Source organism: Micromonospora sp. B006, assembly GCF_003408515.1.
In the GTDB taxonomy this organism is placed as follows: domain Bacteria; phylum Actinomycetota; class Actinomycetes; order Mycobacteriales; family Micromonosporaceae; genus Micromonospora; species Micromonospora echinospora_A.
In genome coordinates, this window is sequence record NZ_CP030865.1 from 1920746 (window position 1) to 1976996 (window position 56251).

Sequence of the window (56251 nt, forward strand, 5' to 3'; positions counted from 1 at the left end):
GCACAGGCCCAGCAGGCGGAAGACCCGCTGCGCGACCGGCGACACCTGCTCGTACGACAACGCGAAGGCGCGGGCCACCGACCGCTCTCCGGCGACCAGCTCGGCCAGCGGGTCGGACGCGCCGGCCAGCCGCTCCGCCAGGTCGGCCACCCGCCAGCGCGGCCGGTGCGCGAGCCGGGCCCCGGCCAGCCGGAGGGCCAGCGGAAGGTGTCCGCAGCGGCGGGCCACCTCCATCGCCGCCTCGGGCTCGGCGGCGACCCGCTGCGCGCCGGCCACCCGGGCCAGCAGTTCGACCGCCTCGTCGGCGTCGAGGACCGGCAGCGAGGACGGGCGGCCCGAGTCCAGGCCGATCAGGCGACGACGGCTGGTGATCAGCACCAGGCAGTCCGGGCCGTTGGGCAGCAGCGGCGCGACCTGGCCGGCGTCGGCCGCGTTGTCGAGCACCACCACGGCCCGCCGCCCGGCCAGCTCGGAGCGCCACATCGCCAGCCGGTCCGTCGGGTCGGCCGGTACCCGTTCGGGCGGCACGCCGACCTGCCGGAGCAGGCTGGCGGCGGCCACTGTCGTGCTGAGCGGGCTGCGGTCACTGTGCCCGTGCAGGTCGATGAAGAGCTGCGCGTCCGGAAACTGGCCGGCCACAGCGGTCGCCACCTGCACGGCGAGCGTGGTCTTGCCGCTGCCCGCCATGCCGTCGACGAGCTGGACCCGGCTGCCCTCCTCGACCTCCCGGACCAGCCGGGCCACCGTCTGCTGCCGCCCGGTGAAGTCGCTGATCGCGCGCGGCAGCGCCCGCACCGGCGCGACGGCCCGGCTCTCCGGTCCGCCCACCGCCAGGTCACCGGCGAGTATCCGCTGGTGCAGCTCCTGCAATGCGGCGCCGGGCTCGATGCCCAGTTCCTCGTCGTAGATCCGCCGACCCGCCCGGTAGACGGCCAGCGCGTCCGCGTGGCGGCCGACCGCCGACAGGGCCAGCATCAGCTGCCCCCGCAGCCGTTCCCGCAACGGCTCGCGCTCGACCGCCTCGGTGAGCTCGTCGACCAGCTCGGGCGCCCGGCGCAGCCGCAACTCGATGTCGACGCAGTCCTCCAGCACGGCGAGCCGCTGTTCGTCGAGCGCCTGCGCACGCCGCCGCACGCTACGGGCGGGGATGCCTGCCAGCGCCGGACCACGCCACAGCGCCAGCGCGGCCCGGTAGTGCTGACGCGCCTCGGTCAGCCGGCCCGCTCCGGCGTTCCTGCGGGCCGTCTCCACACCGTTGGCGAACACCTCGGCGTCGAGGTCGCCCGGCTCGATCCGGATGCCGTAGCCGGCCGGATCGGTGACGATGGTCACGGCGGGCAGGCCGAGCGCCGCGAACCGCTGCCGCAGTCGAGACACGCAGATCTGGAGCTGGGTCCGCGCGGTCGCCGGGGGACGGTCCTCCCACACGGCGTCGATCAGGTCCTCGGTCGGCACCACCAGGCCCGGACGCAGCAAAAACATGGCCAGGACGGTTCGATCTCGACCTGCGGTGACGGTGGCTTCACCGCCGCCGACCCGCAGGGGCCCCAAGATTCCGAACCGCACCGCGCTCCCCCGACCGCCGTATCAACCTTGCAGCAGCGTAGCCCGACGATCACCGAGCGCCGCGCCGAGGCGATAGCGATCCGATAGCGGCGGCACACAGACTCGGTGCGGGTTGCCGGTGACGGCATCCGACGGGGGCGGTGCGCCTGTCCGGTCGTCCGACAGGGCAGGCGCACCGATGTCTGTGCACGACTGACACGCCGAGGGCGCCGGGTTTCACTCCCGGGCGCCCCTCGCGTACGTCTGAACTCAGCGGCGGCCGACGGTGAGCACCGGCTTGGTGACCTCGGCGAAGAAGTCGTTGCCCTTGTCGTCGACGACGATGAAGGCGGGGAAGTCCTCCACCTCGATCTTCCAGACCGCCTCCATGCCCAGCTCGGCGTATTCGAGCACCTCGACGTGCTTGATGCAGTCCTGCGCGAGACGGGCGGCCGGGCCGCCGATCGAGCCGAGGTAGAAGCCGCCGTGCGCCTGGCAGGATCGGGTGACCTGGGCGGACCGGTTGCCCTTCGCGAGCATCACCATCGAGCCGCCGGCCGCCTGGAACTTCTCCACGTACGCGTCCATCCGGCCGGCCGTGGTGGGGCCGAACGAGCCGGAGGCGTAGCCCTCGGGGGTCTTGGCCGGGCCGGCGTAGTAGACCGCGTGGTCGCGCAGGTACTGCGGCATCGGCTCGCCCGCGTCCAGCCGCTCGGCGATCTTCGCGTGGGCGATGTCCCGCGCGACGACCAGCGGCCCGGTCAGCGACAGCCGCGTCTTCACCGGATACTTCGACAGCTCGGCGCGGATCTCGTCCATCGGCCGGTTCAGGTCGACGCGGACGACCTCCTCGGTCTCCAGCGTCTCGTCGGTCACGTCGGGCAGGTAGCGCGCCGGGTCGGTCTCCAGGCGCTCCAGCCAGACGCCCGACGGGGTGATCTTCGCCACCGCCTGCCGGTCCGCCGAGCAGGACACCGCGATCGCCACCGGGCAGGAGGCGCCGTGCCGGGGCAGCCGGACCACCCGTACGTCGTGGCAGAAGTAGCGTCCGCCGAACTGGGCGCCGATGCCGAAGTTGCGGGTCAGCTCCAGCACCTCGGCCTCCAGCTCCAGGTCGCGGAAGCCGTGCGCGCTCATCGAGCCCTGGGTGGGCAGCGCGTCGAGGTACTTCGCGGAGGCGTACTTCGCGGTCTTCAGCGCGTACTCGGCGGAGGTGCCGCCGATGACGACGGCCAGGTGGTACGGCGGGCAGGCCGCGGTGCCGATGAGCCGGAGCTTCTCCTCCAGGAACTGCATCATCCGCGTCGGGTTCAGCAGGGCCTTGGTCTCCTGGTAGAGGTAGGACTTGTTGGCCGAGCCGCCGCCCTTGGCCATGAAGAGGAACTTGTACGCGTCGGCGTGGCCGTCCGGCTCCTCGGCGTACAGCTCCACCTGGGCGGGCAGGTTGCTGCCGGTGTTCCGCTCGTCCCACATGGTCAGCGGGGCGAGCTGGGAGTAGCGCAGGTTGAGCCGGGTGTACGCCTGGTAGACGCCGCGCGAGATCGCCTCCGCGTCGGTGCCGTCGGTGAGCACGTGCCGCCCGCGCTTGCCCATGACGATCGCGGTGCCGGTGTCCTGGCACATCGGCAGCACGCCGCCGGCCGCGATGTTGGCGTTGCGCAGCAGGTCGAGCGCGACGAACCGGTCGTTCGGCGAGGCCGCCGGGTCGTCGATGATCGAGCGGAGCTGGGCCAGGTGGGCCGGGCGCAGGAAGTGGGCGATGTCGTGCATCGCCTCGGCCGTCAGCGCGGTCAGCGCGCCCGGATCGACGGTCAGGAACCGGCGGCCACCGGGGCCGTTGACGACGTCCACGCCCTCGTCGGTGACCAGGCGGTATTCCGTCAGGTCGGGGCCGGTCGGCAGCAGGGGTGCGTACGAGAAGGCGGCGGCACTGCTCATGACCGAAAAGCCTAGGGCAGAGCAATCGATCGGTGACACCCGCAGGTGGGGTCGCGGGACGACCTCTCACCCACTGTCACTTGCCGTCCACGCAGAGTTCCCGCTTCGGCCCGCAGCTGCCCTGGTCGCTGGGCGGCCGCCAACTGCCTCCGGGGTCCGGCGACACCGGCGCGCCGTCCCGGCCCGGCCCGGGCACTCCGGCCGCGCCGGCGCCCCAGCGGACGTACCCGATCTCCCGGCCCTCCCCGATGATCATGCCGTTGGGGCCGACCGCCAGCGCGTTCGCCGAAGTCCGCAGCTCGACCAGGACCCGGCCCTCGCGCGGCTCGACCGCGACCAGCCGGGACGGCTTCTCCTCGCTGATCACCGCCGCGTACGGGGTGAGCGCGGCGCCGCTCTTGCCGCCCGCCGGCCGGGTCCACCGGGTCCGGTCCACAGACAGCTCCCGCCCCAGCAGCGAGTCCTTGTCGGCGCTGCGCACCACGGCGTAGCGGTCGTCCACGGCGAGCAGCTTCTCGCCGTCCGCGCCGACCTGCAGCAGGCGGCCGTCGTACCCGTCGAGCACCGCCTCCCGTCCGTCCGGGGCGACCCCGATGAGGACGTTGCGCGCGCCCTGCGGGTCCTCGCGCTGCACGCAGCCGGCGTAGTCGGCCGTACGCAGGTTGATCCCGGTCCGCCGCCACACCTGCTGACCTGTCGCCGGGTCCACCGCGGTGACCGTGTAGTAGCAGCTCCCGTCGCGGGAGGTGGCCGCGATCCGGAGCAGCCGGCCGCCGACCACCGCCAGCCGTTCCTCCCGGCCCGGCTCGACGTTCTGCAGCACCCGGCCGGTCGCGGTGTCCACCACGTGCACCCGGCCGTCGACCGGGAAGCCGAGCAGCGGCGGTACCCCCTCCGGCCCGGCCACCCCGCCGTCGATGCGGGTGGCGCCCAGCCGCCGCGTACCGAGCAGCTCCGGGTTGTCGGCGAGCACCCCGCTGTGCACGCCGGGCAGGAACGCGCTCCACAGCGGGGCGGTGCCGCGCGGCTCCCAGGCCCGCAACGTGCAGTCCGTGGCCCGCACGCAGTACGCGTCCAGCAGCAGGTTCCGGTACGTCCAGACGGCGATCGCCCGATCGTCGCGGCGCCGGGTCACGCCGCTGACCGGGTCGAGCACCTCGTACCGCTTGTCCAGCAGCCGGCCCACGGCGACGACCGGGTCCCGGTCGCCGCCCGCTACTGCCGACCAGTCGGCCTTGCGCTCCCAGAGCTGGCTGCCGTCGGCGAGGCTGCGCGCCTCGACGCGGGTGCGCTGCTCGACGATCACGGTGTCACCGGCGATGGTGACGCTTCGCGGCGTGCCGCCGACGCGCTGCTGCCAGACCACGTCCGGCTCGGAGATCGGCTTGCTGCGGTCGACCCAGTCCCACAGCGCCGGGAACGGGTTCCAGACGCCTGTCGCGGCGAGTACGACCACGGTGACGAGCCCGAGCAGCAACCAGCCGCGTACCCCTAGGCCCTTCACACCGCACACGGTAGCGACGATCACCGGTCCCCCGGGTCGCGCGCGGGGCGTGTCGCAGCGCTTCTTGCCGGGGGGAGGTGTTAATAAGGGGCCCTTCCACCTCCGAATGCGTTAACAGGGGGCCCTTCCTTACCCGCGGGCGGCGGAGCGGACCAGCGGCAGCGTGCGGTACGGGATCTGCTCGGCCAGCGCGATGATGGTGGAGGCCCGCCGGATGCCCTCGGAGGCGACGATCTGGTCGATGACCCGCTGGAGGTCGGTGTTCGACCGGGCGACGATGCGGCAGAGCAGGTCGCTGGAGCCGGTGATGGTGTGCGCCTCCAGCACCTCCGGGATGGCGGCCAGGTGCGCGGTGACCTGGTCGTGGCCGTGCCGCTGGCTGATCTCCAGCGTGACGAAGCTGGTCACCCCGAAGCCGATGGCGGCGGGCGTGATGTCCGGCCCGAACCCGGTCACCACGCCGCGGCCGACCAGCTTGTCCAGCCGGGCCTGCACCGTGCCGCGGGCAACGCCGAGCCGCCGGGAGCACTCCAGGACCCCGATCCGCGGTTCCTCCGCGAGCAGTTCGATCAAGCGCGCGTCCAGCTCGTCGAGCTGTACATCCTGACCAGTGTTCATGGTGCCCGACGGTACCGAATGCACAACCTGACCAGGGATATTGCCAACTGTTGCTCAACTCACTGTGCGCCGTAGATCCTCCCCGGAAGAGCACATCCACGGCGGCCCACGAGGCCGGCCGGTACGCGAGGGAGGCCACCATGACCCAGGCGATCGACCGACCCCAGTCGACCGAGGAGGTCGACGTCGACGCTCTCGTCGGCGCCGTCGACCACGACATCAGCCGCGACCCGTTCCCGGTCAAGGGCATGGACCACGTCCATTTCCTGGTCGGCAACGCCAAGCAGGCCGCGCACTACTACTCGACCGCGTTCGGCATGACCTGTGTGGCGTACCGGGGGCCGGAGCAGGGCTACCGGGACCACGCGCAGTACGTCCTGACCAGCGGTTCGGCCCGCTTCGTGCTGACCGGCGCGGTCCGCCCGGACGCCGACGGCGCCGAGCACGTGGCGAAGCACAGCGACGGCGTCTCCGACATCGCGCTTGAGGTGCCGGACGTGGACGCCGCGTACGCGCACGCCGTCGCGCAGGGCGCCACCGGCCTGGTCGAGCCGCACGACGTCAGCGACGAGCACGGCACCGTGCGGATGGCGTCCATCGCCGCGTACGGCGACACCCGGCACAGCCTGATCGACAGGTCCCGCTACACCGGGCCGTTCCTGCCCGGCTTCGTGGCCCGCGGCCCGATCGTGGACCGGCAGCCGATGATCGACGCCGGCCTCCAGCCGAAGCGGTTCTTCCAGGCCGTCGACCACGTGGTCGGCAACGTGGAGCTGGGCCGGATGGACGAGTGGGTCGAGTTCTACAAGCGGGTCATGGGCTTCTCGAACATGGCCGAGTTCATCGGCGACGACATCGCCACCGACTACTCGGCGCTGATGAGCAAGGTCGTCGCCAACGGCACCCGCAAGGTGAAGTTCCCGCTCAACGAGCCGGCCGTGGCCCGCAAGAAGTCGCAGATCGACGAGTACCTGGAGTTCTACCAGGGCCCCGGCGCCCAGCACATCGCGGTGGCCACCAACGACATCCTGGCCAGCGTGGACGCCATGCGCGCGGCGGGCGTGGAGTTCCTGGACACCCCGGACTCCTACTACGAGGACCCGGAGCTGCGCGCCCGCATCGGCAACGTCCGGGTGCCGATCGAGGAGCTGCAGTCCCGCAAGATCCTGGTGGACCGGGACGAGGACGGCTACCTGCTCCAGATCTTCACCAAGCCGGTGCAGGACCGTCCCACCGTCTTCTTCGAGCTGATCGAGCGGCACGGCTCCCTCGGCTTCGGCAAGGGCAACTTCAAGGCCCTGTTCGAGGCGATCGAGCGGGAGCAGGAGAAGCGCGGCAACCTGTAACACTGTCGGCGTGACCCAGCCTCCCCCCAACCCGACGCCGCCGCCTGCCGGGCCTCCACCCGCGGGCGGCGGCTTCGCGCCGCCCGCCGGGCCCGCGGTGCCCGCGCAGCACGTTCCTCCGGGGTACGCCGGCCCGCCCGGCTACCCGCCGCCCGGCTACCCCCCACCGGGGTACGCCCCGAGGCCCGTCCCGCCCCCGGTGGCGCCGAACGGGCAGCCGCTGGCGGGCTTCGGCGACCGGCTGCTCGCCTACCTGATCGACACCGCCGTCGCGATGGCGGTGATGATGGCACTGTTCCTGCCGGTCGTCTTCCTCGTCTTCTTCCGGATGATCGACGAGCTGGAGCAGGCCGGCCCGAACGGCCCCGATCCGGCCGAGGTCTGGACGAGCGTGTTCCTGCCGCTGCTCGCCGCCGAGCTCGGGGTCCTGCTGCTGATGCTCGTCTTCTACTGGGTCTACCACGTCGAGTACGCCCGCCGGACCGGCCAGACGCTGGGCAAGAAGGTGATGAAGCTGCGGATCGTGCCGGTGCAGCCGGACGCGGCGCTGAGCCGGGGCATGCTCGGCAAGCGCTGGGCCGTCGAGTTCGCCGGCGGGATGTTCGTGCCGTTCCTCAGCTACCTCGACGGTTTCTGGCAACTGTGGGACAAGCCCTGGCAGCAGTGCCTCCACGACAAGTTCGCCGGAACGGTCGTCGTTAAGGTTGGCCCGTGAGCGCGAGGAGCGAGCCGGGCCTGCGAGCCCCGCAGTCGCGAACTGAGGGGAGCACCGTGAGCGCGAGGAGTGAGCCGGGCCTGCGAGCCCCGCAGTCGGGAACAAGGACGGCACTGTGAGCTTGGAACCTGGATGGTACGTCGACCCCGCCGACCCGGAGACCCGCCGCTGGTGGGACGGCGAGGGCTGGATCGGCGCGCCGATCCCGGTCGACGTCACCCCGCCCGAAGGGCCACCGCCCGCCGAACCCGAGCCGGCCGCCGCCGCAGCGCCGGGCGCCGGGACGGGTGGCCGGTCGGAGATCGCCCCGTCGTCCGGCGCGCCCGCCCAGCCGGGCGGGCCGGGACCGTGGCCGGGCCAACCGGGTCAGGCCGGCCCGTGGCCCGGACAGCCGGGTCAGCCCGGACAACCCGGTCCCTGGCCCGGACAGCCGGGACAGGGCGGACAGCCGGGACAGGGCGGCCCGTGGCCGGGGCAGCCCGGTCAGGCCGGGCCGGCACCGCAGGGACCACCGCCGGGCTGGCCGTACCCGCACTGGCCGGGCGCGCAGCCGATTCCGCGCCCGCACGGGCTGCCACTCGCCTCGTACGGCGCGCGGCTGGTCGCCCGCCTGATCGACTTCGGCGTGGTGTTCCTGCTCAACGCGGTGGTGAACGGCTGGTTCGTCTGGCGCTACTTCGAGGCCGTCGCGCCGTACCTGCGTGAGTCGGTGCGCCGCGCGATGAACGGTGACACCTCCACCGAAGGGCTGCCCCAGATCGACGATCAGGCCGGCGGCCTCCAGATCGCCATCCTGGTGATCGCCACCGCGCTCTGGTACGCGTACGAGGTGCCCTCGATGGCGGCGCGCGGGCAGACGTTCGGCAAGCGGCTGATGGGCGTACGCGCGCTGCCGGTCGAGGCGGACCAGCCGCTCGGCTTCGGCCGGGCCACCCGGCGCTGGAGCACGCTCGGCCTGCCCACGCTGCTCTGGTACTGCTGCGGGCTCGGTCTGCTGCTGCAACTCATCGACGCGGTCTCGCCCCTGTTCGACCAGCCGCTGCGCCAGGCCCTGCACGACAAGCGGGCGCAGACGGTGGTGGTCCAGCTCCCCCGTAAGCGGCCCGACCCCAGTACCACCCCGCGCGACCGCGCCGACACCCCGGGAGACACCCCATGACCGAGACCGGACGCCACCAGCCTCCGCTGCGGCTCACCCGCGCCGACCTGGACGCGTTGCCCAACTACGTGCCCGGCCGCAGCCCGGCCGACCTGGCCCGGGAGCTGGGCCTGCCCGAGGCGATCAAGCTGGCCAGCAACGAGGTGCCCTACGGCCCGCTGCCCGGCGTGGTGGAGGCGGTCGCCGAGGCGGTGGCGGGTTCGCACCGCTACCCGGACATGGGCGTGGTGGCGTTGCGTCAGGCGCTCGCCGAGCGGTACGGCGTGGACGCCGACCGGATCGCCACCGGCTGCGGCTCGGTGGCGCTGGCCGAGCACCTGGTCCGCGCCACCTGCCTGCCCGGTGACGAGCTGCTCTACTCGTGGCGCTCCTTCGAGGCGTACCCGATCATCGCGGCGACCAGCGGCGCGACCAGCGTGCGGGTGCCGAACGACGCCGGCCACGGTCACGACCTTTCCGCGATGGCGGCGGCGGTGACCGACCGGACCCGGATGATCCTGGTCTGCAACCCGAACAACCCGACCGGTACGGCGGTGCGCCGGGCGGAGCTGGAGCGTTTCCTCGACTCGGTGCCGGACGACGTGCTGGTGGTGATCGACGAGGCGTACCGGGAGTTCGTCACCGACCCTGAGGTGCCGGACGGCCTGACCTACCTGGACCGGCCGAACGTGGCGGTGCTGCGCACGCTGTCCAAGGCGTGGGGCCTGGCCGGCCTGCGCATCGGTTGGCTGGTCGCGGCGCCGGAGGTGGCCGCCGCGGTGCGCAAGGTGGTCACGCCGTTCTCCACCAGCATGGCCGCCCAGGCGGGCGCGCTGGCCGCGCTGGCTCAGGCCGACGAGGTGGAGCGGCGCTGCGCGCTGGTCGTGGGCGAGCGGGACCGGGTCACCGAGGCACTGCGCAAGTTCGTGCCGGACGTGCCGGAGAGCCAGGCCAACTTCGTCTGGCTGCCGCTGGGCGAGCGGGCTGTGGAGTTCGGCCGGGCGTGCGAGGCACGCGGCGTGATCGTCCGGCCGTTCCCTGGCGACGGTGTACGGGTCACCATCGGCACCCCGGCCGAGAACGACACGTTCCTGGCGGTTGCCGAGTCCGCCCTGGCCTGACCCGGGCGCGTCCGGGCCGGTCCGGCAACCCCCTACGGACCGGCCCGGGCGTCTCACCTGACGACTATAGTACGTTTTGTCCGTTTCTCGGTCGAACCGCCGGTCAGGTGACGGCGAGCAGCACCGGCTCGGCCATCAGGAAGTAGCCCTGGTCGTCGTCCTCCGGCGTGGCGCTCTCCCGCAGCCGCTCCACCGCGACGTAGCCGTCCACCGCGTACGCCCGGCCCGGCCGCCAGCCGATCCCGTCCCGCCCGATGTCCAGCACGAGACTGGACCGGGTCGCGCCGGTGAGCGGGTCCACTGTGACCAGCTCCCGCCGGTCGGTCAGCAGGTGCACCCGCCCCGGCTCGGTCGCGAGCACCCGGGCCGGGTGGATGTCCGCCCGGCGCCACAGCTCCGCGCCGGTACGCGCCGAACGTCCGACCACCACCGGGCCCGACGTGTCCACCACCCGCTCGCCGTCCAGCACCGTGTCCACGGCGTCCAGCCCCGGCGCGGCGCTCGGCTCGCCCGGGTCGGTCACCAGCCAGCCCTTGCCGCCCGCACCGCCCGGCCCGGCGGTACGCAACCCGCGACAGCCGGAGTGCCCGTGCGGGCAGCCGACCGGCGTGACCACGAGCTGTTCCGCCGCGTCCGGGGGACGCCAGCGGGTCCGCACCGTACCGGTCGCCGCATCCCGCAACTCGATCGTGGGCGGCCCCTCGCAGGTGTCCACCCCGACCAGCTCGCCGCTGGCGGTGGTGCCCACGTCGGTCCGGCAGTCCCGCGCCACGTCGGCGCGCCAGAGCCGTCGGCCGTCGGCGAGGTCGTATCCGCCGACCGCGCCGGGACCGGCCGAGACCAGCACGGTCCGGCCGTCGGCGGCCCGCGCGACGTGCAGCCCGGCCGGGTCCCAGACCGTGGAGGCGTAGGTCCGCCTCGGCTTCGGCACCGGCCCCGGCTCCGGGCCGTCGGCCCGCCAGGCGACCCGTCCGGTACGCGCGTCCAGCGCCACCAGCGTCCCGTCGGACCAGCGGCTGACCACGGTGGTGTCCTGGGCGAGCACCCCGGTCAGCGTGGCCGGCCAGCGACGGTACGACCAGAACGGGGTGACCCGGTGCCGCCCGGTGGCCGGCTGGTCCGCGTACACCTGACGGGCGCCCGCGTAGACGCGCAGCCGGCCGTCGACGACGAGCGGCGCCACCGGCAGCCGCCCGATCACCCCCGCGGTCGGCGCGGGCGCCGTCGGGTACGGCTCCCGGGCGACGGTCTCGACCTCGGCCGGCGCCAGCACCCGGACCACCACGGCGACCGACGCCGCGACGGCGAGTACCGCCACCAGCGCCACCACGGCCCGCCGCCTCGCGGCCTTCGCCATCCGTCACCTCCGCCCCGGCACCCTACCGGCCGGGTCGGGGCCGGGGCGCGGCGAGCGGCCAGGTCGGCTCAGGCGGCCTCGGAGGACCGGGCCGGGCCGGCGGCCAGCGCCAGGTCGGCCAGGTCGCGCCGGAGCGCGCCCTCGACCGCGCGGGCGGCCAGGCCGCCGAGGATCAGGGCCAGCACCCGGCCGTACGGTCGGGTCGGCGCCGCCTCGTGCTCGACTGTGACCTCGGTGCAGCCGCGGCGTCGCCGCTCGACGGTGCGCAGCGTCCAGGTGATGCGGTAGTCGGCGCCGGTGCCGCGCGAGCCGAGCACCAGACGGCTCGGGGCGACCGCCTCGATCACCTCGAACTCCTCCGGTTCGGTGCCGCCGTCCGGCCGGACGCGGGTCTCCCGCCAGGTCGAGCCGGGCCCGAACCCGCCGGCGCCGAGGACCTCGACCGCGCCCACCGCCGAGAGCCAGTCGGCGCGGGCCGGGAGGTCGGTCAAGAGGCGCCACAGGTCGGCGTCCTGCGCTTCGATGAATGCGGATACCGTGACCGTCGACATGGCACCTCCCGTGTCGTACACGGTACGGGCCGTGACGGGAAACGGGGAGCCTCGCTGTGACATTTCCACCGCCGGTGCCCCGATCGGGGCACCGGGGTGTGGCACGGACGGGTCAGCCGCGGAACGAGCCGCCCCGCAACGCGGTGACGAACGCCGCCCAGCCCGGCGGGCTCACCGCGAGCGCCGGACCGTCCGGGTCCTTGGAGTCGCGTACGCCCACCACGCCGTGCGCGGCGACCACGTTCGTCGCCACCTCGACACAGAGACCCTGATCGTTCGAGCGGCTGCTGGTGCGCCAGACGGCGCCGGTCAACTCGGTCATGCTCGTCCTTCCTGTTCGGCTACCCGGGTACGCCCCCCGACCCGGCACCATCGGCGGCTCCGGCTCGACCGGGAGCCGCCGTCCGGGGCGTACGTGATCCGGAGCGATAAACGCGGAAGGAAACGGCCCCGGTCGCACATCAGGTGCGACCGGGGCCGTTCGGGAAGGCCGAACTCAGCGGGCCGGAAGGATCGTCCCGGTGACCTCGCCCAACGCGACGGTGGTGCCGTCCGGGCCGGGCGCGGTGGCGGTGATCGTCACCGTGTCGCCGTCCTCCAGGAACGTCCGCTCGCTGCCGTCGGCGAACTTGACCGGCTCGGACCCGCCCCAGGTCAGCTCCAGGAACGACCCGACCTGGCCGCGTTCCGGTCCCGACACGGTGCCGGAGGCGTAGAGGTCACCGGTACGCAGCGACGCGCCGTTGACGGTGAGGTGGGCGAGCTGCTGGGCCGGGGTCCAGTACATGCCGGCGAACGGCGGCTCGGCGACCCGCTCCCCGTTCCACTGCACCGACAGCGTCACGTCCAGCCCGAGGTGCGGGGTGTCGCGCAGGTATTCCTGCACCGGCGGGTCCTGGTCGGGCGCGGGTACGAACGCGTCGGCGAGCGCCTCCAGCGGCGTCACCCAGGCCGAGACGGACGTGGCGAACGACTTGCCGAGGAACGGCCCGAGCGGCTGGTACTCCCATGCCTGGATGTCCCGGGCCGACCAGTCGTTGACGAGCACCACGCCGAAGACGTGGTCGGCGAAGTCGGCCACCGGCACCCGCTCACCGAGCCGGCTCGGCACGCCCACCACGAAGCCCACCTCGGCCTCGATGTCCAGCCGTACCGACGCGCCGGTGGTCGGGCCCTGCGCGCTGGCGCGCTGCCCGGTGGGGCGTACCACCGGGGTGCCGGAGACGACCACCGTGCCGGCCCGGCCGTGGTAGCCGATCGGCACGTGCTTCCAGTTCGGCAGCAGCGGCGGCTGCCCGGGCCGGAAGATCTGCCCGACGTTCGAGGCGTGGTGCTCCGAGGAGTAGAAGTCGACGTAGTCGGCCACCTCGAACGGCAGCAGCATCTCGACCTCGCGCAGCGGCACCAGCAGCGGCTCGACGGCCGCCCGGTGCTCCGGCTCGGTGAGCAGCTCGACGAGCCGCTGCCGGACCGCCGTCCACTGCGGGCGGCCGAGCGCCAGGAAGGCGTTGAGCGTGGGCCGGCCCAGCGCGCCGCCGGCCAGCACCAGACCGTCGGCCTCCGCGCCGGCCAGGTCCAACGCGAAGTCACCGATGCGGACGCCGATACGCGGCTCGCCCTCGCCGTGCCGGAGCACGCCGTACGGCAGGTTCCTCACCCCGTACGGCGACCCCGCCACACCAGGTACCCAGCTCATGCCGTGCTTGCCGGGCATGCCCTCACGGCCCTCGCTCCGCTCGGTGCGTTCGCTCATGCCTCAAAGCCTCCGTTCACCAGCCCCAGCCGGATCAGATCGGTAAGTGGTTCGGAGATGCTGCACGAGCCGTACCCGACCCACAGCGGGCGCTCGGCATCGCGGTGCGCCCGGGCCGGCTCGACCACGCGTACCGGGTCGGTGGCGGCGAGCAGCTCGGCCACGCCGTCCACCTCCGCGCCCCCGACGGCGGCGAGCGTGGCGCCCAGCACGTTGACGAAACCGTGGTGGTTGAAGCCGGTCTCCGGGTCGCGGTGCCGGATCGCGTGGTGCAGCCCGGCGGTGAGCTTGAACGGCAGTTTCCGGTCCCGGCAGGCGCAGATCACCGCGGCCAGCTCGACCGGGGTGGGGAACAGCTCGGCGGCGAGCCCGCCGGTACGGAACTTGGCCGCCACCGGCAGCCCACCGGCGCGCGCGTCGGCGAGCGTGTCGAGCGCGCCCATCAGCCCGAAGGTCAGCGGGATCTCCGCGTACACGGCGGTGCCGCCGAGCCGGTCGGCGAGCGCGACCAGCTCGGAGAGCCCGGGTTGCGGATCCTCGCCGCGCTTGGCGACCGGCGCCTCGATCTGCCGGGCGGTCACGCCGTCGGGTGCGAGCGCCGCCAGGGCCTGGGGAAGCTGGTCCAGGCCGGTGTCGCCGATCAGGCCGATGACCAGGCCCTCGGCCGGGTCCACCAGGCCGCGCAGCGACCCGCGCTGGATCTCCGAGGCGGGCAGCAGCAGCGGGCCGACCATCTCGGCGTACCAGGCGGTGCGGTGGGTGCGGTGCGCGGTCACCGCGTCGGGCAGCGGGGCGTTGCCGGGCGGGAAGACCGCGGCGTCGTCCACCAGGCCGGAGAGGAGGCGGGGCACCTGCGTTGACACGAGACAAGAATGTACGGGACGCTACGAGGAACGGACAACAGCGTCCGATTATCGGACGCCACCGGCCGGAGAACGGGACATATCGGGAGGCGAGATGCCGTACTACCGCAGCGTCGGCGACGTGCCGCGCAAGCGCCACACCCAGTTCCGCCAGCCCGACGGCACGCTCTACGCGGAAGAGCTGGTCGGCCAGGAGGGCTTCTCCTCCGACTCGTCGCTGCTCTACCACCGGCACGCGCCGACCGCGATCCTCGCCGCCGAGGAGTACGCCCCGCCCACCGTCACCCGGATGCCGAATCTGCCGCTCAAGCCGCGCCACCTGCGCACGCACAAGCTCGACGGCGCCGGCGCGGACCCGGTGCTCGGCCGGCAGTACCTGCTCGCCAACGACGACGTACGGATCGCGTACGTGCTCGCCGACCGCCCGTCCCCGCTGTTCCGCGACGCCACCGGCGACCACTGCCTCTACCTGGAAGCCGGATCGCTGCGCGTCGAGTCGCCGTTCGGCGTGCTCGACGCGGTCGCCGGCGACTACGTCGTCATCCCCACCTCGACCATCCACCGCCTGGTGCCCACCGGCGACGAGCCGACCCGGCTGCTCGCCGTCGAGGCCGCCGGCCACATCGGGCCGCCCAAGCGCTACCTGTCCGTACGCGGGCAGTTCCTGGAGCACGCGCCCTACTGCGAGCGCGACGTCCGGGGACCGGACACCCCGCTGCTGGTCGACGGCGAAGAGGTCGAAGTGCTCGTCAGGCACCGGCGCGGCTGGACGAAGTACGTCTACGCCAACCACCCGTTCGACGTGGTCGGCTGGGACGGGCACATGTATCCGTGGGCGTTCTCCATCCACGACTTCGAGCCGATCACCGGGCGGATCCACCAGCCGCCGCCGGTCCACCAGACGTTCCAGGGCCCGAACTTCGTGATCTGCTCGTTCGTGCCGCGCAAGGTGGACTACCACCCGGCCGCCATCCCGGTGCCGTACAACCACCACAACGTCGACTCCGACGAGATGCTGTTCTACACCGGCGGCAACTACGAGGCCCGGCGCGGCTCCGGCATCGAGCAGGGCTCGATCTCGCTGCACCCGTCCGGCTTCACCCACGGCCCCCAGCCGGGCGCGGCCGAGCGGTCGATCGGGGCGGAGTTCTTCGACGAGCTGGCGGTCATGGTGGACACGTTCCGCCCGCTGGACCTGTGCGACGCGGCCGCCGCCTGCGAGGACGACGGCTACGCCTGGACCTGGGCGCGCAAGCCCTGACGTACGCGAAAAGGGCCGCGCCCGGCACGGACGCGGCCCTGTCGCACGCGGTCGTCAGAACGTGGACGCGTCGATGACGAAGCGGTAGCGCACGTCGGAGGCGAGCACCCGCTCGTACGCCTCGTTGATCTTCTCGGCTCCGATCACCTCGATCTCGGCGCCCAGCCCGTGCTCGGCGCAGAAGTCGAGCATCTCCTGGGTCTCCGCGATGCCGCCGATGTTCGACCCGGCGAACGAGCGACGGGCCGGGATCAGCGAGAACGCGTGCACCGACAGCGAATCCTCGGGCGCGCCCACGTTGACGAGCGTCCCGTCCACAGCCAGCAGCCGCAGGTACGCGTCCATGTCGAGGGTCGCGCTGACCGTGTTGATGATCAGGTCGAACGAGCCGGCCAGCTCACGGAACGTCTCCTCGTCGGAGGTGGCGTAGTAGTGGTCGGCGCCGAGCCGCAGCCCGTCCTCCCGCTTCTTCAGCGACTGGGACAGCACAGTCACCTCGGCGCCCATGGCGTGGGCCAGCTTCACGGCCATGTGGCCGAGGCCGCCCATGCCGATCACCGCGACCCGGCTGCCCGGCCCGGCGTTCCAGTGCCGCAGCGGCGAGTACGTGGTGATGCCGGCGCAGAGCAGCGGCGCGGCGGCGTCCAGCTCGAGGCCGTCCGGGATGCGCAGCACGAAGTCCTCGGTGACCACGATGGCCTGCGAGTAGCCGCCCTGGGTAGGCTCACCGTCCCGGCCCACCCCGCCGTACGTGCCGGTGCTGCCCTTCAGGCAGTACTGCTCCAGCCCCTTACGGCAGTTGTCGCACTCCCGGCACGAGTCGACCAGGCAGCCGACGCCGACCCGGTCGCCGACGGCGAACTTCGTCACCGCGGAGCCGACCTCCCGCACCACGCCGGCGATCTCGTGGCCGACCACGATCGGGTAGCGGGTCGGGCCCCACTCGCTGCGCGCGGTGTGGATGTCGGAGTGGCAGATGCCGGAGAACTTGATGTCCTCCTACCCTCTCACCGGCGGGTGAACGCGGTGAACCCCGCCACCACCGAGGCGGTGATCGCCCCGACCAGCGACCACGGGCCGCCGACCAGCGCGTACACGAGCAGCAGCACCACCGCGACGGCGGCCCCGTAGACCGGCACGGCCAGGCCGCGCGACATCGCCTCCCGCAGGCCGGGCCGCCACGTCGCCGGGCGCCGCAGCAGCACCGCCACGCCGGCCACCGCCAGCACCGCGAACAGCCGGGACGCGCCCGGCGAGGCCGGGGCCAGGGCGGCGACCAGCACGCTCGCGAACAGGGACAGCCCGGCCACCGACAGCAGGAGGCGCCGGACACCGGCGTCCACGGTCCGGACCGGGTCAGGCCGGGCCACCGGCAGGTCCGCCAGCGCGGTCAGGTGCTCCAGCGTCTCGGCGTAGCGGCGCCGTTCCAGCCGGGCCACGCCCACGTCCTGCCCCGCCTCGCCCAGTTCCGGGTCCAGGCGCAGCGCCTCCCGGTAGGCCCGCTCGGCCAGGTCGAACAGTTGCAGCCGCACCGCGACCAGGCCCAGCACCAGGTGGGCCTCCGGCTCCTCCGGGGCCAGCTCGACGCCCCGCCACGCCGCGTCCAGCGCCGCCTGCCCGTTGCGCGACGCGGAGAGGAGGGCGGCGGCGCTGCGCTGCGCGTACGCGTCGCCCGGACCGCGCGCCAGGATCTCGTCGGCGGTGGCCGCGGCGGGCTTCCACCGCTCCAGGTCGAGCAGCGCGAGCCCGCGTGCCACGAGCGCCGGCAGGACGACCTCGGCCGGGCCGGCGGCAGACGCATCGGTGGCGGGCGTCGGCGCGGCGCCGTCGGCTGCGGGCGTCTCCGCGCTCGGCGGCGCGCTGTCGGTGGCGGGCGTCTCGACGGCGGGCGGGGCGGCCGCCGTCGCCGTCTCGGCGACGGCCAGCGCTTCCGCGGGCCGGTCGGCGGCCAGGTGCATCCGGGCCAGCATGGTCAACGCGGGCAGGTGCCCGGGCTCGTCCGCGAGCAGCGCGGTGAGTTCGCCGATGCCCTCGTCGTAGCGACCCAGCTCCGCGAGGAGGTGGGCGCGTTGCAGGTAGCCGTCGGCGGCGGACTGGTCGGGAACGGCGTCACTCGGCATCCCGGCGAGCGTATCCGCCCCGGCCCACCGGCTGCCGACAGCTCCCGTCGTCAGGCACTCCGGCAGGCGACGCCCGCCCGGCCGCCGCACGTCCCGAGGCTGCACCACCGGCGCAGCCCGCTCCCGTCCAGGAACAACCACCCGCAGCGCTGGTCCGGGCAGGCCCGCACGGTGAACCGTGCCGGATCGGCGAGCAGTTGCGCGCCGCTGAACGCGGCGGCGTGCACCGGCACCCGAAGGCCGGCGGCGAGGTCCGGCCACCAGCGACCGCGTCCGTCGGCCGCGCGCCGGAACGCGAGCGTACGGGCGGCGGCCTCGGCGGCCCGGGCGACCGCTTCGAAGGCCGGGCCGTCGTCCGGGTCGACCAGGCTGGCGTAGAGCGCGGCGCGGAGCGTACGGGCCTCGTCGAGCACCGCCTCCGCCGTGCCGGGGTCGCGTCGCGCGAGGTGCAGCAGACGGTTCATCGACACCTCGTCCACCAGCCCGACGTGGCCGGCCCAGACGGCAAGGGTGCGATAGCCGCGCAGCCACTCGGCGCCGGGCAACGGGGACTCGCGCCCCCAGCCGGCGAAGGTGTTGCAGAAGTCCAGGGCCGGGTGGCCGCCCACGCTCCACGGCAGGCTCTCGTCGTTCACCCGGATCTCGTGCATCGGCCGGCCGACCCGGTCCAGGCGGTCGTCGCCCGCGAGCACCCGCCGCTGCACCTCGCGCAGCCGGGGCCCCGGCTCGACACCGAAGTCGGCCACGAGCAGGTCCCGCGTGGCGCGGTAGAGGCGCAGCGCGTCGGCCCGCCGGGCACCCCGGTACAGGGCGGTCATCAGGACCGCCACGAGGTGTTCCCGCGTCGGATGCTCGGCGGCAAGCGGCATCAGTTCGGCGATCGCCCGCGCGTGCTGGCCCAGCGCGAGCTGCGCCTCGGCCCGTAGCTCCACAGCCACCAGGCGTAGCTCCTCGACAGTGCCGTGCAGCCGGTCCCGCAGCTCGTCGTCCGCCGCGTCGGCGAGCAACGGCCCGCGCCAGAGGGCCAGCGCCCGGTCGAGCGACCGCACCCGCTCGGCGGGATCGGCGGCTCTCCCGGCCCCCCGGACCAGTTCGGCGAACTCGTCGACGTCGACCCGGTGCCCGTCCTCCTCGACCACGTAGCCCTCGCCCCGGGTGCTGATCCGCACCCCGTACGCGTTGAGCGAGCCACGCAGCCGCCCGACGTACGTCTGCACCACGCCCCGGGCGGTGACCGGCGGCCTGCCGTTCCAGAGCAGGTCGATGAGGCGGTCGGTCGGCACCACGCGCCCCACGTCGAGCAGCAGCACCCCGAGCAGGCATCGCTCCTGGCGTCGGCTGCCGACCTCGACCGGCCGGCCGTCGTGGCGGGCCTCGAACGGCCCGAGCAGGCGGAACTCCATACCGAACAGGACCGGTCGGGCCGGGCCGGAGGTTGCCGTGCGGCGGTGATCGCATGGTCAGCCGTCCGGCCGTCCGGTCCGCCCGCTCGGAACGTCTCCGCACGGTGCGGTCAGCCCGTGGTGAGCCGGCCCGGCGATCCTGGCCGCCCTGATCACCGACGAGATGGAGAGCGACATGCGTTTCAGGATGAGCGTCGCGGTGGCGGCGGTCGTGGCAGTGGTCGTCGCGGCGCTACCCGGCTCGGCGTCCGCCGCGCCGGACCGGCACCACGCTGCCGGCGCCTGGGAGCCGGCCCCGCAGGCGCCGTTCGAGTTGCCCGCCGGCGCACGATGCGAGTTCGCGGTACGCGTGGAGCCGATCGTGGACGAGGTGCGCAAGTTGACGCTCGCCACCTATCCGGACGGCGCACCGAAGCGGGAGCTGTTCACCGGCGCCCTGATCAACCGGGTGACGAACCTGGAGACCGGCGCCACGTCCACCGCCGACGCGAGCGGCACCTCGCTCGTCGACTACCGCACCGACGGCTCGATGACCTGGTACGTGACCGGGCCGGTGCTGCTCGGCTTCCGGGAGAACGCCGGCACGCTGCCGAAGGGGCTGTGGATCGTCGACGGCCAGTTCCGGGTGGAGTTCTCCCCCACCTACGACAAGACCATCACGATGCTCCACGGCACGACCCACAACGTCTGCACGGACGTCGACTGACCGCCGGACGCGGTGACCGGCGTCCGGCGGTCACCGCGTCAGTCGGCCGGGGCGTCGTAGACCAGTGCCACCGCGATGCCGGCAAGTCCCTCGCCACGTCCGGTGAAGCCGAGGCCGTCGGTGGTGGCGGCGGAGACGGTCACCGGGGCGCCGACCGCCTCGGAGAGCACCCGCTGCGCCTCCTCCCGGCGCGGCCCGATCTTGGGGCGGTTGCCGACGACCTGCACCGACACGTTGCCGATCCGGAACCCCGCCGCCCGCACCCGGCGTGCGCTCTCGGTCAGCAGCGCCACCCCGGAGGCGCCCGCCCACTCCGGCTGGTCCACTCCGAAGTTCGCGCCCAGGTCACCGAGGCCGGCGGCGGAGAGCAGGGCGTTGCAGGCGGCGTGCGCCGCCACGTCGGCATCGGAGTGACCGGCCAGGCCGTCCTGGTCCGGCCAGTGCAGGCCCGCCACCCAGCAGGGCCGCCCGGCCGCGAACGCGTGCACGTCGGTGCCGACGGCCACCCGAGGAACGATCATGACCAGAGGGTACGCGCTGCGCCTTGACGGCCGCCCGGGCTGTGGTTAGCTTGGTTTCTGTACGCCCCAGTGTCGCCTCTGCCTCGCGCACGCGCCTGGGGCTCTTTCTTGCCGTCGGCGCGCCGGACAATCCGCCGCGATCGTCACGCTTAGCATCCAGTCCGTGACGCCACACCCCCATGCGCGAACCGTGCATCACTGGATCTCCCTCGGCAGGTACCACCCCTATCTGGCTGCCGCCGGTGGCGACGAGAGCAAGGCCTGTGAGCTTTACGAGTGGAGCGTCGCCCTGACGGGCGCGTCGTTCGAGGCGTTTCACTACGTCGAGGTCGTCACCCGCAACGCGATAGATCGGGAGATGAGGGCGCACCTCAACGAGCCGGGCCGCGGTATCCCATGGTTCCTTCTGACGGTCAGCGGTAAGCGCCAGGTGCAGGATGGAATCGATCGAAACGTCTCCGAGGTCCGCGCGCGCTTGCGTCGAGAGCACTCCCAGAAGGAGACCCGCGACCAGATCATCGCGGGCTTGAGCTTCGGCCTCTGGGTCTCGATGTTGGGTTCGGAGCACGAGCAACTCTGGCGGGAGGCCCTACATCGCGCCTTCCCCTACTCGTCCGGCAAGCGCCACGATGTCGCCAGCGCGATGAATGCGCTCCGGGTGTTCCGCAATCGGCTGGCTCATCATGATTCGCTTCTCGCCACCGACGTGCCGTTCCGCCTCAGCCAGATGATCGATGTCGTCGCGTGGGCGGACCCGGACGCCGCCCGCTGGCTCAGGAGGATCGAGCGGGTGACCGAGGTGCACCGACTGCGCCCAGCCGCCCGCAACGACACCGTGGTGGTCCCCGCCAGGAACGCATGGGGGCTCTATCAGTCGACGCGAGCGTACGTCTGTCAGGCGGGCAGGTCATTTCAACCTGTGGATCATCTGGCCTTCTACTCTCAGCGCCAGATCCTTCCAGAGGTGCCCAAGATTCTCTTTCGGCTCGACAAGCGCCTTCACCCAGGGTCAGCGGTATGTCGTCCGAGACCGCCTGCGCCGGGCTCGATCCACCGCCGACCTGTGAGGAGTACGTCAGGCGCCGGTGGACAGCAGGTGTTCGGCCAGGGACAGGTCGAACGGCCGGGTGATCTTCAGGGCCAGCTCGGAGCCGGGTACGCAGGTCACCGCGATCCCCTGCTTCTCGACCAGGCCGGCGTCGTCGGTGAGGGCATCACCCGCGCAGCGGTGGGCCGCGACCAGCACCGAGCGGCGGAAGCCCTGCGGCGTCTGCACCGCCCGCAACGCGGACCGGTCGACGGTGCCGAGCACGCGCTCGGCCGCGTCGACCTCCTTGATCGTGTCGACCACCGGCAGCACCGGGATCACCGCGTCGTGCCCGTCGCGGACCGCAGCCGCCACCGACTCGACCAGGTCCGGCGGGGTGAGCGCGCGGGCCGCGTCGTGCACCAGGACGATCTCCGGGCCGGCGGGTACGGCCGCGAGGGCCGCCGCCACCGACTCCTGACGCTCGGCGCCGCCGGGCACCACTGTCACCGGCGCCACGGGCGCCAGCATCGCCCGTACCGCCTCGACGTCGGTGGCCGGCGCGGCCACCACGATCGTGTGCACCGAGGGCGCGGCGGCGACCCGGCGGACGGCGTGCACGAGCAGGGGTTCACCGGCGAGCGGCCGGAGCGCCTTGGGGGCGCCGGGTCCGAGGCGTACGCCGGCGCCGGCCGCAGGAACGAGGACCGCGACGTCACCGCGCGGATTGAGCTGCGCGGTCACGTCGCGGTCCTCGGATTCGTTCGCTGCGGGGCGGGTAGAGGCAGAGGTGTGGATCAGGCCTCGGTCAGCACCTTGTCGAGCAGCGTCTCGGCCTCGTCCTTGGTGCTCTTCTCGGCCAGCGCGACCTCGCCGACGAGAATGTCACGGGCCTTGGCGAGCATCCGCTTCTCGCCCGCCGACAGGCCCCGCTCCCGCTCCCGGCGCCACAGGTCGCGGACGACCTCGGCCACCTTCAGCGGGTTACCGGAGGCCAGCTTCTCCAGATTCGCCTTGTAACGCCGCGACCAGTTGGTCGGCTCCTCGGTGTGCGGTGCGCGGAGCACGTCGAAGACCTTGCCCAGGCCCTCTTCGCCAACCACTTCGCGCACACCCACGATCTCGGCGTTCTCGGCGGGCACCCGGACCGTCAGGTCACCCTGCGCGACCCTCAGGACGAGGTATTCCCTGGGCTCGCCCTTGATGACCCGAGTCTCGATTGCCTCGATGAGTGCGGCCCCGTGGTGGGGGTAAACAACGGTCTCGCCGACACTGAAAACCATAGGTTCGAAACCCCTTTCGCTGTGTCTAGGGTAACACGCTCAGGCACCGATGTCTCACCGCTGTCCTGACCGTTGGCGCAGCTCAGGGGCCCTGTGAGAGGTCTTTCTTCAGCTTGACAGGCGGTCAAACCGATGCTTTCGACACGCTCCGTGAGGAACACGTGACAACCCGGTAACGGGTGACGGGAGCGTCCAGATCTAGGGCAATGCGCTCCTTCCATGGTAGCTCCGCAAGTCCGTCCGCGCCCAGGTGTGGCGTTACGACGGCCGGTGCGGGACGCTGGGAACGGACGCGACGTCCGCTCACCGAGGCGTTCCTGGGGGTCCGATGGGCGTGCCTGACGCTGACGGCCAGGGGCCGCCGGAAGGGCTGCCCGGCCTGCCCCCGGAGTGGGGCCGCGTGGTCGTCCCGGACGACGCCTCGGCGCTCGCCGAGGAGGCCCGGCAGGTCCGCCGGGAGCTGCGACGCGCACGAGCGGCAGCCGGCCGGCGCCCCGGCTCGCTCCGCCTCGGACTCCCGGCGCTGATCCTGCTCGTATCGGTGCTGATCACGCTCGCCGGCCTGGCCGCTGTCACCTGGCCACGTACCACCCGGTCCGGCGCGCCGACTGTGCTTCCCCACGCCGGCGCCGCGCCGCAGCCGGTCGGCCCACTGCCCGCGCTGGACCTGGTCGGTGCCGACGACACACCGGTACCGCTGCGCAGCCTGCTGCCCGCCATGATCATTCTGACCGACGCCTGCGCCTGCGCCGAACAGGTCACCACGGCGGCCAGAGCCGCCCCGCCGGGCGTCACGGTGGTCACCGTGACCGCGGGCCGGCGCGCCGGGGCCGCGAGCGTCCCGGGGGTACGCCCGCTCGGCGACCCGGCCGGCGGGCTGCGCTCCTACCTGCACCTGTCCGCCCAGACCGGCATCGCCCCGGCGCTGCTGGTCGACCGGCAGGGCGCGCTGGTGCGGGTGGTGCCGGAGCTGGGTCCGCTGTCCGACTACGGGGCCGACCTGGCCCGGCTGGCCGGCTGACCGCCGCTCAGTAGAGCGCCTCGAGCCGGGCGTCCAGCTCGGCCCGGCCCCGTATGGCGACGAACCGCATCTGCACCAGCTCGCCCCTGCCGCCCACCACCGGGACGTCCAGCTGCTCGCCGCACCGCAGCGCCCGCCGGAGGTCGTCGTCTCCGACGCCGGAGACGAGTACGGCGACCACGCCGTCACCGGCACAGCTCACCGAGAGCCGGTAGTGATCGCCCCGCGTGGGCCGCACCTGCCGGACGACAGGCGGCGCGCCCGGCGTCAGCCGGGATCTCTCCCGCCACACGACGTGCGACATCTGGAGCACACGCGTCGTGCCGTCGTCCTCCACCTGTATCACCACCGAGCGGTCCGGCTCGGCACGCGGCCCGCGGCGAGGGCCGAGCGACGCCCCCGCGTCGCGCCCGGCGCGTGGCACCGGCCGCGCTTCGCCCGTCGACGGGTCGACCCGCCAGTTGCGAGGGGTCAGATCCACGCTCGCGGACACGGCCGACGCGGCCGGACCAGGCTCCGGAGCCGCCGACCGCCACCAGGCCGAGCCGAGCAACAGCGCCAGGACGGTCAGGCCGGCCAGCAACGCCCGCCCGTCCCGCTCCTCGGAGGCCATGCCGGCAGCGTATCGGCGCGGCGCGGCCGGGGCGACCCGTCAGCCCACGCGTTCCAGCAGCGCCGCGTAGAGCGTCAGCCCCGGACCGAAGGCCAGCATCACCACCCAGCGCGGCGGTGACGGCTCCGCACGCCACAGCCGGTCCAGGATCAGCAGCACCGTCGGGGACGAGCAGTTGCCGTGCTCGGCGAGCGTCCCCCGGGAGGCGGCGAGCCCGTGCGGCGGCAGGGCCAGCTCGCGTTCCACCACGTTGAGGATCCGTGGCCCGCCCGGATGCACCGCCCAGCCGTCCACGTCGGACCGGTCGCAACCGTGCCGTGCCAGCAACTCGTCGATCAGTTCCCGGACGTACCGGGAGAGGACCTGCGGCACCTTCGGCGACAGCCCCATCCGGAAGCCGGTGTCGGTGACGTCCCACGTCATGTGGTCGGCGGTGGAGGTGTCGGTGACCGAGGTGACCTCGCGCAGCGCGTACCCCCGGCCGCCGGGGATGACCACGGCGGCGACCGCGGCGTCCGAGAACAGCGCGTGGGAGACGATCTGCTGGGTGTCCACCCGGGCGCCCGGCGGCTGGATGTGCAGGCTGGTCAGCTCCGCGCAGAGCAGCAGCGCGGGGCGCCCGCGGGCGGTGACGAAGTCGCTCGCCGCGCCCAGCCCGGGCAGGGCCGCGTAGCAGCCCATGTGCCCGACGAACATGCGCTGGGTGCTCGGCGACATGCCGAGGTCCCGGGCGAGCAGGATGTCCAGGCCGGGGGTGGCGTACCCGGTGCAGGAGCAGACCACGAACATGCCGATGTCGGCGGCGTCCAGGCCGGCGGCGGTGAGCGCCCGGCTGACCGCCTCCTTGCCCAGCGGCAGCGCCTCGACCTGGTAGCGGCGCATCCGGCGCTCGGTCGGCCATTCCGAGACGTCCTCCAGCAGCGGGTTGACCGCCGCCTGCCGCCGGGTGACGCCCGAGTTCGCGAAGATCCGCTCGGCCAGCGCCCTGGTGTTCCCCTGGAAGTGCCGCGCGAAGAAGCCCGTCCACAGTTCGTCCTGCATCGCGGCCGGCGGTTGCGCCGTACCAAGACCCGCGATCACCGGTGTGCCCACGTCCCCCACCCCTCGCCCTCCCTCACCTCTCGCACCGACTCCTGCTCACCGTGCCGCCTTTCGTTCGCGACTGCGGGGCTCGCAAAACCGGCTCACTCCTCGCGCTCACCAACGAGGGAGCGCGCTGTCCCGGTCCGGGTCCCCGCCGAGCGCGGCGATGCCGAGCCAGTCGGCGCAGACGTCGGACGTGGCCGGGTGCAGCGAGCCGCAGCGGGCGTCCCGGTAGAGCCGCTCCAGCGGATGCCCGCGGCGGGTCGCCGAGGTGCCGGCCGCCTCCAGCATGGAGGCCGCCACCTCGGCGGCGGTGGTGCCCGCCAGCAGCTTGGCGCGCCACACCCAGCGGTTCGTCTCCGCGTCGCCGGGGGCCTCGTCGACCCGGCGGGCCGCCTCGGCGACCACCAGTTCGGCGGCGGCGGTGGCGGCGTCGGCGCGGCCCAGGCGGGCCCGTACCGCCGGCAGGCCGGCGAGGTTGCGGGCGTTGAGGTGCTCGGCGGCCGCGTCGATGGCGGCCCGGGCCACGCCCACGTAGACCGCGGCGTAGCTCGCCACCAGCCAGTGCGGCATGAGCTGGGCGACCACCAAGGCCAGCCCTTCGACGCCGCCGAGCAGCCGGTCGGCCGGAACCGTCACGTCCAGGTGCACGTCGTGCGACGAGGTGGCCCGCATGCCGAGCGAGTCCCAGGTGGGCTCGACGGTGATCCCCTCCCCGGCCGGGACCAGGAACTGCGACACCACCGACTGGTCGGCGGCGCTGCGGGCGGCCACCAGGTAGCCGTCCGGGTGGCCGGCGCCGGAGCAGAACGTCTTGCTGCCCTTGATGTGCCAGCCGCCCTCGACCGGCTCGTAGACGGTGCTGAGCTGGGACAGCCGGGCGCCGGCGCCGCGTTCGCTCATCGCCACCGCGTACCAGGCGTCGTCGGCCGCCGCGCGCAGCAGCCGGTCCCGGGCGGCAAGCGCCTCCTCCGGTACGCCGAGCGCCTCGGCCAGTTCCTCGGTGACCGCGCCCAGCGCGCCGGTGACCGAGGCGTGCATGTTGAACACCAGCGCTGTGGCGCCGTTGCCCCGGGCCAGTTCGGTGGCGACCGCGGCGTACTCGGCGAAGCTCGCGCCCGTGCCGCCCAGCTCGGGCGGCACCATCAGCCCGAACAGCCCGGCTGCCCGCAGGTCCGCGAAGTCGTCCACGGGGAACGAGCCGTCGCGGTCGTGCTCGGCCGCGCGGGCGGCCAGTCGCGGCGCCAACCGGCGGGCCGCCTCCAGCGCGTGCACACTCATGTCGCCCCCTTCTCGGCGTCCTTTACCCCGGGCGGCCCCGGCTACCCGCTCCGGCGCCCCCAGCCCTGGTACAGCACCGCTGCCGACCGGGTCGGCACCATGCGTGGCTCGGTCCTGCCCGGACGGTCGCCGCCGCCGCGCATGCGGCGCAGCAACCAGGCAAGCGTGCCGCCCACCTCCGGGCGGACCCCGCGTACCTCGAGCGACACGCCGTGCCGGGCGCACTCGGCGACGAGCGCGCGGGCGTCGACGAACAACCGTGGATCGTGGATGCCGCGCGGCACGGTGGGCAGCCGTTCGCCCAGCTCCACCGCGATCAGCCGGGCCAGCAGCGTGTCGTTGAGCGTGTCCAGCACCAGCAGGCCGCCGGGCCGCAGCAGCCGGCACGCCTCGGCGACCGCGCGCCGCCAGTCCGGCACGTGTTCCAGCACCTCTCCGGCGGAGACCACCGCCGCGCAGCCGTCGGTCAGCGGCACCGCCGTCGCGTCGCCCTGGACCACTGTCACCCCGTGGTCGGCGGCCTGGTCCAGCGCGGAGCGGGTCAGGTCCACCCCGACGTGGTGGTAGCCCTTGCCGGCCAGGTGCGGCGCCAGCAGCCCGGCGCCGCAGCCCAGGTCGACGAGCAGATCGTCCGGCGTGGACGCCGGTGGCACCAGTGCCGCGCGCGCCCGCGCCAGCCAGTGCAGCATGGCGAACGCGCCGTCCGGCCGCCACCACTCGTCGGCCAGATCGTCGTACTGCCGGGGGTCGTTCGGCGGCAGCACGCGGTACGGAGTGGACACCCCGGACACGTCAGGCATGCGTCGAGCGTGGCACGACTGCCCGGTAACGACCAGACTTCCCTTATGTCGACACGGGTGTTAGGGCTGGTCAGGGCGAGCCATCCGGAGCCGGCGGCGGCGGTCACCGTGGTCGCCGCGCTGCTCGCCGCCGGCGCCGGGCACTCCGCGGCCGGCGTCGCGGCGGTGGCGCTGACGGTGCTGGCCAGCCAGCTCGCGGTCGGCTGGAGCAACGATCTGATCGACGCCGAGCGGGACGCCGCGGTGGGGCGTACCGACAAACCGGTGACCACCGGCGCGGTCAGCCGGCCGGCGCTGGCCCGGGCCGTCGCGGTGGCCGCCGTCGCCACCCCGCTGCTGGCCCTGGCCGGTGGTCCGGCCGCGGCGGCCTGCGCCACGCTGGGCCTGGTCTCCGCGCTGCTCTACAACCGGCCGTTGAAGTCGACTGCGGTGTCGGTGCTGCCCTACGCCGTCTCGTTCGGCGCGCTGCCCGCGTTCGTGGTGCTGGCGCTGCCCGGCTCGCCCGCGCCACCGGCCTGGCTGGTGGCCGCCGCCGCGCTGCTGGGCGCCGGCGCGCACTTCGCGAACGTGCTGCCCGACCTGGCCGACGACGCCCGGACCGGGGTACGCGGCCTGCCGCACCGGCTGGGCCCCGCCGGCAGCCGGCTCGCCGCCGCCGGACTGCTCCTGGCGGCCACCGTCGCGCTGGTCTTCGGCCCGCCGGGGCCGCCGTCGTGGGCCGGGCTGTCGGCCGTCGCCGCCGCCGTCGCCGTGCCGGCCCTCGGCTGGTACGCGGGACGCGCCACCGCCGGACGCTCGGCGAGCGCCTTCCGGGCGGTGCTGGTGGTGGCGCTCATCGATGTGCTGCTGCTGGTGACGAGCGGCCGGGTGGTCTGAGGGTTCCCCTCCGAAGGTGGCATTGCCGGGTCCGCGTGCGGGCCTCGATCAGCTCCAACTACCCTGGAGCGCGGTCTGCGCGGGTATGGCCACCCCGTGCCCGGTGGTCGACCGGGCGGGGATCGTGACGAGGAGGACCGACGTGACGCGCTCGATCAGGGGTTCCCGGGGGCCGGCCCTGCTGCTGGCCGGCACGGCGGCGGCGAGCCTGCTGCTGTCCGGGTGCGGCACCGGGCAGATTTCCGAGACCGCCAACAAGATCCCGTCGGTACAGGGCGTCAACGTCCAGACCTCCGACAACCTGTACAAGGTGCGCGGGCTCTACGTGCAGACCCCGGGGCCGAAGGGCTACGAGGCGGGGTCGAACGCGCCGCTCAACGTGGTGATCTACAACGACAGCGAGAAGCCGGTGACCGTGACGGTCACCACCGACAGCGCCCGGGAGATCGTGCTCAGCGGTTCCGGCGCGGGCGAGAGCGGCGCCGCCACCCCGAGCGGCTCGCCGACCGAGCCGGCCACCGCCTCGCCGACCGCCACCGACCCGAGCGCGTCGCCGAGCCAGTCGCTGGAGGTGACCGGGTCGCCGTCGGCCAGCCCGTCGCCGAGCGAGACCGAGTCGGCGCCCGCCGGGCAGCCGGCCCGGATCGAGATCCCGGCGCTCAGCTACGCCCAGCTCAACGCCGACAACCCGCGGTTCCTCCAGCTCGTCGGCCTGAACCAGAAGCTGCTCGTCGGCCAGCAGGTCAACCTGACCTTCGACTTCGGCGACGGCAAGGTCATCACGACCCCGGCGCCGATCGGCATCCCGCTGACCGCGGAGCCCACGCCGTCCAAGATCGTCAACCCGCGTGAGCACGGGGCCGAGGACGGTGGCGTCGAGGGCGGCCACTGACCGCACCTCCTTCCGTCGGCACCGCCGCCGTGGCCAGCGCCACGCCGGCGGTGTCGCCGTTTCCGGTGGGCTTTCGTCGTACGGGCCGGTTAGCGTCCTGTGGTGACCACGCCCCGATCGACCCCCTCCCGTGCCGCCGCCGGTCGCGGTCGCGCCGCTCGCGAGCCCCGCCCGGCCTACGAGTGCGACGCCTGCGGTCACCAGCCCCCGAAGTGGGTGGGCAGGTGCCCCGAGTGCGGCGAGTGGGGCTCAGTGGTCGAGTCCACGATCACCGGCCCGCTGGTCTCCGGCCGGGTGGTCAGCTCCCGTCTTCCGGCCGAGCCGGCCCGTCCGATCGCCACCATCAGCGCCGCGCCCGCCCGCGCGCGCCCCACCGGCGTCAGCGAGCTCGACCGGGTGCTCGGCGGCGGCCTCGTTCCCGGCGCGGTGGTGCTGCTCGCCGGCGAGCCCGGCGTGGGCAAGTCGACGCTGCTGCTCGACGTGGCCCAGCAGTGGGCCGCCGGGGCCGGCAGCCCGTCGCTGGTGGTCAGCGGCGAGGAGTCGGTCAGCCAGGTGCGACTGCGCGCCGAGCGGATGGGCACCCTGCACGACCAGCTCTACCTGGCCGCCGAGAGCGACCTGTCGGCGGTGCTCGGCCACCTCGACGCGGTCAAGCCCGGCCTGCTGGTGCTCGACTCGGTGCAGACCATCTCCACCACCGGCACCGAGGGCGTGCCCGGCGGCGTCACCCAGGTACGCGCGGTCACCGCCGCCCTGGTCGCTGTCGCCAAGGAGCGCGGCGTCGCCACCGTGCTGGTCGGCCACGTCACCAAGGACGGCCAGGTCGCCGGCCCTCGGGTGCTGGAGCACCTGGTCGACGTGGTGCTGCACTTCGAGGGCGACAAGCACTCGTCGCTGCGCATGGTGCGTGGCGTGAAGAACCGGTTCGGCGCGGCCGACGAGGTGGGCTGCTTCGAGATGCACGAGGGCGGCATCAGCAGCCTGGCCGACCCGTCCGGCCTGTTCCTGACCCGCTACTCCGAGCCGGTACCGGGCACGTGCGTGACGGTGGCGATGGAAGGCCGCCGGGCGCTGGTGACCGAGGTGCAGGCGCTGATCGGAGCCACCGTCGCCGGGTCGCCGCGGCGTACCGTCTCCGGCCTCGACAGCGCCCGGCTCGCCATGGTCCTCGCGGTGCTCCAGCGCCGGACCGAACGGCTCACGCTGCACGACCGGGAGGTCTTCGCCGCCACTGTCGGCGGCATCCGGGTGGTCGAGCCGGCGGCCGACCTGGCGGTGGCGCTCGCGGTCGCCTCCGGCGGGCTCAACCTGGCGCTCAACCCGCACCTGGTGGCCATCGGCGAGGTGGGGCTCACCGGCGAGGTACGCCGGGTCGGCGCGGTGCCCCGCAGGCTGTCCGAGGCGGCCCGGCTGGGCTTCCGGCTGGCTCTCGTGCCACCCGGCTGCGGGCCGGAGAGCAGCGGCGCCGGGCCGGAGAACATGCGCGTGATCGAGGTCACTGACGTGCGGGCCGCCCTCCAGGCCGCCGCTCGCGCATCGGCGGAGTGACGCCGCGTGAGCGCGTGGCGGGAACCGCCGGGCGATTCCGGACAGCACACGCATCCGGCCGACGACCGCCCGGAGCCGGGCATCGTGACACATCACAGTAACCACGAGAGCACCCACCGCACGGCAGTCCGTAGACTGTGCCCGTGCCGATCGACCGCGATGCCACCAAGCCCGCAACGGCGACGCCGCACGCCCGTACCGGCGCCGTGAGCGGCAACCCCGCTCGTGCCATCAGCGTGAGCGTCAACGGAAGCGTCGGCGGCGGGGCCGGCGGTGATCCCCTGCGCGCCAACCTCGCCCTGATGGCTCCGGGTACCGCCCTGCGGGACGGCCTGGAGCGGATCCTGCGCGGCCGCACGGGCGCGCTGATCGTGCTCGGCTACGACAAGGTGGTCGAGCAGATCTGCACCGGCGGCTTCCCGATGGACGTGGAGTTCTCCGCCACCCGGGTCCGGGAGCTGTGCAAGATGGACGGCGCTGTCGTCCTCTCCAGCGACGGCACCCGGATCGTGCAGGCCGGCGTGCACCTGATGCCCGACCCGTCGATCCCCACCGAGGAGTCCGGCACCCGGCACCGCACGGCCGAGCGGGTGGCCCGGCAGACCGGCTACCCGGTCATCTCGGTCAGCCAGTCGATGCGGATCATCAGCCTCTACGTCAACGGCCAGCGGCACGTGCTGGACGACTCGGCGGCGATCCTGTCCCGCGCCAACCAGGCGCTGGCCACGCTGGAGCGCTACAAGCTGCGGCTGGACGAGGTCTCCGGCACGCTCTCCGCGCTGGAGATCGAAGACCTGGTCACCGTCCGCGACGCGGTGGCTGTGGTGCAGCGGCTGGAGATGGTCCGCCGCATCGCCGACGAGATCGCCGGCTACGTGGTCGAGCTGGGCACCGACGGCCGCCTGCTGGCCCTTCAGCTCGACGAGTTGATGGCCGGCGTGGACGCCGACCGCACCCTGGTCATCCGCGACTACCTGCCGGTCGGCCGCAAGTCGCGCACCCTGGACGAGGCGCTTGTCGAACTCGACCTGCTCAGCGCCACCGAGCTGATCGACCTCGTGGCGGTCGCCAAGGCGATCGGCTACCCGTCCGCCTCGGACGCGCTCGACGCGGCGGTCAGCCCACGCGGGTTCCGCCTGCTCGCCAAGGTGCCCCGGCTGCCGGTCGCCGTGGTCGACCGGCTGGTGGTGCACTTCGGCAGCCTCCAGCGGCTGCTCGGCGCGACGGTGGAGGACCTCCAGGCCGTCGAGGGGGTGGGCGACGCCCGCGCCCGAGGGGTCCGCGAGGGCCTGTCCCGGCTCGCCGAGGCGTCCATCCTCGAACGGTACGTCTGACCCCGCCGCTCAGCCGGTGATCGTCAGCTTCACCGGCTCGCTGATCTTGGTGCCGACGCGGGCGAACACCTGGTACGCGCCGATCGCGGCGAACTCACCGTTCGCGAGCCCGTTGGCGCACCGGTTGTCCACCCGGCCGTTCCAGCCCAGCTCGTAGGAGCGCTCGAAGTTCGGCGTGAAGGTCTGCACGTCGGAGCCCTTGCCGGTGCCGCACGTGTCCGACGACCAGATCTTCTCCGCGCCCGCCTTGAGGTACAGCTCCTGGAGGTCGGCGCCGACGTCCCTGTTACACGTACGGTTCGACACGTTCTTGACCTTGAGACGCAGCGTGACCACAGTGCCCCGCTGGGCGGTGGCCGGCGCCGCGACCGGCGTCACCAGCAACTCCGAGTCGGTGCAGGTGCCGTCGTCCGAGACGGGCTGCCCGTTCGCGCCGCCGTTACCGGTGCCGCCGCCGTTGTTGTTCCCGCCACCGGTGTTGCCGCCACCGGTGCTCCCGCCGCCGGTGTTGTTCCCGCCGGTGTTGCCGCCACCGGTGTTCGCGCCACCGCCGCCCACGTCGCCGGGTGTCGGCGACGGGCTCCCCGACTGCGGCGTCAACACCGAGCCGGACGGGCCCGGCTCGGCCCCGGCGGAACCGGTCGGCGACGGGTCCGTGCCCGGCGCGCCGGTGTTGCGGTCCGTGCCGGTGCACGAGTAGAGCAGGACAATCAGGAAGAGCAGCCCCGCGCCGAGCACGACGGCACGACGCCGCCAGTACACGGCAGGGGGCAGGGGGCCGACCGTCAGACGCATGATGCGCCTACCGTAGCCGCGCGGCGCACGGCTCGCCGGTCCGACGCGCCGGGAACCCGCCGCCGTACGGCCACCACCGTCCACACCGGATGACCGCCGCCACCGTCAGAGGTAGACCTTGCGCTGGTAGATCGCGTGCGCGCCGGCCACCCGGTCGAGGAAGAGCAGCCCCGCGCAGTGGTCGATCTCGTGCTGGAGCGCGCGCGCCTCGAAGCCGTCGGTCACCAGCCGGACCGGTTCGCCGGTGCCCGGCAGCGCGCCCTCCACCACCAGCCGGCTGGCCCGCTTCACGTCGCCGGTCAGGTCCGGCACCGACATGCAGCCCTCCCGGCCCGCCTTCCAGCGGCTCGCCTCGACCACCCGCGCGTTGCAGAGCACGAACGTGCCGTGCACGGTGACCGCCTTCGGATGTCCGGTGACGTCCACCGCGAACACCTGCGCGCTCACCCCCACCTGCGGCGCCGCCAGGCCCACACAGCCGGGCGAGACCCGCATCGTGGCCACCAGGTCCGCGGCGAGCCGCACCACCTCGGCAGACGTCGGGTCGACCTCCGGGCCGGGTTGGCTCAGCACCGGCTCCGGCGCGGCCACCACCGGGCGTACCGCACCGGCGACACCGAGCTTCTCCGGCGTCCAGCCGCCCAGGCCCGCGTACTCCGGCCCGGTCACAGCAGGTCCGTGTCCGCCGGGCGGAGGCTGACCCCGACACCCAGCTCCGCCGCGACGCGCGTGAGCCGGCCCGCCACCTCGTCGGAGACGCCCGGCGGCAGCTCGACCTCGGCGACCACCACGTAGAGCGAACCGGTCAGCCGCGTGCTCAGGTCGGTCACGTTCCCGCCCGCGTCGGTGAGCACCCGGGTCATCGCCGCCACGATGCCCATCCGGTCGGCGCCGTGCACCGCCAGCACATACGGCTCACCGGCGGGCTCGCTGCCGGCATCAGGCGTGACCGCGCGTACGGTGGCCAGCAGGTGCCCGTCGGCGGCGAGCGGGGCCAGCGCGGCCTCGACGTCGGCGGCGGCCGGTCCCACGCAGATCAGGGTCATCGCGAAGTGTCCACGCAGCCGGGTCATCGTCGAGTCGGTGAGGTTCGCGCCGAGCCGGGCGAGGACCTCCGCGACGTCGGCGACGATGCCCGGCCGGTCCCGGCCGATGACGGTGATCGCGAGCTCGTTCATTCGGACATTCTGCCCCGTCGCCCATGATCGATCGCGCCCGGCCACCCGCCCCGCCCAACCTGCGGGAAAGACAGCCGTGACATGATCGGCGACGCGATGTCCGAGCCCACATTCGCCACCCAGGTCAGCCGGTGGTACGAGCGCAACGCCCGTGAACTGCCCTGGCGCGAGCCGGGTATCGGCGCCTGGGCGATCCTGGTTTCCGAGGTCATGCTCCAGCAGACCCCGGTGGTACGGGTGGTGCCCGCCTTCCAGGCGTGGCTGGCCCGCTGGCCCGAGCCGCGCGCGCTCGCCGAGGACACCCCGGCCGAGGCGATCCGGATGTGGGGGCGGCTCGGCTACCCCCGCCGAGCGGTACGCCTGCGCGAGTGCGCGGTGGCCATCGTGGAGCGGCACGGCGGCGTGGTGCCCGACCGGCTCGACCAGCTGCTGGCGCTGCCGGGCGTCGGCACGTACACGGCCCGCGCGGTCGCCGCCTTCGCGTACGGGCAGCGGCATCCGGTGGTGGACACCAACGTGCGGCGGGTGGTGTGCCGGGCGATCGCCGGTGAACCCGACGCCGGTCCGACGACCCGCCCCGCCGACCTGGTCGCCACCGAGGAACTGCTGCCGATCGAACCAGCCGCCGCCGCCCTGGCCAGCGCCGCGTTCATGGAACTCGGGGCGGTCGTCTGCACCGCCCGCGCCCCGCGTTGCGCGATCTGCCCGGTCGAGTCGAGTTGCGCCTGGCGCGCCTCCGGCCAGGCCGTCCCTACCGGGCCGACGCGCCGTCCGCAGCGCTACGCCGGCACCGACCGGCAGGTACGCGGACTGCTGCTCGCCGTGCTCCGGGACGCCACCGGGCCGGTGCCGCATCAGCGGCTGGACCAGGTGTGGCAGGACGACGTGCAGCGGGCCCGGGCGCTGGCCGGCCTGGTCACGGACGGACTGGTGGAACCGGTGGGCGACGAGTCGTTCCGCCTGGCCGGCGACGGCCCCGCCGTCCCCCTCCCCTGACCGTCCCACTCCCGCCCTCGCCCCCGCCTCCCCGCCTCCCCGCCTCGCCCCCGCCCGCTCTGTCGATCATGAAGTTAGCGGCGACAAATGGGACGCCAAGTGCGGTCAACTTCATGATCAACCAAGGCAAGGGCGGGCGGGGCGCGGTGGGCGGGCACGGGAAAGGCGACGGCCCCGGTGGCTTTCGCCTACCGGGGCCGTCGCCCTCGAAATGTGCGGACTTACGCGGCGTCGTCCGCGCCGGTGGCGGCGGTGCCGCCGAGGTCCGCCGGGACCGCGTCCGGCACGGCGTCCGGCCGGTCCGCGCCCCGGAAGACGAGCTTGGACTTGTCGATGTTCTCCGGGTCGCCCTCGCAGTCCACGACGACGATCTGACCCGGGGTCAGTTCGTTGAACAGGATCCGCTCGGACAGGTTGTCCTCGATGTCGCGCTGGATGGTGCGGCGCAGTGGCCGTGCGCCCAGCACCGGGTCGAAGCCCTTGACGGCGAGGTACTTCTTGGCGTTGTCGGTCAGCTCGAGACCCATGTCCTTGTTGCGGAGTTGGGTTTCGATGCGGGCGATCATGATGTCGACGATCGAGAGGATCTCGTTCTGGCGTAGCTGGTGGAAGACGATGGTGTCGTCGATGCGGTTGAGGAACTCGGGCCGGAAGTGCTGCTTGAGTTCGTCGTTGACCTTCTGCTTCATCCGGTCGTAGTTCGACTCGGAGTCCTCCGACGCCTGGAAGCCCAGCGACACCGCCTTGGCGACGTCGCGGGTGCCGAGGTTGGTGGTCAGGATGATGACGGTGTTCTTGAAGTCCACGATCCGGCCCTGACCGTCGGTGAGACGGCCGTCTTCCAGGATCTGCAGGAGCGTGTTGAACACGTCCGGGTGGGCCTTCTCGATCTCGTCGAACAGCACCACGGAGAACGGCCGGCGACGCACCTTCTCGGTCAGCTGCCCACCCTCGTCATACCCCACATACCCGGGCGGGGCGCCGACGAGGCGGGACACGGTGTACCGGTCGTGGAACTCCGACATGTCCAGCTGAATCAGCGCGTCCTCGCTGCCGAAGAGGAACTCGGCGAGCGCCTTGGACAGCTCGGTCTTACCGACGCCGGACGGGCCGGCGAAGATGAACGACCCGGACGGGCGCTTCGGGTCCTTCAACCCGGCGCGGGTACGCCGGATCGCCTTCGAGACCGCCTTGACCGCGTCTTCCTGGCCGATGACGCGCTTGTGCAGCTCGTCCTCCATGCGCAGCAGCCGGGAGGTTTCCTCCTCGGTCAGCTTGTACACCGGAATGCCGGTCCAGTTGCCGAGGACCTCGGCGATCTGCTCGTCGTCGACCTCGCTGACGACGTCGAGGTCGCCGGCCTTCCACTCCTTCTCCCGCTGCGCCTTCTGGCCCAGCAGCTGCTTCTCGGTGTCGCGCAGCTGGGCGGCCCGCTCGAAGTCCTGCGCGTCGATCGCGGACTCCTTGTCGCGGCGCACCTGGGCGATGCGCTCGTCGAAGTCGCGCAGGTCCGGCGGCGCGGTCATCCGGCGGATCCGCATCCGCGCGCCCGCCTCGTCGATCAGGTCGATCGCCTTGTCCGGCAGGAACCGATCCGAGATGTACCGGTCGGCCAGCGTCGCGGCGGCCACGAGGGCGGCGTCGGTGATGGACACGCGGTGGTGCGCCTCGTAGCGGTCCCGCAGACCCTTCAAAATCTCGATCGTGTGCGCCAGCGACGGCTCACCCACCTGGATCGGCTGGAAACGACGCTCCAGAGCGGCGTCCTTCTCCAAATGCTTACGGTACTCATCCAGCGTGGTGGCGCCGATGGTCTGCAACTCACCACGGGCCAGCATCGGCTTCAAAATGCTCGCGGCGTCGATCGCGCCCTCGGCCGCGCCCGCACCGACGAGCGTGTGGATCTCGTCGATGAACAGGATGATGTCGCCGCGGGTGCGGATCTCCTTGAGCACCTTCTTCAGGCGCTCCTCGAAATCACCCCGGTAGCGGGAACCGGCGACCAGGGCACCGAGGTCGAGGGTGTAGAGCTGCTTGTCCTTCAGCGTCTCCGGCACCTCGCCCTTGATGATCTTCTGCGACAGGCCCTCCACCACGGCGGTCTTGCCGACGCCGGGCTCACCGATCAGCACCGGGTTGTTCTTCGTGCGGCGGGACAGCACCTGCATGACCCGCTCGATCTCCTTCTCCCGCCCGATGACCGGGTCGAGCTTGCCCTCCCGGGCGGCCTGGGTCAGGTTGCGGCCGAACTGGTCCAACACCAGGCTGGTCGACGGCGCGGCCTCACCCGGCGCGGCGCCGGCGGCGGCCGGCTCCTTGCCCTGGTAGCCCGACAGCAGCTGGATCACCTGCTGGCGCACCCGGTTCAGGTCGGCGCCCAGCTTCACCAGGACCTGGGCGGCGACGCCCTCGCCCTCGCGGATCAGACCGAGCAGGATGTGCTCCGTGCCGATGTAGTTGTGCCCGAGCTGCAACGCCTCACGCAGTGACAGCTCCAGCACCTTCTTCGCCCGCGGCGTGAACGGAATATGCCCGCTCGGCGCCTGCTGGCCCTGGCCGATGATCTCCTCGACCTGCTGACGCACACCCTCCAGCGAGATGCCCAGACTCTCCAGAGCCTTCGCCGCGACACCCTCACCCTCATGGATCAGGCCCAACAGGATGTGTTCCGTACCGATGTAGTTGTGGTTGAGCATCCGGGCCTCTTCCTGGGCCAGGACGACAACCCGTCGCGCTCGGTCGGTGAACCGCTCGAACATGCCCTCGTGCTCCTCACGTGCCGTGCGCCTTGATGGTCAGATCTCGGCGGGGCCGGTGCGCGGACGTCCGGGATGGGCGTCCGTGCCTCCTTACTCTATCGCCGCGGGCCGCCTCCGCTGAGGTCGTGTGGCCCCGCGAATGGTCGTTCCGACGTCGTTTCTGACAACCGTCCACGCTCAGGAGGTGTTCCGGGACCCCTACCTGTACGCGTAGAGCGAAATTCGACCGGCACCCGAAGGCCGGTCGAGTGGACCCGATGCGGCGACAGTGCGCCCGCCGACGTCGTCCACAGCCTGTGGATGGAATCTCCACCGCCTGTGGACAACCGCTCCCGGCGGGGATTTCTTCCCGCTCCGCCGTCCTGGAGGAGCCGGGCCGAAGAGGTGGGCCAGGCCGGACATCCAACCCCAAAGGGACGGTCGGGCGGAACCGTCACAGCGGCCCCGGAACCGTCCTACCGGCCCGGAAACGGCGACGCCGGCCCGGAGTGGCACTCCGGTCCGGCGTCGTGTCGCCCGTGGCGAGGCTGGGGTCAGTGCCCCGCCTTCGCGTGGTACTCGTCCACGATCTCCTGCGGGATACGACCCCGGTCGGAGATGTCCTTGCCAGCCTTCTTGGCCCACTCGCGGATGGCCCGGTTCTGCTCGCGGTCCGCGGTCGCGCCGCCTCGACCCCGAGCGGCCCGGCCGCCCACGACCACACCCCCGCGACCGACCTTCGTTCCGTTCGCGATGTACGGCGCGAATACGTCACGCAATTTCTCTGCGTTGGGTGCGGAGAGGTCGATCTCGTACTGCACGCCGTCGAGCGCGAACTTGACGGTCTCGTCAGCGTCCCCGCCGTCCAGGTCATCGACCAGCTTGTGAATGATCTGCTTGGCCACGTCCCACATTCCTTTCGAGCAGGGTGATACTCCTGCAATACTCCGAGAGCACAATAACCCGTCCGGCGCTTGTTCCGTCAATAGGACGGGGTAACGAGCCGGAGAAGCTTTGCGGGAGCGCCTACTCCGGCCGGACCAACGGGAACAGGATCGTTTCCCGAATTCCCAGCCCGGTCAGCGCCATCAGCAGGCGATCGATTCCCATTCCCATGCCACCGGAGGGCGGCATTCCATACTCCATCGCTCGGAGAAAATCCTCGTCCAGCCGCATCGCCTCGTCGTCGCCGCGCGCCGCGAGCTGCGCCTGGGCCATCAGCCGCTCCCGCTGCACAACCGGGTCGACCAGCTCCGAGTACGCGGTGCCCAGCTCGAATCCGAGCACGTACAGGTCCCACTTCTCGGCCAGGCCCGGCTCGCTGCGGTGGGCCCGGGTCAGCGGGCTGGTCTCCTCCGGGTAGTCGCGGACGAACGTGGGCGCTTGAAGCGACGGCACCACGAGTTCCTCGAACAACTCCTCGGCCAGCTTGCCCGGGCCCCACTTCGGGTCGACGGAGAGACCGACCTTGTCCGCGTACTCGACCAGGCGTGCCCTTTCGGTGCGGACGGTGACCTCCTCACCGAGCGCTTCGGAAAGAACACCGAACAGCGTCACCGAGCGCCACTCGCCACCCAGATCGAACTCATGCCCGTCCGCGTGGGTCACCACGGTCGATCCGGCGACCGCGACTGCGGCCTGCTGTACGAGATTTCGGGTCAGCTCGGCCATCGTGTCGTAGTCGCCGTACGCCTGGTACGCCTCCAGCATCGCGAACTCCGGCGAGTGCGAAGAGTCGATGCCCTCATTACGGAAGTTGCGGTTGATCTCGAAGACGCGGTCGACGCCGCCGACCACCGCGCGCTTGAGAAATAGTTCCGGCGCGATTCGCAGATACAGATCCGTGTCGAGCGCATTGCTGTGGGTCACGAATGGGCGGGCCGCCGCGCCGCCGTGCAGCAGTTGCAGCATCGGGGTCTCGACCTCGATGTAGTCCTGCCCGTGCAGGGTGTCCCGCAGGCTGCGGACGGCGGTGGCCCGGGTGCGGACCATCTGCCGGGCCTGCGGGCGAACCACCAGGTCCACGTAGCGCTGGCGGACCCGGGACTCCTCGCTCAGCGGCTTGTGCGCCACCGGCAGCGGGCGCAGCGCCTTGGCGGTGACCGCCCACTCCTCGGCGAGCACGGACAGCTCGCCGCGCCGGCTGGTGATCACCTCGCCGGTCACCCCGACGTGGTCGCCGAGGTCGACCAGGCGCTTCCAGTCCGCCAGCCGCTCCGGCCCGACCCGGTCCAGCGAGAGCATCGCCTGGAGTTCGGTGCCGTCACCGTCGCGGAGCGTCGCGAAGCAGAGCTTGCCGGTGTTGCGAATGAAGATCACCCGGCCGGTGACCGAGGCCCGGTCGCCGGTGGCGGTGTCGGTGGGCAGGTCCGCGTAGCGCTCGCGCAGCCGCGCCAGCGTGGTGGTGCGCGGGAAACCCACCGGGTACGGCTCGGTGCCCTCGGCGAGCATCCGGTCCCGCTTCTCCCGGCGGACCTTCATCTGCTCGGGAAGGTCGTCGGCGGGGTCTGCTGGCAGGGCGTTCTGCTCGGTCACGGCACGCTTCCTCAGGCCTTGGGAACATCGGCGGGGTCAGCACATGAGCGTACTCAAGCGGCCTGGCGGCCGTTACGGGATAACCTGCCCGTCATGACCGACCCCACTGCGGCGCTCTCGTTCGGCGCCGCCGCGGCCGAGTACGACCGGTTCCGTCCCCGTTATCCCCAGGCCGCGCTGCGCTGGGCGCTGGACGGACTGTCCGGGGCCCGGGTGGTGGACCTCGGCGCGGGCACGGGCATCCTCACCCGGGGACTGCTGGAGCTCACCGCCGACGGGACGGTGGCGCAGGTCGTACCCGTGGAGCCGGATCCCGGGATGCGGGCGCAACTGGCCGACGCCACGCCGGGCACGACGGCGCTCGCCGGCAGCGCCGAGGCCGTGCCGCTGCCGGACGGGTCGGCGGACGCGGTGCTGGTCGGGCAGGCCTACCACTGGTTCGACAGGGAACCGGCACACGCGGAGATCGCGCGCGTGCTGCGCGCGGGCGGCATGTTCGCGCCGATCTGGAACATCCGGGACGAGCGGGTGGGCTGGGTCGCGGAGCTGACCCGGATCGCCCACCTCGGCGACAACGCCGGCGACGTGACGCAGCGGTACGCGGACTTCGGCGCCGCCTTCACCGCGGTCGAGGTGGGCGAGTTCGCGCACGCGACCACGCTCACGCCGGACGAGGTGGTGGGCATGCTGCACTCCCGCTCGTTCTGGCTGACCGCCGACGCCGACGAGCGCCGACGGGTGGACGCGGATCTGGCGGAGCTGTTCGCCACCCACCCTGACCTGGCCGGCCGGGACGCCGTGGAGCTGCCGTACCGCACGATGGTGCTCCGGGCGAGGCGGCGTTGAAGAGCCGGCGTTAAGAAGGGGCCCCTCCTCTACCGGAGGCGTTAAAAGGGGGCCCTTCCTTACACCTCAGGTGTTGCGGTCGTAGACCATCCGCAGGCCGATCAGCGTGATCATCGGTTCGTGGTGGGTGATGGTGTGGCACTCACCGAGCACCAGCGACGCCAGGCCACCGGTGGCGATGACCGCCTTGACCCCGCCCAGCTCCTCGGACATCCGCTCGACGATCCGGTCCACCTGACCGGCGAAGCCGAAGTAGAGCCCGGCCTGAAGACACTCCACGGTGTTCTTGCCGATCACCGAGCGCGGACGGGTCGCCTCCACCTTGCGCAACTGCGCCGCGCGGGCGGCCAGCGCGTCGAAGGAGATCTCGATGCCGGGCGCGAACGCCCCGCCGAGGAACTCCCCCCGGCTGCTGATCACGTCGAAGTTGGTGGTGGTGCCGAAGTCCACCACGATCGACGGCCCGCCGTAGAGGGTGTACGCGGCAAGCGTGTTCACCACGCGGTCCGCGCCCACCTCCTTCGGGTTGTCGATGGCGAGCTGGACGCCGGTACGGACGCCCGGCTCGACGATCACGCTGGGCAGGTCGGCGTAGTACCTGTCGAGCATGGTGCGCAGCGAGCGCAGCGCCGCCGGCACTGTCGAGCAGGCAGCCACCCCGGTGATCTCCACGGCGTCACCGGCGAGCAGCCCGCGGAACATCAGGCCCAGTTCGTCCGCGGTGGAGCGGGCGTCGGTCTTGATGCGCCACGAATGCACCAGCTTGTCGCCGTCGAAGGTCGCCAGCACGGTGTTCGTGTTTCCGATGTCGATGCAGAGCAGCACAGCGGCAGCCTAGACGTCGCGCAGGTCGAGGGCGATGTCCAGGATCGGCGACGAGTGGGTGAGCGCGCCGACGGAGAGGAAGTCGACGCCCGTGGCGCCGTACTCGGCGGCCATCGGCAGCGTCAGCCCGCCGGTCGCCTCCAGCTCCGCCCGGTCGCCCACCGACGCCACCACCTCGCGCAGCTGCGCCGGGGTCATGTTGTCCAGCAGCAGGAAGCGGGCGCCCGCCTCGACCGCCTCCACCGCCTCGGCCGGCGTGTCCACCTCCACCTGCACCGCGACGTCGGGGAAGGCCTCCCGGACCCGGCGGAACGCGGCGCTGATCCCGCCCGCGGCGACCTTGTGGTTGTCCTTGATCATGGCGACGTCGTACAGGCCCATCCGCTTGTTGGTGCCGCCACCGGCCCGGACCGCGTACTTCTCCAGCGCCCGCAGGCCCGGCGTGGTCTTGCGGGTGTCCAGCACCGTCGCCTTCGTGCCGGCCAGCTCGTCGGCCCAGGCCCGGGTGTGCGTCGCCACCCCGGACATGCGGGACAGCAGGTTCAGCGCCGTCCGCTCGGCGGTCAGCAGCAGCCGGGTCGGCCCGGTAACCGTGGCCAGCACGTCGCCGCGCGCCACCCGCTGCCCGTCGTGGGCCACCAGCTCGACCTCGACCGTACGTCCCGCGCCGGTCACCTCGGCCGCCAGCTCGAACACGGCGGCGGCCACCGGCAGCCCGGCCACCACGCCGTCGGCGCGCGCCACCAGATCGGCCGTGTCCTGCTGCTCGGCCGGGATGGTGGCCACGCTCGTGACGTCGAGGAAGTCGGGCCCGAGGTCCTCGTGCAGCGTGTCGAGGATGATCCGCCGGACCCGCTCCGGGTCAAGGCCACCGTCGCGCAGCGCCTGCTCCGTCGACTCCCTCATCTGCTGTGCCTCCTTCGTTCGCGACTGCGGGGCTCGCAAGACCGGCTCACTCCTCGCGCTCACTGGATCTCCTCCCAGCGCTCGGCCACAATGCCGTCCGTGCCCACCTCGGCCACCAGGTGGCCGAGCCACCTGTCGTCGGCGGTCGGGAAGTCCTCCCGCCAGTGGCAGCCCCGCGTCTCCTGCCGGGCGTACGCGGCGGCGACCAGCGTCGACGCCACTGTGAGCAGGTTCGTCGCCTCCCAGTCGGCGGTACGCGGCACGCCCTGCCCCGCGCCCAGCGCGGTGAGCGTGGCGGCGGTGGCTTCCAGCGTCCGCGCCGACCGGAGCACGCCCGCGCCCCGTGTCATCGCCCGTTGCAACTCCGCCGTGCCGGTCGCCGGCACCAGCGCGCCGGGACCGCCCACCCAGGCGCCGGTCTCGGCGGGGCGAGCCTGCTCGGGCAGCCCGGCGGCGATGTCCTCGGCGATCCGGCGGGAGAAGACCAGCCCTTCCAGCAGGGAGTTGCTGGCCAGCCGGTTCGCGCCGTGCACGCCGGTGCAGGCGACCTCGCCGCAGGCGTACAGGCCGGGAATGGAGGTGCGTCCGCGCAGGTCGGTCCGGACGCCACCGGAGGCGTAGTGGGCGGCCGGCGCGACCGGGATCAGGTCGGTGGCCGGGTCCACGCCGATGGCCAGGCACGACGCCACGATGGTGGGGAACCGCCGGGCCAGGAAGTCGCCGCCCAGGTGCCGGGCGTCCAGGAAGACGTGGTCGGCCCCGCTGGCGAGCAGCACCCGATGGATGCCCTTGGCGACCACGTCCCGGGGCGCCAGCTCGGCCAGTTCGTGCTGGCCGACCATGAACCGCTTGCCGTCGCCGTCGACCAGGTGCGCGCCCTCGCCGCGCAGCGCCTCGGAGACCAGCGGCTGCTGGGCCAGCCCCGCGCCCGGTCCGCCGGGCGGCACGATCAGCGCGGTCGGGTGGAACTGGACGAACTCCACGTCGGTGACCGCCGCGCCGGCGCGCAGCGCCAGCGCCACCCCGTCGCCGGTGGAGACCGCCGGGTTCGTGGTGGCGGCGAAGATCTGCCCCATCCCGCCGGTGGCCAGCACCACCGCGCGGCCGAGGATCGCGCCGACGCCGTCCTCGCTGCCCTCGCCGAGCACGTGCAGCGTGATGCCGCAGGCGGGGCCGAGCCCGCCCGGGCCGTCACCGGGGGCGCGCAGCAGGTCCAGCACCAGGGCGTGCTCGACCAGCCGGATCCACGGGTCGCGCCGTACCGCGTCGTGCAGCGCCCGCTGCACCTCCGCGCCGGTGGCGTCGCCGCCCGCGTGCACGATCCGGTCGGCGCGGTGGCCGCCCTCCCGGGTCAGCATCAGCGACCCGTCCGGGTTGCGGTCGAACTCCGCCCCGATCCGCATCAGCTCGCGCAGCCGGGTCGGGCCCTCGGCCACGAGCGCGCGGACCGCCGCCGGGTCGCAGAGGCCGACCCCGGCCACTTCGGTGTCGTACGCGTGCGCGTCCGGCGTGTCCGCCGGGTCCAGCACGGCGGCGATGCCGCCCTGCGCCCAGCGCGTCGAGCCCTCGTCCATGTCGACCTTGGTGACCACCGTGACGTGCAGGCCCGCCTCGCGCAGGTGCAGCGCTGCGGTCAACCCGGCCACGCCGGAGCCGACCACGATCACGTCTGTCGTCTCCACCCAGCCGGGGGCGGGCGCGGCGAGCAGCCGGGGCAGCGTCGGCAGGTCGACGGTGGGTAGGTCCATGAGCACAGTCAACCCGAAGCGAACTCGGCTCGGGCGCGGGGGGCGTGACCAGTGCGCTCCGCTACCTCGTGCGGCGCGGCAGGGCGACCGGTCCGGCGCCCTTCAGTGAGGTGGTCACCGTACGGTCGCTGAGCCACAGGTAGCAGCGCACGCCCCGGTCGCCGATCGCCCAGCGACCGGCGGCGGGCGGGCGGACCACCACGTCGCTGCGGTAGCGCAGGAACGCGTCGGCGGGCACCCCGGCGTAGCGGGCGATCACGCCGAAGCAGCCGTCGTAGAGGGGAACCCAGTCCTCCGGCTTCTTCGGGTACGGGCGATCCGGCGCGGCCCACACGCCGACGAACTCGGCGTCGTGCGCGACAGCGCAGTCGACAGGGGTGAGCCGCTGCACCCGGCCCGCGTCCCGCGTGGTGCGCTGGCAGCCCAGCCGCAGCGGGGAGGGCGTCTTGAGCGCGTCGCGCAGGCTGCCGGTGCGGGTGACCACGGTGGCCGCCGCCTCGACCGTGTTCAGCTCGGTCAGGTCGCACCGGTACCAACGGGAGCCGGCCGTCCAGCCGAGGGCGGTCGGCACCGCCACCGCCAGCCGGAGGCGTCCGGCGCGCCAGTCGTCACCCACGTATCCGCCGGCCCGCTTGTCGCAGTCGGCGAAGGCGGTACGCATCTCCGGTGAGTCGAGCGCCGGCGGGGTGGCCCGGTCGGCGGTGAACGCCCCGACGTGCACGGTCTCCACGCGGTGCGGCAGCTCGCAGCCGACCGGCGCGTACGCGGCCAGGCCGACGCTCGCTGTGAAGTCGGCGACCTGGCAGACCTCGGCCGCCGGGGTGAACGGCCCTGGGGCGGCCATCGCGCCCCACTCGTCGGTGAGGTCGCCGTCCAGCCCGCCGGTGCCGGCGCAGCCGGTCAGGGCGGCGCTCGCGACCATCGCGGCGACCAGGAAGCTCATCGCACGGCGCATCGCGGCCTCCCCCAGCCGACGACCGTCGATCCCCGACGGTCCGCCCAGGGTAGCCGAAAATGACCTTCCGGTGACAGACCGCGTTTCCTGCCCGCCCGCCCGGTCGATCTTGCACTAACCGCCCCGACAAACCGCCCTGAAGGGGCGACGGGAGGGCCGCAACTGCAAGATCAACGGGGAGAAGCGGCGAGGGGGTTGGGGATGGGGGCGCCTGCGGTGCCGGGGGCGGCTGCGGTCGGGTCCGTGGAGAGGTCTACGACCCTGTTGTCGGCGTTCACGTGGACCACCTTCGGGCGGTACGTGCGGGCCTCGGCGTCGTCCATCTGCCCGTACGAGATCAGGATGACCAGGTCACCGGGGTGCACCAGGTGCGCGGCAGCGCCGTTGATGCCGATCACGCCGCTGCCCCGCCGCCCCGGGATCACGTACGTCTCCAGCCGCGCGCCGTTCGTGATGTCCACGATCGCGACCTGCTCGCCGGGGAGCAGGTCCGCCGCGTCGAGCAGATCCTCGTCCACAGTCACCGAGCCGACGTAGTGCAGGTCGGCCTGGGTCACTGTGGCGCGGTGGATCTTCGACTTGAGCATGGTCCGGAACATCGGGGTGCCTTTCCGCATTCGTGGTGGGGTCAGGGACGCGGCGCGAGGTGGACGGCCGTGTTGTCGATCAGGCGGGTGGCGCCGACCCAGGCCGCGATCAGCAGCCGGGCCGGGCCGGTGACCGGGCCGGGCTCCAGTTCGGTGTCGGTGAGCACCAGGTAGTCGAGACGGGCGTCCGGAGTGTCGAAGGCCCGGTGGGCGGCGGCGAGCACCGCGCCCGCGTCCTCGCCCCGCTCCGCTGCCGTCGCGCCGGCCCGCAGCGCGGCGGACAGGCTCAGCGCGGCCTGCCGCTCCGCGTCCGACAGGTAACGGTTGCGGCTGGACAGGGCCAGGCCGTCCGGTTCCCGTACGGTCGGCACGCCGACGATCTCGGTCGGCACGTCGAGGTCGCGGACCATCCGGCGGACCAGGGTGAGCTGCTGGTAGTCCTTCTCACCGAAGAAGGCCAGGTCGGGCCGGGTGAGCTGGAGCAGCTTCATGACCACTGTGAGCACGCCGTGGAAGAAGCCGGGACGGCTCAGGCCCTCCAGGTCCTCGCCGAGCGGCCCCGGGTTCAGCCGTACCGTCGGTTGCCCCTCCGGGTACATCTCGGTCACCGAGGGCGCGAACACGGCGTCCACCCCCACCCGGCGGCAGATCTCCAGGTCCGTGTCGAGCGTGCGCGGGTAGCGGTCGAAGTCCTCGTTCGGGCCGAACTGGAGCGGGTTCACGAAGATCGTCACGACGACGTGGTCGGCCCGCTCGCGGGCGGCCCGCAGCAGCATCTCGTGACCGGCGTGCAGCGCGCCCATGGTCATCACCACGCCGACCGTGCCGGTCATCGCCTCACGGGCGGCCGCCAGTTCCTTGCGCGTGTGCAGCACCTCGGCCATCAGGCCGCCACCTCGATTCCGTCCAGCACGTCCCGTAGCGCGGCCGCGTCCGCCGGGCGGAGGCGGCCGACCGCGACGGCGCGGTCCGCCGTCCGTCGTGCCAACGCCAGGTAGGGCGGCACGGATTCCGGCGCGGTCCGCGCCAGCCGGTCCAGATGCCGGCGTACGGTGCCCGCGTCGCCCCGGGACACCGGCCCGGTCAGCGCGTCGTCGCCCAGCCGCAGCGCGTTCTCCAGGGCGGCCCGCAGCAGCGGGGCGAGCACCTTCTCCGGCCGCTCCACCCCGGCGTCACGCAGCCGGTCGGACGCCTCGTTGACGAGCGTCACCAGGTGGTTGGCGCCGTGCGCGAGCGCCGCGTGGTAGAGCGGCCGGTCGTTCTCACCGACCCACTCCGGTACGCCGCCCAGGTCGGCCACCAGCCGGGCCGCGAACGCGCGCAGCTCCGCCGGGGCGGTCACCCCGTACGAGATGCCGGGCAGGCGGGACAGGTCGTCCGGCGTACCGGTGAAGGTCATCGCCGGGTGCAGCGCGAGCGGCCGGGCGCCGGCCTCGGCGGCCGGGGCGAGCACCGCGAGCCCGTGCGCGCCGGAGGTGTGCGCCACCACCTGGCCCGGGCGCAGCGCGCCGCTCGCGGCGAGGTCGGCGACCACGCCCGCCAGCGCGTCGTCCGGAACGGCGACGATCAGCAGGTCGGTGGCGGCACGCGCCACGTCGGACGCGGCGCGGTGCGGGGTCTCGGGCAGCAGCAGCGCGAGCCGGGCCCCTGTCGCGCCCGAGGCGCCGGACGCGGCGACCACGCGGTGGCCCGCGGCGGCGAGGGCCGCGCCCAGCGTGGCGCCGACCCGGCCGGCGCCGAGCACGCCGACGGCGAGGGTACGCGGGAAGACGAGCGGGCCGGCGGTGGCCCGGTGGCGCAGCGGTGCGCTCATGGCAGCGATCCAGTCCTCGAAGGGGGTACCGGTCGATGGCAAGTATGCGCCCGGGTGACAGACCGGAAACAAGAAGGTGTGAAAACCTTCACCGGCCGCCCGAAGGGGCCGCTGCGGTGGCGGGCAAACCTCCCTTTCGGGTACGTCCCGTAGGGTCGGCGGGTGACCACCCCGCTGCGCTGGCGCGACGCGATGGAGCAGGCGCTGTACGGGCCGGAGGGGTTCTTCGTCTCCGGCGCCGGGCCCGCCGCGCACTTCCGCACCAGCGTGCACGCCTCACCCGTCTTCGCTGCCTGCGTGCTGCGGCAACTCGAAGCGGTGGACGTGGCACTGGGGCACCCGGACCGGCTGGACGTGGTGGACGTGGGCGCGGGCCGGGGCGAGCTGCTCCGGGCGCTGCTCGCGCAGGCCGCGCCGGACCTGGCCGCCCGGCTCCACCCGGTAGCCGTGGAACTGTCGGTCCGCCCACCGGACCTGCCGCCCGAGATCGACTGGCGGCACGACATCCCCGAGGACATCACCGGCCTTCTCCTGGCCACCGAATGGCTGGACAACGTCCCGCTCGACGTGGCAGTCCACACGCCCGCAGGCTGGCGCCTCCTCCTGGTGAACCCGAGAACCGGCGAGGAGACGGTGGGCCCGGCCCCATCCCCCGCCGACACCACCTGGCTCACCCACTGGTGGCCCCCGGCCGCCCTGCCTACCGCCCCGGTGATCAAGGAGTTTGTGGCGGCGGAGGGCCCGGATCAGGACACAAACTCCTTGATCAACGCCGTCGGCGGGGGTGAGGGCGGGGGCGGGGTTGGTGGGCGGGTGGAGATCGGGTGGGCTCGGGACCTCGCCTGGGCTGGGGCTGTCGGGCGGGTTGCGCGTGGGCTGGCGCTTGCCGTGGACTACGGGCATCTGCGGGAGTCGCGTCCCCTGGACGGGACGTTGACCGGGTATCGGGGTGGGCGGCAGGTGCCGCCGGTGCCGGACGGGTCGTGCGACGTGACGGCGCACGTCGCCATGGACTCGGTCGCCTCCGCCGGTGAACGGGTCGCGCGGTGCGCGTACTCCCTGGTCTCGCAGCGGGAGGCGCTGCGGGCGCTCGGGGCCGACGGCGGGCGACCGCCGCTGAGCCTGGCCTCCCGCGACCCGGCCGGCTACCTGCGGGCGCTCGCCGCGGCGTCGGCGGCGGCCGAGCTGACCGACCCGGCCGGGCTCGGCGGGCACCTGTGGCTGCGGCAGCCGGTCGGCGTCGCGCTCGACGCGGTCGTGGCACGATGACGGGCATGACCACGGACGCCGCCGACCTCCGCGAGCTCACAGTCGGCACCGGCGCGGGCGGTGAGCAGCTCGGCACCGACATGGTGCTCAACATCGGGCCGCAGCACCCGTCGACGCACGGCGTGCTGCGGCTGCGCCTGGTGCTCGACGGGGAGCGGGTGGTCGCCGCCGAACCGATCGTCGGCTACATGCACCGGGGGGCGGAGAAGCTCTTCGAGGTACGCGACTACCGGCAGATCATCGTGCTGGCGAACCGGCACGACTGGCTGTCGGCGTTCTCCAACGAGCTGGGCGTGGTGCTCGCCGTCGAGCGGCTGATGGGCATGGAGGTGCCGGAGCGGGCCACCTGGCTGCGGATGGCGCTGGCCGAGCTGAACCGGGTGCTCAACCACCTGATGTTCCTCGGCTCGTACCCGCTGGAGATCGGCGCGATCACGCCGATGTTCTACGCGTTCCGGGAACGGGAGACCATCCAGGCGGTGATGGAGGAGGTCTCCGGCGGCCGGATCCATTACATGTTCAACCGGGTCGGCGGCCTGAAGGAGGAGGTGCCGTCCGGCTGGACCGGGCGTGCCCGCGCCGCGATCGCCGAGGTGCGCCGCCGGATGCCGGACCTGGACAACCTGATCCGGCGCAACGACATCTTCCTGGCCCGTACCGTCGGGGTCGGTGTGCTGTCCGCCGCCGACGCCGCCGCGTTCGGCGCGTCCGGGCCGGTCGCCCGCGCCTCCGGGCTCGACCTGGACCTGCGCCGCGACGAGCCCTACCTGGCCTACGACCAGCTCGACGTGCCGGTGGTGACGAAGACCGCCGGGGACTGTCACGCCCGCTTCGAGGTGCTGCTCGACCAGGTGTACGTCTCGCTCGACCTCGCCGAGCAGTGCCTGGACCGGGTGGACCGGATCAGCGGCCCGGTGAACACGCGGCTGCCGAAGGTGCTGAAGGCGCCCGAGGGGCACACGTACGCCTGGACCGAGAACCCGCTCGGCATCAACGGCTACTACCTGGTCTCGCGGGGCGAGAAGACGCCGTGGCGGATGAAGCTGCGCACCGCCTCGTACGCGAACGTGCAGGCGCTGTCGTCGCTGCTGCCCGGCTGCCTGGTGCCCGACCTGATCGCCATCCTCGGCTCGATGTTCTTCGTGGTCGGCGACATCGACAAGTGACAGCCGCCCCGGTATGGGCGGCCGGCGCTCAGCGCCAGCGGTCGGCCGTGTCCCGCTGCGGCCGGCCGCGCTCCGGGCCGCGCCACTCCGGTTCCGGCTGACGCCACTCCGGCTCGGCCGGACGCCACTGGGACTCGCCCTGGCGCCACTCCGGCTCGGGTTGACGCCAGTCCGGCTCGGGCTCGCGGCGCTGCGACTCGGCCGGACGCCACTCCGGCTCCGCCGGACGCCACTGTGGTTCCGGCTGACGCCACTGCGGCTCGGGCTCGCGGCGCTCCGGTTCGGGCTGGCGCCACTCCGGGGGCGGCTGGCGCCACTCCGGCTGGCCGCTGCGCTGGGTCGGTGGCCGCCACTCGTCCGGCACCGGCACCCCGCCCGCCGGCAACGCCGGGTGGCTCTCCCCCGGCCGGCGGCCGTCACCCGGCCCGCTCGCGTCCGCCCCGCCGCCGCGCACCGACGCCCACCGGTCCTCGACCCGGTACTCCGTGCCCGCGCTGTCGGCGTGCACAGCGGCCCGCCGCTCCCCGAGGCGGATCTCCCGGCCCACCCCGTCGTCGCGGACCGCCGCCCAGCGGTTACCCGCACGCAGCTCGGACCAGTGGTCGCCGTCCGCCGGGTCCCGGCCGGCCGGCGCGTCCAGGGCCCCGGGCGCGGCGGGCTCACTGTGCCGCGCGGCCGGTGACCAGGCCGGAGCGTCGGTCGCGCCGCCCGGCGCCCAGCCGGCCCGGTCGTCGCCCGGCCACTGTCGCTGCTCCTCCGCCACAGCCCGGCCCTGGTCGTTCGACAGACGGCCGCCCGCGGACCAGCCCTGCTCCCCGCCGACACCCGCCCACGGATGCTCGGCGCCCGCACGTCCGGCATCGGTCCAGGGGTGCCCGTCGCGCGGCCGCGAGCCGTCGTCCCGCGAATCCCCGTCCCGGCGGACGTGCCCGGAGCGACCGCCGCCGGCCGGGACGCCCCAACCGCTCTCGTCCGTGCCGGTCCACCCCGCATCGGCCCGGTCCTCACGGCCACGCTCGCGATGCGCCGCGCCCCGGTGATCGGCCGGGTCGCCGCCCCGGGAGCGGTCCTCGTCCGACCAGACGCCGGGGAATCCGCCGTACCGGGACCCGGTCGGCTCGGCGCCACCGCCGACGATGGTGTGCCGGGTGGTGACGTGCACGGTCTCGGTGTGGTGGACCACGCCCACCGGGCGGGACTCCGGCCGGGCGGCCAGCTCGGACACGCGCGCCGACCCGTACACGCCGCTCGCGGGCCGGTCCGGCGGGCGTACCGCCGCCCGCGCCGGCTCGGCGTCATGGCGGCCAGCCCGTGGCGGTTCGCCGTCGTGCTCGCCTCCGTAACGGCCACCGGAGTACGCCGGGCGCGCCGGTTCGTCCTCGTCACGGCCGCCCGGGTGGCCCCGATCCGCCTCGTACGCCCCGGCGGCCGGCACCCGGGCCGCGCCGCTCGGGCGCTCCTGGGCGGGCGCGGAGGCCAGTCCGGCGGCGGCCGCGTCGAGCCGGTGCCGCACCGCCCCGGCGACCTCCTCCGCCCGGCGCGCCTGGTCCAGCGCCTGGTTGCCACGTTGAGCGGCGGCCACGATCTCGGCCCGCAGCTCCCGCCGAAGCTGCTCCAGCTCCTCGCGCAACTCCTCGGACGCCGCGCCACCCGAACCGCCCTCCGGTCGCAGCGCGACGGAGAGACCGATCAGCACGACGGCCATGATCGCCATGACGGCGCCGAGGCGAAGCGAGCCGTTGCCGTCGGCGACCAGCAGGATGAGCGCCGCCAGCGGCGCGAGCCCCACACCGGCCCAGAACAGGACGGTCAGCGCAGAGGGGTTGCGCTTGTCGGCGGAAGCGACCGAGGCGGGCATGGCTGAGCACAGTACCGAGAGTTCCACCTGAGGGGAACGGGTCGGCGTGACTCGATGTGCGGGCCCGCTGAGCAGGCAACCGCCCGGAGTGCGCCACCGGCCGACGCGCGTGGCGCCGGCCGGTGGCGGCGCGTCAGCTCGTGGCCAGCGCGGCGTCGGAGGAGAAGACCAGGCCGACGCTCGCGGCACCGGTCTTCAGCGCGTTCTTGGTCTGCGGGCCGCCCGCGTCCAGCGAGCTGAACGAGCCCGCCTTGAAGTCGTAGACCTCGACCAGACCGGCCTGGCACTTCGGGCGCTGGGGGCACTCCGGCGGCCCGGCGAGCACGGTGGCCTGCCCGGAGCACTTCGCGGCCAGCTCGGAGAGCGTGGACACGCCGTACTTGTCGGCGAACGCCTTGGTCACCGCGAACGCGTTCTGGTCCTGCGCCTGGGACGGCTGGCCGAAGACCAGGCCGGCCTTGTCCCCCTCGGTCTTCAGCGCCGCGACCGTCTTGTCCAGCTCCGGCGAGGAGACGGGCTGGGCGTCCTTGCCGTTGGCCTTGGTGTTCAGGAACTCCGCCATGGTGGCGGCGTACTCCGGCACGACCTGGATCTGCCCCTTCTCCAGGGCCGGCCCGTAGAGCTCGCGGTTGCCGATGGTCTGCACCTTGACCTGGTAGCCGGCCGCCTCCAGCGCGATCTTGTAGAGCTCGGCGATGGTCTGGCTCTCGCTGAAGTTGCCGGCGCCGACGGTGATCTGGCCACCCGGCCCCTTCGCGATCCCGTCGGTCACGCCGTTGGCGGACGCGAACTCCTTCGCCGCCGCCTGGGGCGTCTTGCGGTCGACGTCGACCGCCCGGTTGAGCTGGATCAGCTTGGGGGTGTCGAGCTTCGCGGAGACGTTGTCCAGCGCGGCGACGAGCTGCGGGGTGGCCGCCTTCGCGTTGATCGCCGGGATGACGTTGTCGGTGTTCTGGAGCTTCTTGTCGTCGGTCAGGACGACGAGCTGGTCGCCCGCCACCGGAGCACAGCCGGCCCCCGAGGCGCCCTGCTCGGGCGCGTCGGTGCCGGACGAGCCGGCGTCACCGCAGCCGGTGAGGAGTGCGGCCGCGGTGAGTGCGCCGAGCGCCCCGGCGGCCAGTCGTGTACGCGCGCGCATGAGTGCCCGCCTTCCGTGTCCCGGCGCGACCCGATCGGGCCGGCCGCGTGTCCGACGGGCGAACCGGACGGCCACCCGCGACTCCAGCCAATATCTTCCAGAGGCGACCGACAAACCCGGAGCGGTTTTCGTCACCCGATCGTCACCGGCGGCTCAACTGCCGGTCGTCGCCGCCGTCGCGCGACGGTTCGCCCGGCGGCGGGCCGGGCGCAGCGGGCGCGGCGTGACCACCCGCTCCACGATCGCGAGCAGCCCCTCGACCAGCAGCGCCAGCCCGGCCACCAGCACCCCGCCGGCGATGATCTGGCCGCCGCCGGCGGCGATGTCGAGCCCGAAGCCGGCCCGGATGATCTGGCCCAGCCCGCCGCCGTTGACGAACGACGCGAGCGCGGCGGTGGCCACCACCTGCACCGCCGCGGTGCGGAAACCGGCCGCCAGATAGGGCACGGCCAGCGGCAGTTCCACCCGGCGCAGCACCTGCGCGCCGGACAGCCCCATCCCGTGCGCGGCGTCCCGCGCCTCCGGGTCGGCCTGCCGCACCCCGGTGTACGCGGTCGCCAGCAGCGGCGGCACCGCGAAGACCGCGAGCGCCACCACCACCGCCGGCCGGCCGAAGCCGAGGAAGGTCAGCGGGAGGATGGTCAGCAGGGCCAGGGTCGGGATCGCCAGCGTGACGTTGGAGACCAGCAGCACCAGCCCGCCGCCCCGGCCGCTGTGCCCGAGCCAGAGACCGATCGGCCAGGCCACCAGGCACCCGAGCAGCACCGCCAGGGCGGACATGCTCAGGTGCTCGCCGAGACGGTCCAGCACGCCGCCGGGATTGGTCCAGTTCAGCGGGTCGTTCAGCCAGACGACCGCCTGCTCGACGGGGTTCACCGGGCGGACCTCCCACGCAGCCACGGGGTCAGCAGGCGGCCCGCGCCGGCCAGCACCAGGTCGAGCACCAGCGCCAGCAGCACGCACAGCACCGTGCCGGTCATGATCTGTGCCTTGTAGAAGTTGTTCTGGAAGCCGGCGAAGATGAGCTGGCCGAGCCCGCCCCGGCCGACCACCACACCGACGGTGACCAGCGCGACCGTCGACACCGTCGCGAGCCGTACGCCGGTGAGGATGCCGGGTAGCGCCAGCGGCAGCTCGATCCGGAACAGCCGCCCCCACCGGCCGTACCCCATGCCCTCGGCGGCCTCCCGCACCTCCGGCGGCACCTGGTTCAGCCCGGCCAGCGCGTTGCGCACGATGACCAGCAGCGCGTACAGCGCCACCACGGTGAGCACGGTGATCGCGCCAATGCCCAGGTAGGGCGCGAGAAAGGCGAACAGCGCCAGCGACGGGACGGTGTAGAGCACCCCGGTCACCGCCAGGATGGAGGCCGACAGCGACCGGAACCAGTACGCCAGCACGGCGAGCGGCAACGCCACCAGCGCGGCGATCACCACGGCCCGGGCGGTCAGCCAGGTGTGCTCCCGCAGCGCGGCGAGGATCGTGTCAGAGTTGTCCCGCACGTACTGCCAGGAGAACCACGGATTACCCGGGTCGGCCCGGTAGCTCAGGTGGAGGAACACACGTGGACGGTACCCCGGGGAGCACCGCCGGAGGCGGCGCGGCGTCGATCACCCTGGAGCGCATCCGCAAGCGCTACCCGGACGGCACCGAGGCGGTACGCGAGCTGAGCCTGCAGGTCGGCGCCGGTGAGCTGGTGGTCCTGATCGGCCCGTCCGGCTGCGGCAAGTCGACGGTGCTGCGGATGATCAACCGGCTGATCGAGCCGACCGGCGGGCGGATCCTGCTCGGCGACGACGACGTCACACGGGTCGACCCGGTGGCGCTGCGCCGCCGCATCGGGTACGTCATCCAGAACGTCGGCCTCTTCCCGCACCAGACCGTCTCGGCGAACGTGGCGACCGTGCCGGGGCTGCTGGGCTGGCCGAAGCAGCGCACCCGCGCCCGGGTCGGCGAGCTGCTGGAGCTGGTCGGCCTCGACCCGGCGCAGTTCGGCCGGCGGTACCCGCACGAACTCTCCGGCGGGCAGCGGCAGCGGGTCGGCGTGGCCCGGGCGCTCGCCGCCGACCCGGTGGTGCTGCTGATGGACGAGCCGTTCTCGGCGGTGGACCCGATCGTCCGTACCCGCCTGCAGGAGGAGTTCCTGCGGTTGCAGGCCGAGGTACGCAAGACCATCGTGCTCGTCACGCACGACCTCGACGAGGCGGTCCGGCTGGGCGACCGGATCGCGGTGCTCTCCGAGGGCGGCCGGCTGGAGCAGTACGACACGCCCGCCGCGCTGCTCGGCTCGCCCGCCTCGGACTTCGTCCGCGAGTTCGTCGGCGCCGACCGGGGCATCCGGCGGCTCGCCGTCACCCCGGTGACCCGCGCGGTGCTCGACCCGCTCCCGGCCGACGGGGGCGCCGGTCTGCCCACTGTGGCGCTCGGCGACTCCGCGTACGACGCGCTCGGCGCGCTGCTCACCTCCGGCGCGGAGCACGCCGTGGTGACCGAGGAGGGCCGGGCGGTGGGCCTGCTCGCCCGCACCCGGGTGCTGACCCTGGGCGCGGTGGACTGAGCGGGGTCAGGCCCGGCCGCCCAGGCTGGCCAGCCCGACGATCCAGCCCGCGAAGAAGCCGTACGTGACGCCGGTGCTGGCGGACTGGAACGCGGCGAACAGCGAGCCGTGCGGGCCGAGGAG

Annotated in this window: 53 protein-coding genes (2 of these 53 cut by a window edge); 16 read left to right on the forward strand and 37 right to left on the reverse strand. The window is 73.3% G+C overall.

The annotated features are described in order from the left end of the window. The 4 genes from MicB006_RS09240 to MicB006_RS09255 form a co-directional block, all read right to left on the reverse strand. Positions 1 to 1566, reverse strand: partial view of an AfsR/SARP family transcriptional regulator gene (locus tag MicB006_RS09240; protein ID WP_116505266.1) — the 5' portion only. It extends 1413 nt beyond the left edge of the window; 1566 of the gene's 2979 nt are visible here — the first part of the coding sequence; it begins with the start codon at positions 1564 to 1566; its stop codon lies beyond the left edge, outside the window. A 249-nt stretch (positions 1567 to 1815) separates the two neighbouring features. Then, the gene (locus tag MicB006_RS09245; protein WP_116505268.1) at positions 1816 to 3483 is read right to left on the reverse strand and encodes a fumarate hydratase; all 1668 of its coding nucleotides are present in this window, start codon (positions 3481 to 3483) and stop codon (positions 1816 to 1818) included. A gap of 76 nt (positions 3484 to 3559) precedes the next feature. After that, on the reverse strand, positions 3560 to 4960 hold the full coding sequence (locus MicB006_RS09250) for a PQQ-binding-like beta-propeller repeat protein (protein WP_370013471.1): 1401 nt from the start codon (positions 4958 to 4960) through the stop codon (positions 3560 to 3562). 156 nt (positions 4961 to 5116) lie between these two features. Then, complete coding sequence (locus MicB006_RS09255) at positions 5117 to 5605, reverse strand: Lrp/AsnC family transcriptional regulator (RefSeq protein WP_013288920.1); 489 nt, start codon at positions 5603 to 5605, stop codon at positions 5117 to 5119. A 140-nt stretch (positions 5606 to 5745) separates the two neighbouring features. Here MicB006_RS09255 and hppD point away from each other — a divergent pair, with 140 nt between their 5' ends. From hppD to hisC, 4 genes are all read left to right on the forward strand, one after another. After that, positions 5746 to 6951 carry a 4-hydroxyphenylpyruvate dioxygenase gene (gene hppD, locus MicB006_RS09260; RefSeq protein ID WP_043327937.1) on the forward strand — a complete coding sequence of 402 codons (1206 nt, stop codon included), beginning with the start codon at positions 5746 to 5748 and terminating at the stop codon, positions 6949 to 6951. A 10-nt stretch (positions 6952 to 6961) separates the two neighbouring features. After that, positions 6962 to 7666 carry an RDD family protein gene (locus tag MicB006_RS09265; protein WP_116505270.1) on the forward strand — a complete coding sequence of 235 codons (705 nt, stop codon included), beginning with the start codon at positions 6962 to 6964 and terminating at the stop codon, positions 7664 to 7666. 115 nt (positions 7667 to 7781) lie between these two features. Then, positions 7782 to 8825, forward strand: a complete 1044-nt coding sequence (locus tag MicB006_RS09270; RefSeq protein WP_116505272.1) for an RDD family protein — start codon at positions 7782 to 7784, stop codon at positions 8823 to 8825. After that, on the forward strand, positions 8822 to 9925 hold the full coding sequence (hisC, locus tag MicB006_RS09275) for a histidinol-phosphate transaminase (RefSeq protein WP_116505274.1): 1104 nt from the start codon (positions 8822 to 8824) through the stop codon (positions 9923 to 9925). The genes MicB006_RS09270 and hisC overlap by 4 nt, the downstream gene beginning before the upstream one ends. A 103-nt stretch (positions 9926 to 10028) precedes the next feature. Here the strand turns inward: hisC and MicB006_RS09280 are convergent, their stop codons facing one another. The 5 genes from MicB006_RS09280 to MicB006_RS09300 all read right to left on the reverse strand — a co-directional run bounded on the left by MicB006_RS09280 (position 10029) and on the right by MicB006_RS09300 (position 14449). After that, the gene (locus tag MicB006_RS09280) at positions 10029 to 11282 is read right to left on the reverse strand and encodes a PQQ-binding-like beta-propeller repeat protein (RefSeq protein ID WP_116505276.1); all 1254 of its coding nucleotides are present in this window, start codon (positions 11280 to 11282) and stop codon (positions 10029 to 10031) included. 68 nt (positions 11283 to 11350) lie between these two features. After that, complete coding sequence (locus MicB006_RS09285; RefSeq protein ID WP_073829189.1) at positions 11351 to 11833, reverse strand: SRPBCC family protein; 483 nt, start codon at positions 11831 to 11833, stop codon at positions 11351 to 11353. Positions 11834 to 11945: 112 nt separating this feature from the next. Beyond that, positions 11946 to 12155 (reverse strand): DUF397 domain-containing protein, encoded by a 210-nt coding sequence (locus MicB006_RS09290; RefSeq protein ID WP_043327931.1) that lies wholly within the window; start codon positions 12153 to 12155, stop codon positions 11946 to 11948. A gap of 174 nt (positions 12156 to 12329) precedes the next feature. Continuing rightward, positions 12330 to 13529 (reverse strand): fumarylacetoacetase, encoded by a 1200-nt coding sequence (gene fahA, locus MicB006_RS09295; protein ID WP_116511283.1) that lies wholly within the window; start codon positions 13527 to 13529, stop codon positions 12330 to 12332. 53 nt (positions 13530 to 13582) lie between these two features. Beyond that, positions 13583 to 14449 (reverse strand): hypothetical protein, encoded by an 867-nt coding sequence (locus MicB006_RS09300; protein WP_192900215.1) that lies wholly within the window; start codon positions 14447 to 14449, stop codon positions 13583 to 13585. Positions 14450 to 14543: 94 nt separating this feature from the next. Between MicB006_RS09300 and MicB006_RS09305 the strand changes: the two genes are divergently transcribed. Continuing rightward, positions 14544 to 15710, forward strand: a complete 1167-nt coding sequence (locus tag MicB006_RS09305) for a homogentisate 1,2-dioxygenase (RefSeq protein ID WP_116505280.1) — start codon at positions 14544 to 14546, stop codon at positions 15708 to 15710. 54 nt (positions 15711 to 15764) lie between these two features. On the opposite strand, the gene MicB006_RS09310 is transcribed toward MicB006_RS09305, so the two are convergent. From MicB006_RS09310 to MicB006_RS09320, 3 genes are read right to left on the reverse strand one after another with little or no spacing between them, the layout of a single operon-like run. Continuing rightward, positions 15765 to 16703: an NAD(P)-dependent alcohol dehydrogenase gene (locus tag MicB006_RS09310; protein ID WP_225980796.1), complete on the reverse strand. Its 939-nt coding sequence runs from the start codon at positions 16701 to 16703 to the stop codon at positions 15765 to 15767. A gap of 14 nt (positions 16704 to 16717) precedes the next feature. Continuing rightward, positions 16718 to 17830: a tetratricopeptide repeat protein gene (locus MicB006_RS09315; protein ID WP_116505282.1), complete on the reverse strand. Its 1113-nt coding sequence runs from the start codon at positions 17828 to 17830 to the stop codon at positions 16718 to 16720. A 50-nt stretch (positions 17831 to 17880) separates the two neighbouring features. Continuing rightward, entirely contained in the window at positions 17881 to 19233 is a 1353-nt protein-coding gene (locus MicB006_RS09320; RefSeq protein WP_116505284.1) for a BTAD domain-containing putative transcriptional regulator, read from the reverse strand. A gap of 175 nt (positions 19234 to 19408) precedes the next feature. Between MicB006_RS09320 and MicB006_RS09325 the strand changes: the two genes are divergently transcribed. Then, a complete protein-coding gene (locus tag MicB006_RS09325) occupies positions 19409 to 19939 on the forward strand; it encodes a hypothetical protein (protein ID WP_116511285.1) in 531 nt (176 codons plus the stop codon). Between the two features lie 38 nt (positions 19940 to 19977). On the opposite strand, the gene ispF is transcribed toward MicB006_RS09325, so the two are convergent. From ispF to MicB006_RS09340, 3 genes are all read right to left on the reverse strand, one after another. Further along, positions 19978 to 20460, reverse strand: a complete 483-nt coding sequence (ispF, locus tag MicB006_RS09330) for a 2-C-methyl-D-erythritol 2,4-cyclodiphosphate synthase (protein WP_073829195.1) — start codon at positions 20458 to 20460, stop codon at positions 19978 to 19980. A gap of 1075 nt (positions 20461 to 21535) precedes the next feature. Then, positions 21536 to 22231 carry a 2-C-methyl-D-erythritol 4-phosphate cytidylyltransferase gene (gene ispD / locus MicB006_RS09335; protein ID WP_116505286.1) on the reverse strand — a complete coding sequence of 232 codons (696 nt, stop codon included), beginning with the start codon at positions 22229 to 22231 and terminating at the stop codon, positions 21536 to 21538. A gap of 53 nt (positions 22232 to 22284) precedes the next feature. Continuing rightward, positions 22285 to 22770 (reverse strand): CarD family transcriptional regulator, encoded by a 486-nt coding sequence (locus tag MicB006_RS09340; protein WP_013288937.1) that lies wholly within the window; start codon positions 22768 to 22770, stop codon positions 22285 to 22287. 328 nt (positions 22771 to 23098) lie between these two features. Between MicB006_RS09340 and MicB006_RS09345 the strand changes: the two genes are divergently transcribed. Continuing rightward, entirely contained in the window at positions 23099 to 23791 is a 693-nt protein-coding gene (locus tag MicB006_RS09345; protein WP_073829198.1) for a hypothetical protein, read from the forward strand. Between the two features lie 7 nt (positions 23792 to 23798). On the opposite strand, the gene MicB006_RS09350 is transcribed toward MicB006_RS09345, so the two are convergent. From MicB006_RS09350 to MicB006_RS09365, 4 genes are all read right to left on the reverse strand, one after another. Then, positions 23799 to 24404, reverse strand: a complete 606-nt coding sequence (locus MicB006_RS09350) for a hypothetical protein (protein WP_116505288.1) — start codon at positions 24402 to 24404, stop codon at positions 23799 to 23801. Positions 24405 to 24443: 39 nt separating this feature from the next. Then, the gene (locus tag MicB006_RS09355) at positions 24444 to 25496 is read right to left on the reverse strand and encodes a type III polyketide synthase (RefSeq protein WP_116511286.1); all 1053 of its coding nucleotides are present in this window, start codon (positions 25494 to 25496) and stop codon (positions 24444 to 24446) included. A gap of 105 nt (positions 25497 to 25601) precedes the next feature. Continuing rightward, complete coding sequence (locus tag MicB006_RS09360; RefSeq protein ID WP_116505289.1) at positions 25602 to 26768, reverse strand: acyl-CoA dehydrogenase family protein; 1167 nt, start codon at positions 26766 to 26768, stop codon at positions 25602 to 25604. A 41-nt stretch (positions 26769 to 26809) separates the two neighbouring features. Further along, on the reverse strand, positions 26810 to 27568 hold the full coding sequence (locus tag MicB006_RS09365; protein ID WP_073829201.1) for a methyltransferase domain-containing protein: 759 nt from the start codon (positions 27566 to 27568) through the stop codon (positions 26810 to 26812). Positions 27569 to 27613: 45 nt separating this feature from the next. Here MicB006_RS09365 and MicB006_RS09370 point away from each other — a divergent pair, with 45 nt between their 5' ends. From MicB006_RS09370 to disA, 4 genes are all read left to right on the forward strand, one after another. After that, positions 27614 to 28444 (forward strand): UbiA family prenyltransferase, encoded by an 831-nt coding sequence (locus MicB006_RS09370; protein ID WP_116505291.1) that lies wholly within the window; start codon positions 27614 to 27616, stop codon positions 28442 to 28444. Positions 28445 to 28586: 142 nt separating this feature from the next. Next, positions 28587 to 29336: a hypothetical protein gene (locus tag MicB006_RS09375; RefSeq protein ID WP_116505292.1), complete on the forward strand. Its 750-nt coding sequence runs from the start codon at positions 28587 to 28589 to the stop codon at positions 29334 to 29336. Positions 29337 to 29438: 102 nt separating this feature from the next. Beyond that, a complete protein-coding gene (gene radA / locus MicB006_RS09380) occupies positions 29439 to 30884 on the forward strand; it encodes a DNA repair protein RadA (RefSeq protein ID WP_073829363.1) in 1446 nt (481 codons plus the stop codon). A 143-nt stretch (positions 30885 to 31027) separates the two neighbouring features. Further along, positions 31028 to 32218: a DNA integrity scanning diadenylate cyclase DisA gene (gene disA, locus MicB006_RS09385; protein ID WP_030502855.1), complete on the forward strand. Its 1191-nt coding sequence runs from the start codon at positions 31028 to 31030 to the stop codon at positions 32216 to 32218. Between the two features lie 9 nt (positions 32219 to 32227). Here the strand turns inward: disA and MicB006_RS09390 are convergent, their stop codons facing one another. The 3 genes from MicB006_RS09390 to MicB006_RS09400 form a co-directional block, all read right to left on the reverse strand. Continuing rightward, positions 32228 to 33013: a hypothetical protein gene (locus tag MicB006_RS09390; protein WP_116505294.1), complete on the reverse strand. Its 786-nt coding sequence runs from the start codon at positions 33011 to 33013 to the stop codon at positions 32228 to 32230. 105 nt (positions 33014 to 33118) lie between these two features. Beyond that, entirely contained in the window at positions 33119 to 33682 is a 564-nt protein-coding gene (locus MicB006_RS09395; protein ID WP_116505296.1) for a peptide deformylase, read from the reverse strand. Continuing rightward, positions 33679 to 34191 carry a glycine cleavage system protein R gene (locus MicB006_RS09400; protein ID WP_116505298.1) on the reverse strand — a complete coding sequence of 171 codons (513 nt, stop codon included), beginning with the start codon at positions 34189 to 34191 and terminating at the stop codon, positions 33679 to 33681. Before MicB006_RS09400 ends, MicB006_RS09395 begins: the two co-directional genes overlap by 4 nt. A 96-nt stretch (positions 34192 to 34287) precedes the next feature. On the opposite strand from MicB006_RS09400, the gene MicB006_RS09405 reads away from it, so the two are divergent. Continuing rightward, positions 34288 to 35187, forward strand: coding sequence for an A/G-specific adenine glycosylase (locus MicB006_RS09405; protein ID WP_116511288.1), 900 nt, complete (start codon positions 34288 to 34290; stop codon positions 35185 to 35187). A 221-nt stretch (positions 35188 to 35408) separates the two neighbouring features. Here the strand turns inward: MicB006_RS09405 and MicB006_RS09410 are convergent, their stop codons facing one another. The 3 genes from MicB006_RS09410 to lysS all read right to left on the reverse strand — a co-directional run bounded on the left by MicB006_RS09410 (position 35409) and on the right by lysS (position 40460). Then, positions 35409 to 37946, reverse strand: a complete 2538-nt coding sequence (locus MicB006_RS09410; RefSeq protein WP_073829206.1) for an ATP-dependent Clp protease ATP-binding subunit — start codon at positions 37944 to 37946, stop codon at positions 35409 to 35411. 533 nt (positions 37947 to 38479) lie between these two features. Further along, a complete protein-coding gene (locus tag MicB006_RS09415; protein ID WP_198937531.1) occupies positions 38480 to 38830 on the reverse strand; it encodes an Lsr2 family protein in 351 nt (116 codons plus the stop codon). Positions 38831 to 38951: 121 nt separating this feature from the next. Further along, positions 38952 to 40460, reverse strand: coding sequence for a lysine--tRNA ligase (lysS, locus tag MicB006_RS09420; RefSeq protein WP_116505300.1), 1509 nt, complete (start codon positions 40458 to 40460; stop codon positions 38952 to 38954). A 93-nt stretch (positions 40461 to 40553) separates the two neighbouring features. On the opposite strand from lysS, the gene MicB006_RS09425 reads away from it, so the two are divergent. Beyond that, positions 40554 to 41306 (forward strand): class I SAM-dependent methyltransferase, encoded by a 753-nt coding sequence (locus MicB006_RS09425; protein ID WP_116505302.1) that lies wholly within the window; start codon positions 40554 to 40556, stop codon positions 41304 to 41306. 66 nt (positions 41307 to 41372) lie between these two features. Here the strand turns inward: MicB006_RS09425 and MicB006_RS09430 are convergent, their stop codons facing one another. From MicB006_RS09430 to MicB006_RS09460, 7 genes are all read right to left on the reverse strand, one after another. Continuing rightward, a complete protein-coding gene (locus MicB006_RS09430) occupies positions 41373 to 42131 on the reverse strand; it encodes a type III pantothenate kinase (protein ID WP_030504826.1) in 759 nt (252 codons plus the stop codon). A gap of 9 nt (positions 42132 to 42140) precedes the next feature. Then, positions 42141 to 43037, reverse strand: coding sequence for a carboxylating nicotinate-nucleotide diphosphorylase (gene nadC, locus MicB006_RS09435; RefSeq protein WP_116505304.1), 897 nt, complete (start codon positions 43035 to 43037; stop codon positions 42141 to 42143). A 59-nt stretch (positions 43038 to 43096) separates the two neighbouring features. Further along, positions 43097 to 44785: an L-aspartate oxidase gene (locus MicB006_RS09440; protein ID WP_116505306.1), complete on the reverse strand. Its 1689-nt coding sequence runs from the start codon at positions 44783 to 44785 to the stop codon at positions 43097 to 43099. Positions 44786 to 44846: 61 nt separating this feature from the next. Then, the gene (locus MicB006_RS09445; RefSeq protein ID WP_116505308.1) at positions 44847 to 45740 is read right to left on the reverse strand and encodes a septum formation family protein; all 894 of its coding nucleotides are present in this window, start codon (positions 45738 to 45740) and stop codon (positions 44847 to 44849) included. Between the two features lie 170 nt (positions 45741 to 45910). Next, positions 45911 to 46339 (reverse strand): aspartate 1-decarboxylase, encoded by a 429-nt coding sequence (gene panD, locus MicB006_RS09450; RefSeq protein WP_116505310.1) that lies wholly within the window; start codon positions 46337 to 46339, stop codon positions 45911 to 45913. 29 nt (positions 46340 to 46368) lie between these two features. Continuing rightward, positions 46369 to 47211: a pantoate--beta-alanine ligase gene (panC, locus tag MicB006_RS09455; protein ID WP_116505312.1), complete on the reverse strand. Its 843-nt coding sequence runs from the start codon at positions 47209 to 47211 to the stop codon at positions 46369 to 46371. Then, on the reverse strand, positions 47211 to 48140 hold the full coding sequence (locus MicB006_RS09460; RefSeq protein ID WP_116505314.1) for a Rossmann-like and DUF2520 domain-containing protein: 930 nt from the start codon (positions 48138 to 48140) through the stop codon (positions 47211 to 47213). The genes panC and MicB006_RS09460 overlap by 1 nt, the downstream gene beginning before the upstream one ends. Before the next feature lie 192 nt (positions 48141 to 48332). On the opposite strand from MicB006_RS09460, the gene MicB006_RS09465 reads away from it, so the two are divergent. Both MicB006_RS09465 and MicB006_RS09470 read left to right on the forward strand, forming a co-directional pair. Beyond that, positions 48333 to 49409, forward strand: a complete 1077-nt coding sequence (locus tag MicB006_RS09465; RefSeq protein WP_192900276.1) for an SAM-dependent methyltransferase — start codon at positions 48333 to 48335, stop codon at positions 49407 to 49409. Next, complete coding sequence (locus MicB006_RS09470) at positions 49406 to 50575, forward strand: NADH-quinone oxidoreductase subunit D (protein ID WP_184679779.1); 1170 nt, start codon at positions 49406 to 49408, stop codon at positions 50573 to 50575. The genes MicB006_RS09465 and MicB006_RS09470 overlap by 4 nt, the downstream gene beginning before the upstream one ends. Positions 50576 to 50603: 28 nt before the next feature. Here the strand turns inward: MicB006_RS09470 and MicB006_RS09475 are convergent, their stop codons facing one another. The 4 genes from MicB006_RS09475 to MicB006_RS09490 form a co-directional block, all read right to left on the reverse strand. Beyond that, positions 50604 to 52433 carry a hypothetical protein gene (locus MicB006_RS09475; protein WP_116505318.1) on the reverse strand — a complete coding sequence of 610 codons (1830 nt, stop codon included), beginning with the start codon at positions 52431 to 52433 and terminating at the stop codon, positions 50604 to 50606. Between the two features lie 133 nt (positions 52434 to 52566). Then, on the reverse strand, positions 52567 to 53571 hold the full coding sequence (locus MicB006_RS09480; protein ID WP_073829218.1) for a glycine betaine ABC transporter substrate-binding protein: 1005 nt from the start codon (positions 53569 to 53571) through the stop codon (positions 52567 to 52569). A gap of 153 nt (positions 53572 to 53724) precedes the next feature. Further along, positions 53725 to 54447: an ABC transporter permease gene (locus MicB006_RS09485; RefSeq protein WP_116511289.1), complete on the reverse strand. Its 723-nt coding sequence runs from the start codon at positions 54445 to 54447 to the stop codon at positions 53725 to 53727. Beyond that, complete coding sequence (locus tag MicB006_RS09490; RefSeq protein WP_073829219.1) at positions 54444 to 55133, reverse strand: ABC transporter permease; 690 nt, start codon at positions 55131 to 55133, stop codon at positions 54444 to 54446. Before MicB006_RS09490 ends, MicB006_RS09485 begins: the two co-directional genes overlap by 4 nt. Positions 55134 to 55135: 2 nt before the next feature. Here MicB006_RS09490 and MicB006_RS09495 point away from each other — a divergent pair, with 2 nt between their 5' ends. Further along, a complete protein-coding gene (locus tag MicB006_RS09495; protein ID WP_116505320.1) occupies positions 55136 to 56128 on the forward strand; it encodes an ABC transporter ATP-binding protein in 993 nt (330 codons plus the stop codon). A 6-nt stretch (positions 56129 to 56134) separates the two neighbouring features. On the opposite strand, the gene MicB006_RS09500 is transcribed toward MicB006_RS09495, so the two are convergent. After that, a protein-coding gene (locus MicB006_RS09500; RefSeq protein ID WP_116505322.1) for a hypothetical protein crosses the window boundary here: on the reverse strand, positions 56135 to 56251 show its end. Its footprint extends 375 nt past the window's final position; the window shows 117 of its 492 coding nt (coding positions 376-492); the start codon falls outside the window, past its right edge; its stop codon occupies positions 56135 to 56137.

Bases quoted from the DNA above. Each gene is read 5' to 3' on its own strand.
- MicB006_RS09245 (WP_116505268.1), bottom strand. From the start codon at position 3,483: ATGAGCAGTGCCGCCGCCTTCTCGTACGCACCCCTGCTGCCGACCGGC.
- MicB006_RS09255 (WP_013288920.1), bottom strand. From the start codon at position 5,605: ATGAACACTGGTCAGGATGTACAGCTCGACGAGCTGGACGCGCGCTTG.
- hppD (WP_043327937.1), top strand. From the start codon at position 5,746: ATGACCCAGGCGATCGACCGACCCCAGTCGACCGAGGAGGTCGACGTC.
- hisC (WP_116505274.1), top strand. From the start codon at position 8,822: ATGACCGAGACCGGACGCCACCAGCCTCCGCTGCGGCTCACCCGCGCC.
- MicB006_RS09280 (WP_116505276.1), bottom strand. From the start codon at position 11,282: ATGGCGAAGGCCGCGAGGCGGCGGGCCGTGGTGGCGCTGGTGGCGGTA.
- MicB006_RS09285 (WP_073829189.1), bottom strand. From the start codon at position 11,833: ATGTCGACGGTCACGGTATCCGCATTCATCGAAGCGCAGGACGCCGAC.
- MicB006_RS09290 (WP_043327931.1), bottom strand. From the start codon at position 12,155: ATGACCGAGTTGACCGGCGCCGTCTGGCGCACCAGCAGCCGCTCGAAC.
- fahA (WP_116511283.1), bottom strand. From the start codon at position 13,529: ATGAGCTGGGTACCTGGTGTGGCGGGGTCGCCGTACGGGGTGAGGAAC.
- MicB006_RS09305 (WP_116505280.1), top strand. From the start codon at position 14,544: ATGCCGTACTACCGCAGCGTCGGCGACGTGCCGCGCAAGCGCCACACC.
- MicB006_RS09315 (WP_116505282.1), bottom strand. From the start codon at position 17,830: ATGCCGAGTGACGCCGTTCCCGACCAGTCCGCCGCCGACGGCTACCTG.
- MicB006_RS09320 (WP_116505284.1), bottom strand. From the start codon at position 19,233: ATGGAGTTCCGCCTGCTCGGGCCGTTCGAGGCCCGCCACGACGGCCGG.
- MicB006_RS09325 (WP_116511285.1), top strand. From the start codon at position 19,409: ATGCGTTTCAGGATGAGCGTCGCGGTGGCGGCGGTCGTGGCAGTGGTC.
- ispF (WP_073829195.1), bottom strand. From the start codon at position 20,460: ATGATCGTTCCTCGGGTGGCCGTCGGCACCGACGTGCACGCGTTCGCG.
- MicB006_RS09340 (WP_013288937.1), bottom strand. From the start codon at position 22,770: ATGGTTTTCAGTGTCGGCGAGACCGTTGTTTACCCCCACCACGGGGCC.
- MicB006_RS09345 (WP_073829198.1), top strand. From the start codon at position 23,099: ATGGGCGTGCCTGACGCTGACGGCCAGGGGCCGCCGGAAGGGCTGCCC.
- MicB006_RS09350 (WP_116505288.1), bottom strand. From the start codon at position 24,404: ATGGCCTCCGAGGAGCGGGACGGGCGGGCGTTGCTGGCCGGCCTGACC.
- MicB006_RS09360 (WP_116505289.1), bottom strand. From the start codon at position 26,768: ATGAGTGTGCACGCGCTGGAGGCGGCCCGCCGGTTGGCGCCGCGACTG.
- MicB006_RS09365 (WP_073829201.1), bottom strand. From the start codon at position 27,568: ATGCCTGACGTGTCCGGGGTGTCCACTCCGTACCGCGTGCTGCCGCCG.
- MicB006_RS09370 (WP_116505291.1), top strand. From the start codon at position 27,614: ATGTCGACACGGGTGTTAGGGCTGGTCAGGGCGAGCCATCCGGAGCCG.
- MicB006_RS09390 (WP_116505294.1), bottom strand. From the start codon at position 33,013: ATGCGTCTGACGGTCGGCCCCCTGCCCCCTGCCGTGTACTGGCGGCGT.
- MicB006_RS09400 (WP_116505298.1), bottom strand. From the start codon at position 34,191: ATGAACGAGCTCGCGATCACCGTCATCGGCCGGGACCGGCCGGGCATC.
- MicB006_RS09405 (WP_116511288.1), top strand. From the start codon at position 34,288: ATGTCCGAGCCCACATTCGCCACCCAGGTCAGCCGGTGGTACGAGCGC.
- MicB006_RS09410 (WP_073829206.1), bottom strand. From the start codon at position 37,946: ATGTTCGAGCGGTTCACCGACCGAGCGCGACGGGTTGTCGTCCTGGCC.
- MicB006_RS09425 (WP_116505302.1), top strand. From the start codon at position 40,554: ATGACCGACCCCACTGCGGCGCTCTCGTTCGGCGCCGCCGCGGCCGAG.
- nadC (WP_116505304.1), bottom strand. From the start codon at position 43,037: ATGAGGGAGTCGACGGAGCAGGCGCTGCGCGACGGTGGCCTTGACCCG.
- MicB006_RS09440 (WP_116505306.1), bottom strand. From the start codon at position 44,785: ATGGACCTACCCACCGTCGACCTGCCGACGCTGCCCCGGCTGCTCGCC.
- MicB006_RS09445 (WP_116505308.1), bottom strand. From the start codon at position 45,740: ATGCGCCGTGCGATGAGCTTCCTGGTCGCCGCGATGGTCGCGAGCGCC.
- panD (WP_116505310.1), bottom strand. From the start codon at position 46,339: ATGTTCCGGACCATGCTCAAGTCGAAGATCCACCGCGCCACAGTGACC.
- panC (WP_116505312.1), bottom strand. From the start codon at position 47,211: ATGGCCGAGGTGCTGCACACGCGCAAGGAACTGGCGGCCGCCCGTGAG.
- MicB006_RS09460 (WP_116505314.1), bottom strand. From the start codon at position 48,140: ATGAGCGCACCGCTGCGCCACCGGGCCACCGCCGGCCCGCTCGTCTTC.
- MicB006_RS09465 (WP_192900276.1), top strand. From the start codon at position 48,333: ATGGAGCAGGCGCTGTACGGGCCGGAGGGGTTCTTCGTCTCCGGCGCC.
- MicB006_RS09470 (WP_184679779.1), top strand. From the start codon at position 49,406: ATGACGGGCATGACCACGGACGCCGCCGACCTCCGCGAGCTCACAGTC.
- MicB006_RS09475 (WP_116505318.1), bottom strand. From the start codon at position 52,433: ATGCCCGCCTCGGTCGCTTCCGCCGACAAGCGCAACCCCTCTGCGCTG.
- MicB006_RS09480 (WP_073829218.1), bottom strand. From the start codon at position 53,571: ATGCGCGCGCGTACACGACTGGCCGCCGGGGCGCTCGGCGCACTCACC.